This window comes from Lacticaseibacillus porcinae, assembly GCF_003946305.1.
In the GTDB taxonomy this organism is placed as follows: domain Bacteria; phylum Bacillota; class Bacilli; order Lactobacillales; family Lactobacillaceae; genus Lacticaseibacillus; species Lacticaseibacillus porcinae.
The window spans coordinates 57,672-115,342 of the sequence record NZ_RHNS01000001.1 but is presented as its reverse complement, the minus strand read 5'-3'; the positions used below and the strand labels follow the sequence as shown (position 1 = coordinate 115,342).

Annotated in this window: 55 protein-coding genes and 1 tRNA gene (2 of these 56 cut by a window edge); 43 read left to right on the top strand and 13 right to left on the bottom strand. The window is 47.5% G+C overall.

Annotated elements, in window-relative coordinates; translation table 11 throughout:
* A protein-coding gene (locus EKM92_RS00520) for an NEAT domain-containing protein (RefSeq protein ID WP_125706833.1) crosses the window boundary here: on the top strand, positions 1–413 show its 3' end. 1,534 nt of this gene lie to the left of the window's left edge; the window shows 413 of its 1,947 coding nt (coding positions 1,535–1,947); its start codon lies off the left edge, out of view; it ends in the stop codon at positions 411–413.
* Positions 406–1,044, top strand: a complete 639-nt coding sequence (locus EKM92_RS00515) for an NEAT domain-containing protein (RefSeq protein WP_125706832.1) — start codon at positions 406–408, stop codon at positions 1,042–1,044. The genes EKM92_RS00520 and EKM92_RS00515 overlap by 8 nt, the downstream gene beginning before the upstream one ends.
* 40 nt (positions 1,045–1,084) lie before the next feature.
* Here EKM92_RS00515 and EKM92_RS00510 read toward each other — a convergent pair whose 3' ends face one another.
* A complete protein-coding gene (locus EKM92_RS00510) occupies positions 1,085–2,971 on the bottom strand; it encodes a helix-turn-helix domain-containing protein (protein ID WP_125706831.1) in 1,887 nt (628 codons plus the stop codon).
* Positions 2,972–3,108: 137 nt separating this feature from the next.
* Between EKM92_RS00510 and EKM92_RS00505 the strand changes: the two genes are divergently transcribed.
* The 26 genes from EKM92_RS00505 (at position 3,109) to dnaJ (ending at position 32,268) form a co-directional block, all read left to right on the top strand.
* Entirely contained in the window at positions 3,109–3,858 is a 750-nt protein-coding gene (locus EKM92_RS00505; RefSeq protein ID WP_125706830.1) for a tRNA1(Val) (adenine(37)-N6)-methyltransferase, read from the top strand.
* Positions 3,833–4,114, top strand: coding sequence for a GIY-YIG nuclease family protein (locus EKM92_RS00500; RefSeq protein ID WP_125706829.1), 282 nt, complete (start codon positions 3,833–3,835; stop codon positions 4,112–4,114). Before EKM92_RS00505 ends, EKM92_RS00500 begins: the two co-directional genes overlap by 26 nt.
* Positions 4,115–4,262: 148 nt before the next feature.
* Complete coding sequence (gene rpsB / locus EKM92_RS00495) at positions 4,263–5,039, top strand: 30S ribosomal protein S2 (RefSeq protein ID WP_054714795.1); 777 nt, start codon at positions 4,263–4,265, stop codon at positions 5,037–5,039.
* Between the two features lie 160 nt (positions 5,040–5,199).
* Entirely contained in the window at positions 5,200–6,072 is an 873-nt protein-coding gene (gene tsf / locus EKM92_RS00490; protein ID WP_056963277.1) for a translation elongation factor Ts, read from the top strand.
* Between the two features lie 55 nt (positions 6,073–6,127).
* Positions 6,128–6,823 carry a ribonuclease H1 domain-containing protein gene (locus EKM92_RS00485; RefSeq protein WP_125706828.1) on the top strand — a complete coding sequence of 232 codons (696 nt, stop codon included), beginning with the start codon at positions 6,128–6,130 and terminating at the stop codon, positions 6,821–6,823.
* 71 nt (positions 6,824–6,894) lie between these two features.
* Positions 6,895–7,614, top strand: a complete 720-nt coding sequence (pyrH, locus tag EKM92_RS00480; RefSeq protein ID WP_125706827.1) for a UMP kinase — start codon at positions 6,895–6,897, stop codon at positions 7,612–7,614.
* 2 nt (positions 7,615–7,616) lie between these two features.
* The gene (gene frr, locus EKM92_RS00475) at positions 7,617–8,174 is read left to right on the top strand and encodes a ribosome recycling factor (RefSeq protein ID WP_125706826.1); all 558 of its coding nucleotides are present in this window, start codon (positions 7,617–7,619) and stop codon (positions 8,172–8,174) included.
* Between the two features lie 648 nt (positions 8,175–8,822).
* Positions 8,823–8,978 (top strand): hypothetical protein, encoded by a 156-nt coding sequence (locus EKM92_RS13520; RefSeq protein ID WP_164509848.1) that lies wholly within the window; start codon positions 8,823–8,825, stop codon positions 8,976–8,978.
* Between the two features lie 133 nt (positions 8,979–9,111).
* Positions 9,112–9,867 carry an isoprenyl transferase gene (locus tag EKM92_RS00470; RefSeq protein ID WP_125706825.1) on the top strand — a complete coding sequence of 252 codons (756 nt, stop codon included), beginning with the start codon at positions 9,112–9,114 and terminating at the stop codon, positions 9,865–9,867.
* 40 nt (positions 9,868–9,907) lie between these two features.
* A complete protein-coding gene (locus tag EKM92_RS00465; protein ID WP_125706824.1) occupies positions 9,908–10,696 on the top strand; it encodes a phosphatidate cytidylyltransferase in 789 nt (262 codons plus the stop codon).
* Between the two features lie 12 nt (positions 10,697–10,708).
* A complete protein-coding gene (gene rseP / locus EKM92_RS00460) occupies positions 10,709–11,950 on the top strand; it encodes an RIP metalloprotease RseP (protein ID WP_125706823.1) in 1,242 nt (413 codons plus the stop codon).
* A gap of 29 nt (positions 11,951–11,979) precedes the next feature.
* On the top strand, positions 11,980–13,689 hold the full coding sequence (locus EKM92_RS00455) for a proline--tRNA ligase (protein WP_125706822.1): 1,710 nt from the start codon (positions 11,980–11,982) through the stop codon (positions 13,687–13,689).
* Positions 13,690–13,869: 180 nt separating this feature from the next.
* Positions 13,870–18,210: a PolC-type DNA polymerase III gene (locus EKM92_RS00450; RefSeq protein WP_125706821.1), complete on the top strand. Its 4,341-nt coding sequence runs from the start codon at positions 13,870–13,872 to the stop codon at positions 18,208–18,210.
* Between the two features lie 228 nt (positions 18,211–18,438).
* Positions 18,439–18,912 (top strand): ribosome maturation factor RimP, encoded by a 474-nt coding sequence (gene rimP, locus EKM92_RS00445; RefSeq protein WP_125706820.1) that lies wholly within the window; start codon positions 18,439–18,441, stop codon positions 18,910–18,912.
* 22 nt (positions 18,913–18,934) lie between these two features.
* A complete protein-coding gene (nusA, locus tag EKM92_RS00440) occupies positions 18,935–20,110 on the top strand; it encodes a transcription termination factor NusA (RefSeq protein ID WP_125706819.1) in 1,176 nt (391 codons plus the stop codon).
* A 9-nt stretch (positions 20,111–20,119) separates the two neighbouring features.
* Complete coding sequence (rnpM, locus tag EKM92_RS00435; protein ID WP_125706818.1) at positions 20,120–20,425, top strand: RNase P modulator RnpM; 306 nt, start codon at positions 20,120–20,122, stop codon at positions 20,423–20,425.
* Complete coding sequence (locus tag EKM92_RS00430) at positions 20,422–20,724, top strand: L7Ae/L30e/S12e/Gadd45 family ribosomal protein (protein WP_056963294.1); 303 nt, start codon at positions 20,422–20,424, stop codon at positions 20,722–20,724. The genes rnpM and EKM92_RS00430 overlap by 4 nt, the downstream gene beginning before the upstream one ends.
* A 22-nt stretch (positions 20,725–20,746) precedes the next feature.
* Positions 20,747–23,551, top strand: coding sequence for a translation initiation factor IF-2 (gene infB / locus EKM92_RS00425; protein ID WP_125706817.1), 2,805 nt, complete (start codon positions 20,747–20,749; stop codon positions 23,549–23,551).
* Positions 23,552–23,586: 35 nt separating this feature from the next.
* Entirely contained in the window at positions 23,587–23,934 is a 348-nt protein-coding gene (gene rbfA / locus EKM92_RS00420) for a 30S ribosome-binding factor RbfA (protein WP_125706816.1), read from the top strand.
* A 154-nt stretch (positions 23,935–24,088) separates the two neighbouring features.
* Positions 24,089–25,009 carry a tRNA pseudouridine(55) synthase TruB gene (gene truB / locus EKM92_RS00415; RefSeq protein WP_125706815.1) on the top strand — a complete coding sequence of 307 codons (921 nt, stop codon included), beginning with the start codon at positions 24,089–24,091 and terminating at the stop codon, positions 25,007–25,009.
* On the top strand, positions 24,996–25,937 hold the full coding sequence (ribF, locus tag EKM92_RS00410) for a riboflavin biosynthesis protein RibF (protein WP_125706814.1): 942 nt from the start codon (positions 24,996–24,998) through the stop codon (positions 25,935–25,937). Before truB ends, ribF begins: the two co-directional genes overlap by 14 nt.
* Entirely contained in the window at positions 25,937–27,082 is a 1,146-nt protein-coding gene (gene hemW, locus EKM92_RS00405) for a radical SAM family heme chaperone HemW (RefSeq protein WP_125706813.1), read from the top strand. Before ribF ends, hemW begins: the two co-directional genes overlap by 1 nt.
* A 156-nt stretch (positions 27,083–27,238) precedes the next feature.
* The gene (gene hrcA, locus EKM92_RS00400) at positions 27,239–28,285 is read left to right on the top strand and encodes a heat-inducible transcriptional repressor HrcA (protein ID WP_125706812.1); all 1,047 of its coding nucleotides are present in this window, start codon (positions 27,239–27,241) and stop codon (positions 28,283–28,285) included.
* A gap of 14 nt (positions 28,286–28,299) precedes the next feature.
* Entirely contained in the window at positions 28,300–28,857 is a 558-nt protein-coding gene (gene grpE / locus EKM92_RS00395; protein ID WP_125706811.1) for a nucleotide exchange factor GrpE, read from the top strand.
* Positions 28,858–29,100: 243 nt separating this feature from the next.
* Positions 29,101–30,960, top strand: coding sequence for a molecular chaperone DnaK (gene dnaK, locus EKM92_RS00390; protein ID WP_125706810.1), 1,860 nt, complete (start codon positions 29,101–29,103; stop codon positions 30,958–30,960).
* A 156-nt stretch (positions 30,961–31,116) separates the two neighbouring features.
* The gene (dnaJ, locus tag EKM92_RS00385; RefSeq protein WP_420812547.1) at positions 31,117–32,268 is read left to right on the top strand and encodes a molecular chaperone DnaJ; all 1,152 of its coding nucleotides are present in this window, start codon (positions 31,117–31,119) and stop codon (positions 32,266–32,268) included.
* A 640-nt stretch (positions 32,269–32,908) separates the two neighbouring features.
* On the opposite strand, the gene EKM92_RS00380 is transcribed toward dnaJ, so the two are convergent.
* Positions 32,909–33,484: an anthranilate synthase component II gene (locus EKM92_RS00380; protein ID WP_125706808.1), complete on the bottom strand. Its 576-nt coding sequence runs from the start codon at positions 33,482–33,484 to the stop codon at positions 32,909–32,911.
* Positions 33,481–34,917, bottom strand: coding sequence for an anthranilate synthase component I family protein (locus EKM92_RS00375; protein ID WP_125706807.1), 1,437 nt, complete (start codon positions 34,915–34,917; stop codon positions 33,481–33,483). Before EKM92_RS00375 ends, EKM92_RS00380 begins: the two co-directional genes overlap by 4 nt.
* Before the next feature lie 486 nt (positions 34,918–35,403).
* Between EKM92_RS00375 and lepA the strand changes: the two genes are divergently transcribed.
* Positions 35,404–37,242, top strand: a complete 1,839-nt coding sequence (gene lepA / locus EKM92_RS00370) for a translation elongation factor 4 (RefSeq protein WP_125706806.1) — start codon at positions 35,404–35,406, stop codon at positions 37,240–37,242.
* A gap of 103 nt (positions 37,243–37,345) precedes the next feature.
* On the opposite strand, the gene EKM92_RS00365 is transcribed toward lepA, so the two are convergent.
* The 6 genes from EKM92_RS00365 to EKM92_RS00340 all read right to left on the bottom strand — a co-directional run bounded on the left by EKM92_RS00365 (position 37,346) and on the right by EKM92_RS00340 (position 43,098).
* Entirely contained in the window at positions 37,346–39,322 is a 1,977-nt protein-coding gene (locus EKM92_RS00365) for a PTS sugar transporter subunit IIABC (protein WP_125706805.1), read from the bottom strand.
* An 11-nt stretch (positions 39,323–39,333) separates the two neighbouring features.
* Positions 39,334–40,965: an alpha,alpha-phosphotrehalase gene (treC, locus tag EKM92_RS00360; RefSeq protein WP_125706804.1), complete on the bottom strand. Its 1,632-nt coding sequence runs from the start codon at positions 40,963–40,965 to the stop codon at positions 39,334–39,336.
* A 9-nt stretch (positions 40,966–40,974) separates the two neighbouring features.
* Positions 40,975–41,685: a trehalose operon repressor gene (gene treR, locus EKM92_RS00355; protein WP_125706803.1), complete on the bottom strand. Its 711-nt coding sequence runs from the start codon at positions 41,683–41,685 to the stop codon at positions 40,975–40,977.
* Positions 41,686–41,997: 312 nt separating this feature from the next.
* Complete coding sequence (locus EKM92_RS00350; RefSeq protein ID WP_125706802.1) at positions 41,998–42,201, bottom strand: hypothetical protein; 204 nt, start codon at positions 42,199–42,201, stop codon at positions 41,998–42,000.
* A gap of 50 nt (positions 42,202–42,251) precedes the next feature.
* On the bottom strand, positions 42,252–42,719 hold the full coding sequence (locus EKM92_RS00345; protein WP_125706801.1) for an ASCH domain-containing protein: 468 nt from the start codon (positions 42,717–42,719) through the stop codon (positions 42,252–42,254).
* A 52-nt stretch (positions 42,720–42,771) separates the two neighbouring features.
* Positions 42,772–43,098 carry a hypothetical protein gene (locus EKM92_RS00340; protein ID WP_125706800.1) on the bottom strand — a complete coding sequence of 109 codons (327 nt, stop codon included), beginning with the start codon at positions 43,096–43,098 and terminating at the stop codon, positions 42,772–42,774.
* 142 nt (positions 43,099–43,240) lie between these two features.
* On the opposite strand from EKM92_RS00340, the gene recJ reads away from it, so the two are divergent.
* The 4 genes from recJ to EKM92_RS00320 all read left to right on the top strand — a co-directional run bounded on the left by recJ (position 43,241) and on the right by EKM92_RS00320 (position 46,998).
* Entirely contained in the window at positions 43,241–45,514 is a 2,274-nt protein-coding gene (gene recJ, locus EKM92_RS00335) for a single-stranded-DNA-specific exonuclease RecJ (protein ID WP_164509847.1), read from the top strand.
* Positions 45,515–45,526: 12 nt separating this feature from the next.
* Positions 45,527–46,054: an adenine phosphoribosyltransferase gene (locus EKM92_RS00330; protein WP_054714206.1), complete on the top strand. Its 528-nt coding sequence runs from the start codon at positions 45,527–45,529 to the stop codon at positions 46,052–46,054.
* 100 nt (positions 46,055–46,154) lie between these two features.
* The gene (locus EKM92_RS00325) at positions 46,155–46,664 is read left to right on the top strand and encodes an aminoacyl-tRNA deacylase (protein ID WP_125706799.1); all 510 of its coding nucleotides are present in this window, start codon (positions 46,155–46,157) and stop codon (positions 46,662–46,664) included.
* Between the two features lie 19 nt (positions 46,665–46,683).
* The gene (locus tag EKM92_RS00320) at positions 46,684–46,998 is read left to right on the top strand and encodes a DUF960 domain-containing protein (RefSeq protein ID WP_125706798.1); all 315 of its coding nucleotides are present in this window, start codon (positions 46,684–46,686) and stop codon (positions 46,996–46,998) included.
* A 47-nt stretch (positions 46,999–47,045) separates the two neighbouring features.
* Here the strand turns inward: EKM92_RS00320 and EKM92_RS00315 are convergent, their stop codons facing one another.
* The 3 genes from EKM92_RS00315 to EKM92_RS00310 form a co-directional block, all read right to left on the bottom strand.
* Complete coding sequence (locus EKM92_RS00315; RefSeq protein ID WP_125706797.1) at positions 47,046–47,459, bottom strand: hypothetical protein; 414 nt, start codon at positions 47,457–47,459, stop codon at positions 47,046–47,048.
* Positions 47,460–47,640: 181 nt separating this feature from the next.
* On the bottom strand, positions 47,641–47,811 hold the full coding sequence (locus EKM92_RS13515; protein ID WP_164509846.1) for a hypothetical protein: 171 nt from the start codon (positions 47,809–47,811) through the stop codon (positions 47,641–47,643).
* Complete coding sequence (locus tag EKM92_RS00310) at positions 47,808–48,185, bottom strand: hypothetical protein (RefSeq protein ID WP_125706796.1); 378 nt, start codon at positions 48,183–48,185, stop codon at positions 47,808–47,810. Before EKM92_RS00310 ends, EKM92_RS13515 begins: the two co-directional genes overlap by 4 nt.
* Positions 48,186–48,374: 189 nt before the next feature.
* On the opposite strand from EKM92_RS00310, the gene EKM92_RS00305 reads away from it, so the two are divergent.
* From EKM92_RS00305 to EKM92_RS00295, 3 genes are all read left to right on the top strand, one after another.
* A tRNA-Ser gene (locus EKM92_RS00305) sits at positions 48,375–48,462 on the top strand.
* 850 nt (positions 48,463–49,312) lie between these two features.
* On the top strand, positions 49,313–49,891 hold the full coding sequence (locus EKM92_RS00300; protein WP_125706795.1) for a sugar O-acetyltransferase: 579 nt from the start codon (positions 49,313–49,315) through the stop codon (positions 49,889–49,891).
* An 87-nt stretch (positions 49,892–49,978) separates the two neighbouring features.
* Positions 49,979–51,619: a BCCT family transporter gene (locus EKM92_RS00295; protein ID WP_125706794.1), complete on the top strand. Its 1,641-nt coding sequence runs from the start codon at positions 49,979–49,981 to the stop codon at positions 51,617–51,619.
* A 36-nt stretch (positions 51,620–51,655) separates the two neighbouring features.
* Here the strand turns inward: EKM92_RS00295 and EKM92_RS00290 are convergent, their stop codons facing one another.
* A complete protein-coding gene (locus EKM92_RS00290) occupies positions 51,656–51,901 on the bottom strand; it encodes a hypothetical protein (RefSeq protein ID WP_225420684.1) in 246 nt (81 codons plus the stop codon).
* Between the two features lie 102 nt (positions 51,902–52,003).
* On the opposite strand from EKM92_RS00290, the gene EKM92_RS00285 reads away from it, so the two are divergent.
* The 7 genes from EKM92_RS00285 to dtd all read left to right on the top strand — a co-directional run.
* Positions 52,004–52,606 carry a DNA-3-methyladenine glycosylase gene (locus EKM92_RS00285; protein ID WP_125706792.1) on the top strand — a complete coding sequence of 201 codons (603 nt, stop codon included), beginning with the start codon at positions 52,004–52,006 and terminating at the stop codon, positions 52,604–52,606.
* Positions 52,606–53,103, top strand: coding sequence for a DUF3013 family protein (locus EKM92_RS00280; protein WP_125706791.1), 498 nt, complete (start codon positions 52,606–52,608; stop codon positions 53,101–53,103). The genes EKM92_RS00285 and EKM92_RS00280 overlap by 1 nt, the downstream gene beginning before the upstream one ends.
* A gap of 9 nt (positions 53,104–53,112) precedes the next feature.
* A complete protein-coding gene (prmA, locus tag EKM92_RS00275) occupies positions 53,113–54,060 on the top strand; it encodes a 50S ribosomal protein L11 methyltransferase (protein ID WP_125706790.1) in 948 nt (315 codons plus the stop codon).
* On the top strand, positions 54,057–54,788 hold the full coding sequence (locus tag EKM92_RS00270; RefSeq protein WP_125706789.1) for an RsmE family RNA methyltransferase: 732 nt from the start codon (positions 54,057–54,059) through the stop codon (positions 54,786–54,788). The genes prmA and EKM92_RS00270 overlap by 4 nt, the downstream gene beginning before the upstream one ends.
* A gap of 6 nt (positions 54,789–54,794) precedes the next feature.
* The gene (locus EKM92_RS00265) at positions 54,795–55,118 is read left to right on the top strand and encodes a hypothetical protein (protein ID WP_125706788.1); all 324 of its coding nucleotides are present in this window, start codon (positions 54,795–54,797) and stop codon (positions 55,116–55,118) included.
* Between the two features lie 149 nt (positions 55,119–55,267).
* Positions 55,268–57,502, top strand: a complete 2,235-nt coding sequence (locus EKM92_RS00260) for a RelA/SpoT family protein (RefSeq protein WP_125706787.1) — start codon at positions 55,268–55,270, stop codon at positions 57,500–57,502.
* Positions 57,503–57,642: 140 nt separating this feature from the next.
* On the top strand, positions 57,643–57,671 hold the beginning of the coding sequence (gene dtd / locus EKM92_RS00255; RefSeq protein WP_125706786.1) for a D-aminoacyl-tRNA deacylase. It continues 418 nt past the right edge of the window; the window shows 29 of its 447 coding nt (coding positions 1–29); the start codon lies at positions 57,643–57,645; its stop codon lies off the right edge, out of view.

The following is a 57,671-nucleotide window of genomic DNA, read 5'->3' as shown; positions in this document are numbered from 1 at the left end:
ATGTTTGGACCTTTGGCTTTCACGTGGCGGATGCCGCCGCGTTAGATCAACTGGTGCCAGCAACGATTGTGATGAGTGTGCCGATGGCAAATATTGACAATCAGTCGTTCCAAATTGAATTGGCCTTTGCCAAAACTGCCAATATTTTAGGTGCGAGTGCAAAAGGGACCCCGGCCACCAAACTGCAAGCAAAAACCCCGATCACAATTAAAAAAACCGCCGCAGCGGCTCAAGCAACCCATCAAACAACCAACCACAGCACGCAGTCGGTACAATCAGATCAGTCGCTTCCACAATTGAAAAAATATCCGATCGGTTGGGAGCTATTAGGATTTATTGTGATCGATTTACTGATATTGCTTGGGGCAATCTGGTTACGTCGACGTAACCGCTTGGAGGTGGCTCATGATTAAAAAAATTCTGTGGACTTTGAGCCTAGTGATTTCGCTGGTTGCCGGAGTGGGAGTATCGCATGCAGTTTTTGCAAAGGCAGTCACTTATCAAACGCTGACTTATGGCACGAACAAAACTTCCCTTGCAGCAAAATATTATGTGCAACCGGCGCAAGTCGTGATCAATGGGGATGACTATTTGGTCACGATGACCATTCACACTGCCAGCAGTCTTGGGGCTTGGCCAGTCACTGTGCTAAGTGTCAATGGGGTCGGGCCGGCTAATGTCGTCAAAGCTCGTGATGAAGATGGCTACGAGTATCAATATGCCTTTGAAACGCACGATTTAACGCAGGTGATCAATTCTGATATCGCCATTAATGTCGTGGGCGTCTATGCAGCCCAACACAAATTAAGTTTCAAATTCGATCAATCCCAACTACCAAGCCTACCGCAACCAGCAAGTCGCCAAACTGTAATCAAGAAAACGATCAAGGTGACGCGTTCAAATCAGGATCAAATCATTAACGTCAACCGCCTCAACGCAGCCAATCGCGCCACGCAAACCAAAGTGTTGATCGCAGGCGGGTTGAGTATGGTGATGGTGGCCAGTTTGTCGGCTTGGTGGGTGCTTCACAAAAAAATGAAATGATCGCAACACCTAAAAACCCACCTTCAGACGTTGGTGGGTTTTATGGTTGTTTGGCTAGCCAAGCTTGATAAACAGGTTGAATATCTTGGACAACTGATTGAAACATATTACCGATCCAAAACTCAGTGTGGGGTTTTGGTTGCGCAAATTTCACCATTGTTTCGGCATTTTCATCAATTGTTGCCCAAATCGTTTTGGCGTCTTCAGGATGGAGGTAAGCTTGGGCAATCAAGTGAGCGCCACTGGCTGCGACTGTTGAACTCGGCCACACGCGATTGACCCACAGTGGTTCAAATTCAGGATTTAACGATTTGATCGCCGCCACAGAGGCTTGCATCCCGCAAGCATACATGACTTCTCCAGCTAAAATTGCGGTCAAACGGGTGTGGGGCAAATCAAAGGCGGCATGTTTTTTCAACCATTGCCAGCCGGTGACTTGTTGTTGGGCGTTCAACAAACTTGAACAGTTGATAAATAAGGCCAGATCTGAGACTTCCAAATGTTTCAAACTACAAAACCCGCTCATCACTTCGTCGGCAATGGCGCGTTGATCAAATAGTGGTGCGACTTGCGACCAAGTCATCCCAAGATTGATCAAATGCATCGCAGCACGAGCTGTTAAGCTACCTTTAACCATCAAGTAGCGACCATGCGGCTGTTTGGGGGCAGAAGTTAAAGCAATTTGCAAGGCAGCTGTGACGGTTTGGACATTGGTTTCAGATGCTTGTTGGAGTTGTTGATTGAACCGGTCAAACAGCTGGGCTTGCATGTCTTCAAAATAATGTTCATATAAAAGTCTAGCATCCAACAATAAGGTGTTGCTTAATGTCAACACCGCATGAAATCCTAGTTGCGTTTTCTCGGTTTCAAACCGCGATTGCGTGGCAGGCGTCCAATCAATGGCAACATCGGCTAATTGCAAATTGTATAATTGGCGGATCGCAGCGATCGTCGGCCCGTTGAAACCCCAGCGTTTAACGGTCAAATTCCGCGATTGCGCGCGCAAGGTGGGGTTATGCCAGGTCGAACGTCCTGCTTGGATCATGGACCAACAGTTCCTCAAATAATGAGACAAATCAGTACATTCAAGGGCGTCGAGTTTGGTGCACAACGTTTGGATCTGCATCTGGGCATCACCAGTTTGTTGGCGCAACCATGTATAAGCCGCGTCAACAAACATCACCAGTGGCGCGGCGTGGACTGCCTCGGCTTCAATCGTCCCCATATCTTTATGCGCTTGACGCAAGCGCTGATAGTGTTGCAACACGGGATAAAGTTGTTTCAATAAATTCGTTTCACGATGGGCGAGCAAGTGAATGCATAAATGCGCGAGATCCGCTGCTCCGATTACAGCATCACCGATGGTTTCGGTGTTGAAAGCTTGCACATAAGCGATCAACCGCTCAGTGATCGTTTCAAGCAGTTCATGTGACGCATTGGTCATGCCAGCTGCGATCGCCAAGGTATGAACGGACAGTCGCCATCCGGCAAAAGGTTGCAAAAAGTCTGCCATCAATTGTTCGTCGCCTTCAGATAATGGCAAGTGATTTGAAGGTGATCGCAACGTAGATGATAAGATCAATTGAGCAAATTGTAAGGACCGGTGATCACCATGTGGTTGATGGGCAGCACAAAAGTTGGTTTGCCATGTTTTCAGCGCCTCAGTATCTTGTGCGATAAATAAGAAATAAGTTAAACGCGCTAAGTTATCTTGACGTTGTTCTTGGAAATGCTCCAAATCATAATAAGTCAATTGCAAGTTTGACAAAATCTGGCGCATGCTCGATAAGCTCAAGTCATTTTGATCGCGTTCAAAGCGAGACAGCGATGCCGCTGAACACCCAGCATCAACAACGGCGTCATCTAGTGAGAGTTTGCGATTTTTTCGCACTTGGCGCACAAATTCGCCGATACTCAAAGTTTTCATCGTTGTCCCTCCTGATTGCAATCAATTCGATCGCCTGAATTTTACCAAAGCGGCGGGCTTGGTGCAATTACTAAGTGAGTTTTCATCGTTGTGGTGGCAATGCTATACTGAATGATATCTAGGAATTCAAGGAGTCGATGAGTTTGCATCCAGATGAACGGATCGATCAGTTACAAGCTGCTGGCGTCAAAATCATTCAATCAAAGGAAGTGTTTGCCTTTTCCCTTGATGCAGTGTTGTTGGCAGACTTTGCGGTGGTGAAAAAACATTCGCGGGTCGTTGACCTGGCTGCAGGCAATGGGGCAGTGGGGTTATTTGTGGCCTCGCGCACTGACAATCAAGTGACGATGATCGAATTACAACAACGCTTAGCGGACATGGCCAAACGTTCAGTTGATTTGAATCACTTCACTAATGTGGATGTCCATCAACTAGATTTAAAAGACACCACCACAGTTGTCCCGAAAGATTCTGTGGATGTTGTCACGTGCAACCCGCCGTATTTCAAATTAGATCCAGGCCATGTGACCAATCCCAATGATCATTTGGCATTAGCACGCCATGAACTAACGACGACATTTCAAATTGTCGCGCAAACCGCGAGTGACTTGTTGAAATACCAAGGCAAAGCTTTCTTTGTGCACCGTCCAGATCGCTTAGCAGAACTGTTGCAGACTTTAGTGGAAGCCAAACTTGCGCCGAAGCGTATTCGTTTCATTCATCCTAAAGCTGATCGTGAAGCAAACATGGTGTTGATTGAAGCCGTTAAAGCTGGCAAACCTGATGGCATCCGGATTATGCCACCGATCGTGGTGTATGACACCCAAGGGCAATACACCCCAGAAGTTGCGCGGGCTTTATATGGAAACGAGGCCGATCGTGGCTGAGGAATATTTTTTCTATGTGTTAAAATGCGCCGATGGGACCTTTTATGGGGGCTTCACCAATGATGTCGACGCGCGCGTCGCGACGCATAATGCTGGGCGCGGCGCCAAGTACACCAAAGCTCGCCGGCCGGTGCGTTTGCTTTATTCAGAAGCCTTTGCCTCTAAGCATGACGCCTTGTCAGCAGAGTGGCATTTTAAACATCAAACGCGCGCGGCAAAGGAAGCATTTTTAACCGCGCATAAAATTCACTGGTAAGGCTTGTCAAGGGCGCGTACTTGGCGTATGATATTTTGAGTGTGAGAACACACAATCCACATTGCCGCCGATCCAAATCTTGGTGCTCGCTAGCGAGTCGAAGCGGATATGACGCGGCAAGAGGAACAAAACCTTTAGGAGGACTATTATGTCTGTATTAAGCATGAAGCAACTGCTTGAAGCGGGTGTCCACTTCGGTCACCAAACCCGTCGTTGGAACCCAAAGATGAAGCCATTCATCTTCACTGAACGCAACGGTATCTACATCATCGATCTGCAAAAGACCGTTAAGATGATCGACGATGCCTACAACTTCGTTAAAGATGAAGCTGCTCAAGGCGGCGTATTCTTATTCGTCGGCACTAAGAAGCAAGCCCAAGATGCCATTGCTGAAGAAGCAACCCGCGCTGGTCAATACTATGTTAACCATCGTTGGCTTGGTGGGACCTTGACCAACTGGAACACCATCCAAACTCGGATCAAGCGTCTTAAAGACATCAAGAAGATGGCAACTGACGGCACTTTCGACAAGCTGCCTAAGAAGGAAGTTTCCTTACTTAAGAAGCAAGAAGAAAAGCTGACTAAGTTCCTCGGCGGTATCGAAGATATGCCTCGCATCCCAGATGTGATCTTTATCGTTGATCCTCGTAAGGAAAAGATCGCCGTTTCTGAAGCGCAAAAGTTGAACATCCCGATCGTTGCCATGGTTGATACCAACACTGATCCAGATGACATCGACGTGATCATTCCTTCTAACGATGACGCGATTCGTGCCGTTCGTTTGATTACTGCCAAAATGGCTGATGCTGTTATTGAAGGTAACCAAGGCGAAGACCAAGAAGACGCTGAAGACCAACAAGCAGCAGCTGCTCCTGTTGACTCCATCGAAGACATCGTTGAAGCCGTTGAAGGCGACAACAAGTAATTCTATAAATCCCAGAGTTCTTTGAACTCGACGATAAACACAAACAAGCACCGTCTGTTATCTCGCGACTGCAAGATCTGCAGGCAGTGCTTGTTTTTTAAACCAGAGCGTATGTGCTCGACAAAACCTAAACTTATATATCCTTAGGAGGACAAGATTCATGGCTATTTCCGCAAAGCAAGTCAAAGAACTCCGCGACCGCACCCAAGTTGGGATGATGGACGCTAAAAAGGCCTTAGTTGCCGCTGATGGTGACATGGACAAAGCCATCGACGTTTTACGCGAAAAAGGTTTAGCAAAAGCTGCTAAAAAAGCTGGCAACATCGCGGCTGAAGGTTTGGCAGAAATCGCGGTTGACGGCAACACTGCTGCCATCATCGAAGTTAACGCTGAAACTGACTTTGTGGCTTCTAACGACAAGTTCACTGACTATGTGACTGCTGTCGCCAAAACCATTGCTGCTAACAAGCCTGCTGACTTAGACGCCGCTTTGGCATTGGACCTTGACGGCCAAACTATCGATGCTGCAGCCAAAGCTTTGACTGCCGTTATTGGCGAAAAGATCTCCTTGCGTCGTTTTGAAATCGCTGAAAAGAATGATGGCGACAACTTCGGTGCATACTTGCACAACGGTGGCCAAATTGCCGCTTTAGTTACCCTTGAAGGTGGCGACGAAGAAGCTGCCCGTGACATCGCCATGCACGTGGCTGCCATCAACCCACAATACTTGGATCGTACCCAAGTGCCTGCTGACGAATTGAAGCATCAAACTGACTTGTTCACTGAAGAAACTAAAGGTGAAGGCAAGCCAGAAAAGATCATTCCTCGTATCGTTGAAGGCCGCGTCAACAAGTGGTTGTCTGAAATTTCATTAGTTGACCAAGAATTCGTTAAGGATTCCGACAAGACGGTCGCTGAATTTGCCAAGAGCAAGAACGCAACTGTTAAAGGCTTCGTCCGTTTTGAAGTCGGCGAAGGTATCGAAAAGAAGTCCAACGACTTTGCTGCTGAAGTTGCAGAACAAATGAAGTAATCTGATTTCTCTAAAAGCGTCGCAGTTGCGGCGCTTTTTTTGTAGGAGGGGACTTATGGCAAGCAAATATTATGCGGTGCGTGCAGGTCGCAAAACTGGGATCTATCGCAGTTGGGATGCTGCTAAAAAGCAAGTATCAGGGTTTTCTGGCGCCCAATATAAGAGTTTTACCACTGAAGCTGACGCCCAAGCTTTTATGGGCGGGCAAGCGGTGAATGCGACGACTGCAATCAAACCAGCGCAATCTAATCTTGGTTATACTGTTGTCAGCGATAATGGGACCATTAATGCGCATATCGCGCGGTTGCGATCTGATGAAGCGATTGCCTTTACTGATGGCTCGTACAATAAAACCACTAAGCAATATGCATATGGTGTGGTGATGATCACAAATGTTGACGATCAAGTGCAAACACGTCATCTGGCCAAGGCATTGCCTGCAGATCCTAACGATGATTCTCATCAAGTGATCGGCGAAGTGACTGCTGTTAAAGCGGCGATCGTATGGGCAAAGGAACATGGATGCAAACGTTTGTCGATTTATGCTGATTATTTAGGGGTGCATGAATGGGCACTGGGACATTGGCAAGCCAAATCAAAAGCCGCGATTGCCTATCGCAAGTTTATTTTGGCGCAAGCTGGTGCGATTGATTTAGATTTTTATAAAGTGCATTCACATGACGCGGCCCATCCGATCGATCGCAATATTGAAGTCGATTTGTTGGTCAAAAAAACTTTGGGCTTGCGATAGATGGGTTCATCGCGCGCTAACGCGAATATTATGGTAAACTATTATCAGTAAATACGAAGGGAATCGTGACAATGGTTAAATATAAACGAATCGTCCTCAAAGTGAGTGGCGAAGCACTTGCAGGAGAAGCTGGGTTTGGCATTAAGCCACCAGTGATCGCAGATATCGCCAAGGAGATCAAAGCAGTTCATGATCTCGGTGTGGAAATCGCCATCGTCTGCGGCGGCGGTAACGTTTGGCGCGGTGAAACCGGTGCGGAAATGGGCATGGAACGTGCCCAAGCTGATTACATGGGGATGTTAGCGACGGTCATGAACGGCTTAGCTTTACAAGACAGCCTTGAAAATATCGGTGTGCCGACTCGCGTCCAAACTTCCATCGAAATGCGTCAAATCGCTGAACCCTATATTCGGCGGAAGGCTGTGCGTCACCTTGAAAAAGGTCGCGTCGTTATTTTCGCTGGCGGGACTGGGAACCCATACTTCTCCACTGACACCACTGCCGCATTGCGTGCTGCTGAAATCAATGCTGACGTGATTTTAATGGCGAAAAACGGTGTGGATGGCGTCTATGATGCTGACCCTAACAAAGTCGAAACTGCCACTAAGTTTGATTCCCTGACACATTTGGACATCATCAACAAAGGCTTGAACGTCATGGATTCGACGGCAAGCACGTTGTCGATGGACAATGACATTCCGTTAGTTGTGTTCAACTTGAACGAAGCTGACAACATTCGTCGCGTCGTTGAAGGCGAAAACATTGGGACTACGATTCGAGGAGGTAAATAATTTTGGCTAATGAAATTATTGAAGCTGCCAAAGCGAACATGCAAAAGTCTGCCGAAGCGTTGCAACGCGAACTCGGTGGCATCCGTGCTGGCCGCGCTAACGCTGGTTTATTGAACCGCATTGAAGTGGAATATTACGGCGTGATGACCCCATTGAACCAAATGGCTGCCATCACTATTCCAGAACCACGCGTGTTAATGGTCACCCCTTATGATAAGTCGATTTTAAAAGACATCGAAGCGGCCATCAACATGTCTGATCTCGGCATCAACCCAGCTAACGACGGGAGTACCATCCGTTTGGTGATCCCACAACTCACTGGGGAACGCCGTCAAGAACTCGCCAAAGAAGTCGGCAAGTACGAAGAAGAAGCGAAGATCGCGACTCGTAACGTACGCCGTGATGCCTTAGACAAGCTTAAAAAGCAAGAAAAGGCTGGCGACATTACTGAAGACGATTTGCATCGCTTTGAAAAAGACATTCAAAAAGTGATCGACGATGCCGCTAAAAACATCGAACAAATCGCTCGTGACAAAGAAAAAGAAATCACTGAAGGCTAAGGCTTTCGTTGAAGATGACTCATGCGATCGCGTGAGTCATTTTTTTGTCGCGTCGAACAGGCGAGGGAACTGAAGGCACAACAAATCCACGACACAACATGCTGCTTCGTGGATCTGCGGCGTTTAGCCCATTCAATTACGTGTCTACAGTATCAAGCATTTCAAGGACGTTGCTGCGGGCCTTGGGGTCACGGGTGGCCGTACCACATTGGTCGCTAATAGGCTTTGCACTGCCGTTGGCAAACAGACGTCGCCTTGCTTCCCATGTCACCATAGAGATAACACACCCGGCTCTAACTGGTTTGAGTCCACACGGCGGGACCCTTTAATGCCGGCACTTTGAAACAGGAGATCCAGCAGAGCTGAACTGTACGCCCAGATACTGCGGGCTAGTCTCCTTAGTTTCTTACCGGAACTAATCTTAGATTGTTTAGCAGGCTCTTCCGCCTGTCGCGAAGTGGTACGGGTGACCTGCGCTAAGTCACTCACTCCTCATAGAATTCGATATGATGATAACGCCTTCATTCGCTAATATCAAGTACCTTTAGTTATTAAATTCAAACCTATCCAACAGTGACCTTCCGGTAAGCTTGCTTGACTGACTGTTTAAGAAAGCGGATAATTGCCTTCAACGAAAAGAGGGTCAACATGACAGACATTATTGAAATTGCCGCGCTTGCGATCGGTGCATTTTTGTTAGGCACCAGCACCCGCGGGAAGTTTGCCAAATCAAAGTTACGCTTTGTGCAAATCGGCTTTGGCGTTGCGTTTGTGGCATTAGGGTTACTGATGGCAGTGCATTAACGGTTGGGAATCGTTCCGAACCGTTTTTCTTTTGCTTAAGTCTGCGACATCACCAGTAATTTTTGGCTGGAAGCTACAAGCGGCGGGGTTTTTCTGCTACAATCAATGAGTATGTATCGCCGAATAAGGAGGCATTCACCTGTTGGCAAAACAAAATCTGCCAGAACTTGATCCCGCGCGGATCCCACAACATGTCGCCATCATCATGGATGGCAATGGTCGCTGGGCCAAAAAACGTTTCTTGCCGCGGATCGCTGGTCACAAACAAGGCATGGAAGTGGTCAAAACCATTACCAAAGCAGCCAGTCATCTCGGCGTCAAAGTGTTGACGTTGTATGCTTTTTCCACGGAAAACTGGAAACGCCCAGACAGTGAAGTGAACTATTTGATGAAGTTGCCAGTCGACTTCTTCAATACCTTCGTGCCTGAGTTGATCAAAGAAAATGTCCAAGTCCGCGTGATGGGCGAACTCGACGCTTTGCCAGCGCATACCCGCAAAGCCGCTGCAGACGCGGTGGCGGACACTGCACAAAACACCGGGTTGATCTTAAACTTTGCATTGAACTACGGTGGACGCGATGAAATTGTGCAGGCCTTCCAACAAGTTGCCACCTTAGCGCAAGCCGGTCATATCGATCCTGCTGAAATCACAGCTGAGACAGTTAGCTCACATTTGATGACTGCAGGACTTGGCAAACTCGCTGATCCTGATTTGCTGATCCGCACCAGTGGCGAAGAACGGATCTCCAATTTCTTGTTATGGCAATTGGCATATTCGGAAATGGTCTTTACCGATACGCTGTGGCCAGACTTTACGGAAGCGACATTAAAACAAGCCATCGCTGACTATCAAAGTCGTGATCGCCGATTTGGTGGTTTGTCCAAATAAAAACCAAGATCTGTGATGGATCAATGGAGGAGTTTGATTTATGAAACAACGTGTTATCACCGCGGTTGTCGCGCTGATCATTTTTATCCCAATTTTAGTGGCTGGTGGCATTTGGATCGAAATTGCCGCTGCTGCCTTAGCGCTGGTTGCGATGTCTGAAGTGTTCATTATGCGCAAGCGCATCATCATGTCAGCAGACTTTTTATTTGCCGGTCTTGGCGTGTTGTTAGTGGTATTTCCTGATAGCTACTTCAAGTGGTTACCAGCGCACCTCAACCGTTTAGATTTGATCTACTTAGCAGTTGCCTGCTTGTTGTTAGTGACTGTTGCCACCAAAAACCACACCAGCTTTGATGATGTGTCAGTGTCAACTTTGGCCATGTTTTACATTGGGACTGGTTTTCACAATTTGATCACCGTCCGCAATGGTGCTGGATTGGATACCTTGTTATTTGCGATGTTGATCGTGTGGCTCACTGATTCTGGGGCATATATGGTCGGCCGCAAAATCGGGAAACATAAACTGTGGCCGGCAATCTCTCCTAATAAAACTTGGGAAGGCTCGATCGGCGGTAACGTTGTTGCGTTGATTTTTGCGGCGATTTACTTACATTTCTTCCCACAATTTTATGGGTTCTGGACGATGATGGCGATTGCCTTGTTCTTATCAGTGGTTGGACAACTCGGCGATCTTGTTGAATCCGCTTTGAAGCGATATTACGGTGTCAAAGATTCTGGCAAGATCTTACCAGGTCATGGCGGCATCTTAGATCGCTTTGATTCGATGTTACTGGTGTTCCCAATGTTACATTTATTGGGGATTGTTTAAAAGGAGGCCATGATGACGACCATCCTAGCGTTTATCGTTGTTTTCGTTATTTTAGTGTTAGTCCATGAATTTGGGCATTACTGGTTTGCCAAACGCTCAGGGATTTTAGTGCGGGAATTTTCCATTGGCATGGGGCCAAAGCTTGTGGCTTGGCGCAAACACAACACGACTTATACACTACGTTTATTGCCGTTAGGCGGCTATGTCCGCATGGCGGGCTGGCAAGATGAAGAAGACGACATCAAACCTGGCACCCAGTTGACCTTGACGTTGAATGATGATGGTGTGGTCACTCGCATCAACACCTCCAGCAAAGTCACGTTATCAGGTGGGATCGCCGTACAAGTCGATCATTTAGATTTGCGTGAGGCACTGACCATTTCAGGTTTCGAATATGGCAACGATGCGGAACTTAAAACTTGGTCAGTTGACCATGATGCCACCATCATTGAAGCAGATGGGACTGAAGTGGTGATCGCGCCAAACGATGTCCAATTTCAAAATGCCCCAGTGTTGAAGCGACTGTTGGTGAACTTCGCTGGTCCGATGAATAACTTTATTCTTGCGATCATCGCCTTTATCATCGTCGGCTTCTTAGCTGGGGTGCCACAACTTAATTCCAACCGCATCGGCGATGTGCAAGCAGGATCGCCTGCAGATAAAGCTGGATTAGTCAGTGGTGCGCACATTCAATCGATCGATAATACCAAGATCTCAAGCTTTGAAGATTTGCAAACCGCAGTCACCAAACACAAAGGGGAGACCCTTAAAGTCGTTGCCAAGCAACAAGGCACAACCAAAACCTTAGCTATCACCCCCACGAAAAAAGGCTTGATCGGCGTCACCACTTACATGGATAAGTCTGCTGGCGCGGCCATTCCTTATGGCTTTACCCAAAGTTGGTCGCTGGCGACGCGGATTTTAACCGTATTGAAGTCCTTAGTCACCGGCCACTTCTCATTAAATAAGTTGGCTGGTCCAGTCGGTATTTACACCATGACCAGCTCAGCGGCTGCTGGTGGGATCAACTCCCTGGTATTTTTCTTAGCGTACTTGTCGTTGAACCTCGGGATCATGAACTTGATCCCGATCCCAGTGTTAGATGGTGGGAAGATCTTGTTGAACCTCGTGGAGATCATTCGCCGCAAGCCGCTATCTCGCGACAAAGAAGGCATCGTCACGATGATCGGTGCTGGCTTGATGGTGCTGTTGTTAGTGGCAGTGACGATCAATGATATTTTGCGCCAGTTCTAAACTGGCAAACATAATTTGGAGGCAAACCCTTGAAACAATCTCGCATGTTTATCCCAACTGTTAAAGAAGCACCTGCTGATGCGGTGGCTTTATCCCATAAGATGATGATCCGCTCCGGCTTTGTTCGCCAGGTCTCTGCAGGGGTTTATGCCTACTTACCATTGGCAGAACGCGTGTTACAAAACATCGATAACATTATCGATGACGAAATGCAAAAAATCGACGCCGTTAAAATGCGGATGCCAAGCATTTTACCTGCAGAACTGTGGGAGCAATCCGGCCGTTATGAAACCTATGGGCCAAACTTGTTCAAATTTAAAGACCGTCATGATCGTGACTTTATCTTAGGCCCAACGCATGAAGAAACCTTTACTGACACGGTGAAGAATGCAGTCAACTCCTACAAGAAGATGCCTTTGGTGTTATACCAAATCCAATCGAAGTTCCGTGATGAAGACCGTCCTCGCTACGGCGTTTTGCGTGGTCGCGAATTCATTATGAAAGATGCCTATTCTTTCACTGCCACTGAAGAAGACCTCGATGTCGTCTACAAACAAATGGAAAAAGCCTACACCAACATTTTTAATCGCGTGGGCTTAGACTTCCGTACCATCATCGGTGATGGCGGTGCCATGGGTGGTAAAGATTCTAAGGAATTCTCCGCCGTCGCGCCAATCGGCGAAGATACCATTGTGTACTCGGACGCGTCCGATTATGCGGCTAACTTGGAAATGGCTACTAGCATGGTGATGCCACAACCTAGTCACGCTGAGGCGAAGAATTTGGCGACAATCGAAACTGGCGATGCTAAAACCATTGAAGAAGTTTCGGCTGCGCTTAATGTTCCTGCCAGCCAATTGATCAAGTCTGTGTTATTCATTGCCGACGAAAAGCCAGTTTTGGCCTTGGTTCGTGGCGATTATGAAGTCAACGACGTCAAGTTGAAGAACTTGTTAGGTGCAGACTTCTTAGATATGGCCACCCCTGATCAAGTGCAAGCTGCGATGCATTGTGCGATCGGCAACGTCGGCCCTGTGGGTGTTGATGAAGAAGTCCGCGTGATCGCAGACAACTCTTTGAAAGGCTTGGCGAACTTAGTTGCTGGGGCCAATGCAGAAGGCAAGCATTTGGTCAACGTGAATATCGATCGCGACTTCACGCCAGAACAATTTGCTGACATTCGCTTTGTCACTGAAGGTGAAGTTTCACCAGATGGTCAAGGGGTCTTGCATTTCACTCGCGGTATCGAAATCGGTCATATCTTCAAGCTTGGCACCCGTTATTCTAAAGTGATGGGCGCTGACTTCTTAGATGAAAATGGCCGCGCGCAACCGATCATCATGGGGTCTTATGGGATCGGGGTTTCGCGTTTGTTGTCTGCAGTTGCTGAACAACAAGCTGACGAACACGGCTTGGTATGGCCGAAGAACATTGCACCATTTGATGTGCATGTGATTCCTGTTAACGTCAAGAAAGCCGAACAAAGAGATTTAGCTGAAGCTATCACCAATGATTTGCAAGAAGCCGGCTATCAAGTCTTGTTAGATGATCGCAACGAACGTGCTGGTGTCAAGTTTGCGGATTCTGATTTGATCGGCTTGCCAATTCGCATCACCGTCGGGAAGAAGGCTGAAGACGGCATTGTTGAATTGAAGCTGCGCAAGACTGGTGAAACCCTTGAAGTCAAGCAGGCGGAATTGATCAATTCCTTGCATATTTTGCTTGATCAATTGAACTAATAAAACTGATTGAAAAGGCAGCGCGAAAGACGTGCTGCTTTTTTGTTGGTTTCAGCAGTTTGTTCACAAGATACGCATAAACTTCAGTTGTCATCACTGCTTGTGACCAGCAAGAAAAACAGTTAAGCTAGATGCATGACAAAATTCTGCGCGCAGTCGCAGAAGAAAGGTGGCCGTTTTTTGGCTTTATCCAAACACGAAATGTTCGCGAAGTTGCTGGAACAACTGCAACTTCCTCAAGATCTCGCCAACTATCCTGGCTTTTCAGAAGCTGAGATTCAACAAGTGGCCGTGCATACCAAATCCAAACACTATCATTTTACGATCGCAGTGCCGACGATTTTACCGGTTGCGGTGTATACACCATTTGAGCAACATCTACAAGCCGCATTTAAAGACATTGCGTCCGTGGGGTTGTCAATTCAAGCTGCCAATCCTAGCTTTGATCAAGCGCTACTGTCCGGTTACTGGGCGCATGTGGTCAAAAATGCAGGGATCCAGTCGAGCTTAGTTTACGAATTGTGTACCAAACAAGAACCCAAACTTGAAGATGGTCGCGTCAGCCTATTGGCAGAAAATGAACCGGTCCGGCAATTTTTGATCAATCAAGGCCTTGGCAAACTTGAAGATGCTTATCACGCTGTTGGATTTCAAACCCTCCATTTAAACGCTGACGTGGACGAAGACAAAGCCAACGCCCAAATCGAAGCGTTCAAAGCCCAAAAAGCGCAAGAAACTGCTGAATTAGCTAAAAAAGCTGCCGCTGTCGTTCAACAACGCCAACAAGCCCAAGCCGCTGATCCAAACGCTGGGAGCGGTCCGATTGTCATGGGGCGCGGTATTAAATCCAATGATGAACCACAACAAATGGTTACGATCACTGAAGAAGAACGTTCGGTGACTGTTGAAGGTTACGTTTTTGACGTTGAAGTGCGGGAACTGCGCTCCAAACGCAAACTTTTGATTTTCAAAATGACGGATTACACCTCCAGTTTCATCGCCAAGAAATTCTCCAATAACGCTGAAGATGAAGCGATGTTTGACCGCATTGCTGCAGGCATGTGGCTACGCGTCCGTGGCAGTGTCCAAGAAGATAACTTCTCCCGCGAATTGACCATTATGGCCCAAGATGTGCAAGAAGTGAAACATCCACTACCTCAAGACGACGTCGAAGGTGACAAGCGCATCGAGTTGCACTTGCACACCAACATGTCGACGATGGATGGGATGACCTCGATTTCTGATTATGTGAACCGGGCGCATAAATGGGGCCATGAAGCGATCGCCGTCACTGATCATGCCGGGTTGCAAGCTTATCCTGAAGCGCACACTGCTGCTGGTAAAGCCGGGATGAAAATGATCTATGGTGTTGAAGTCAATTTAGTTGATGATGGCACGCCGGTGGCTTATAACGCTGATGCACCGCGTGATTTAGCTAGTGACACCTATGTTGTTTTCGATATTGAAACCACTGGTTTGTCTGCGGTGTATGACAAGATCATTGAAATTGCCGCCGTTAAAATGCAAGATGGCAAAGTAATCGCCGAGTTTGAAGAATTGATCGATCCAGGTTTTCCACTGTCTGAATTCACCATCAACTTGACCCATATCACTGATGACATGGTGCATGGCTCAAAACCTGAAGCCCAAGTCTTAAATGAATTTCGTCAATTTTGTGACGGTAGTATCATGGTTGGGCATAACGTCACCTTTGATGTGGGTTTTATCAACGCCGGGTATCGCCGCTTAAATCAAGAAGACATTCAAAACCCTGTGGTCGACACTTTGGAATTGTCCCGGATGTTGCATCCAGAACGCAAAAATCACAAACTCGACAGCTTGACCAAAGCGTATAAAATTGCTTTGGAAAATCACCATCGCGCCAATGCCGATTCTGAAGCGACTGGTTATTTGCTTTACGCCTTAGAAAAAGAAGCCGCAAAAAAATATGACATTACCACGTTAGATCAATTGAACTCACGCGTTGGGGCTGGCGATGCATGGAAACAAAGTCGACCGAGTCATGCGATTATTTTGGCAAAGACGCAAGCGGGGTTGAAAAACTTATTTAAGTTAGTCTCCATGTCTAACGTCGAAACTTATTACCGGATGCCGCGGGTGCCTCGTTCTCGGTTGCAGAAACTGCGCGAAGGCTTAGTGGTCGGTTCAGCTTGTTCTAGTGGTGAAGTGTTCACTGCGATGATGCAAAAAGGCTACGCAGAAGCTGCCAAGAAAGCGGAATTCTACGATTACCTGGAAGTCCAGCCGTTAGCCAACTACTTACCATTAAAAGAAGCTGAATTAGTCAAAGGCGATGCGCATTTAAAAGATATCCTTTCAAACATCATTAAAATCGGTGAGGCGCAAAACAAACCAGTCGTTGCCACTGGTGATGCGCATTATTTGGATGAAACCGATGCGATTTATCGTAAAATTTTGATCCATTCACAAGGCGGCGCCAACCCGTTAAACCGTCACAGCTTACCAGATGTGCATTTCCGCTCCACTAAAGAAATGCTTGAGGCCTTCAATTGGTTACCTGATGACCTTGCCCATCAAATCGTGGTGGACAATACCCATGTGGTGGCGGATTGGATCGATGGCGACATCACCCCAGTCAAAAATGAACTTTACACCCCTGATATTCCTGGGGTGAAAGAGAACTTAACCAAAGATGTGATGGATACCGCTCACAAGTTATATGGTGATCCACTCCCAGAAATTGTGTCGGCGCGGTTGGATAAAGAACTCAAGTCGATCATCGGCAACGGGTTTGCGGTGATTTATAACATCGCCCAACAACTGGTATTAAAGTCTAACAAAGATGGTTACTTAGTTGGGTCTCGTGGTTCTGTCGGTTCTAGTCTTGCAGCGACAATGTCTGGAATCACTGAAATTAACCCTTTGCCACCACATTATCGCTGCCCCAACTGTCAATATTCTGAATTCTTCACTAAAGGGGAATATGGTTCAGGCTTTGATTTGCCTGATAAAGATTGTCCAAACTGTGGGGCAGAACTGGTCAAAGATGGCCAAGATATTCCTTTTGAAACCTTCTTAGGCTTTAAAGGGGATAAAGTTCCTGATATCGATTTGAACTTCTCAGGGGACTATCAACCAGTCGCTCATAACTACATTAAAGTGCTGTTCGGTGAAGACCACGCCTTTCGGGCAGGGACTATTGGCACTGTTGCTGATAAAACCGCTTATGGTTATGTCAAAGCATATGAACGCGATACTGGGCAAATGATCCGAGGTGCGGAAATCGACCGTTTGGCTAAAGGCGCCACAGGTGTGAAGCGCACTACTGGGCAACACCCGGCGGGGATCTTAATTGTCCCTGCGAATATGGATATTTACGACTTTTCACCGATCCAATATCCTGCAGACGATCAAAACGCTGCTTGGAAAACCACCCACTTTGATTTCCACTCAATTCATGACAACATTTTGAAAATGGACGTCCTGGGACATGATGATCCCACCATGATCCGCATGTTGCAAGATCTTTCAGGGGTCGAACCAAAGTCGATTCCCATGGATGATCCAGGGGTGATGTCGCTGTTTTCCAGTACTGAAGCATTAGGCGTCACGCCTGAACAAATCGGGTCAAAAACTGGGACTTTAGGGGTTCCAGAATTTGGGACCCGGTTTGTCCGGGGAATGCTTGAAGAAACGCATCCTAAACATTTCTCTGAATTGCTGCAGATTTCAGGTTTATCTCACGGCACTGATGTGTGGTTAGGTAACGCTGAAGAATTGATCCAAAACAAAGTCGTTACCATCAAAGAAGTGATCGGATGTCGTGATAATATCATGATGGACTTGATCCACTGGGGGATGGATGACTCCATGGCTTTCAACATCATGGAACATGTCCGTAAAGGCCGTGGGATCCCTGACGAATGGCAACAAGCCATGCGGGATAACGAATCAGTGCCAGATTGGTACATCGATTCATGTTTGAAGATCAAGTACATGTTCCCGAAAGCTCATGCCGCCGCGTATGACTTAATGGGCTTGCGGATCGCTTGGTTTAAAGTATACTTCCCACTGGTTTATTACGCCTCATACTTCTCAGTGCGGGCTGAAGATTTCGATCTTGCGGCGATGAGTCATGGGAAAGAAGCAGTCAAAGCTGCCATCAAGGAAATCACTGACAAAGGCATGGAAGCGTCGACCAAAGAAAAGAACTTGCAAACGATTTTGGAAATCGCCAACGAATGTCTCGAACGCGGCTTCAAGATCCAAATGGTTGACATTGAAAAATCTGATGCCCATGACTTCTTGATCGTCGATGACCACACCTTGCTGGCGCCATTCCGCGCAGTACCAAGCTTAGGGGATAACGTTGCCAAGCAAATCGTCTCTGCCCGTGAAGAAAAACCTTTCTTATCTAAAGAAGATTTGGCTAAGCGCGGCAAAGTGTCAAAGACGTTGATCGACTACATGACGGAAAACCATGTGCTGGATCACTTACCTGATGAAAACCAACTTTCATTATTTGACGGGTTGTTTTAGCCGCTCAAAAGCTGAGGACTTGAAATTTAAGTCCTCAGCTTTTTGTTTATGAACCGCAACGGCACCCGCAAATGGTGTCAAGTTTTTCAATTGACACAACAGTTGCAAAGACTGCTTTCATGTGGTAAATTAGTTGTAGTAATTATGATGTCGGCGGAGGAGTGAGCAGCGATGCTCACTCTTTTTCATGGACGATGTCAACTCCAATACAAGTTAAGGGGGGGAAGTATGAGTACAGTTGTCGAAACCGTGTCTGCGATCGTGAATCCGATTTTGGCTGACAACGGCTTTTATCTCAGTGATATTGAATTCGTTAAAGAAGGCGGCAGTTGGTATTTGCGCGTTTACGTTGACAAAACCGGCGGCATTTCACTGAATGAATGCGTGTTGGTATCTGAGGCGCTGTCTGAAAAGCTCGACGCCATGGATCCCGATCCGATCCCGCAAGCTTATTTTTTGGAGGTCTCAAGCCCTGGTGCCGAACGTCCTTTAAAAAACGAGCAAGACTATCAAAATGCAGTGGGCGATTATATTCACATTTCACTGTTTTCCAAAGTTAATGGCAAGAAAGTCTATGAAGGCACACTCAAGTCGCTTGATGCTGATACATTGACTTTGACGCTCAAGGATAAGGCGCGCAAATTCGATCAAGAATTCCAACGCAGTGCCATCGCCAAAGCGCGCTTAGCCATCGAGTTTTAATCTGTAGAAAAGGAAGATCATTATGTCAAAGGAAATGATTGAGGCGCTTGACGCCTTAGAGCAAGAAAAAGGCGTGAAAAAGGCCATCGTCATCGATGCGCTTGAACAAGCCTTGGCTAGTGCTTATAAGCGTAACTACAACCAAGCGCAAAACGTTGAAGTCACGTTTGACCAAGACCGCGGTGACATTCATGTCTACGCTGTCAAAGAAGTGACTGAAGAAGTGTTTGATTCTCGCTTGGAAGTCAGCTTAAAAGATGCCTTAGCGATCAACCGCGCTTATGAAATCGGCGATGAGATCCGCTTTGAAGTCACCCCTAAAGACTTCGGCCGCATTGCAGCCCAAACTGCTAAGCAAGTGATCATGCAACGTGTGCGTGAAGCGGAACGTTCCATCGTTTATGATGAATATTCTCAATATGAAGAAGAAATCATGTCCGGTGTCGTGGAACGTCGCGATAACAAGTTCATTTATGTGAACTTAGGGAAAATCGAAGCCGTGCTTGGCAAACAAGATCAAATGCCAAACGAACATTACGAAGCCCATGATCGCATCAAAGTGTATGTGACTAAGGTGGAGAATGCTACCAAAGGGCCACAAGTCTTCGTTTCTCGCACCAACCCAGGCCTCGTCAAGCGGTTGTTTGAACAAGAAGTGCCAGAAATTTTTGACGGCGTTGTTGAAATTGCTGGCATCGCCCGTGAAGCTGGCGATCGCACCAAGCTTGCCGTCCGCTCCAACAACCCAAGTGTTGACCCAGTCGGCACCACTGTTGGTCCTAAAGGCGCTCGTGTGCAAGCAGTGGTCAATGAATTGTCTGGCGAAAATATGGATGTTGTGCAATATGAAGAAGATCCAGTGGATTACATTGCCAACGCCTTAAACCCTGCACAAGTCATCGCCGTTCAGTTCAACGACGAAGACAACGACCGCTCTTGCACCGTGATCGTGCCTGATTATCAATTGTCATTGGCCATTGGTAAAAAAGGTCAAAACGCTCGTTTAGCGGCGAAGTTGACTGGCTACAAGATCGACATCAAGCCAGAATCCGAAGTTGAATTCGTCGATGATGATGAATTTGCTGAAGATGATCAAGTGGCAAATGACACACAAGCTGCTGACGATCAAGCATCTGAAACTGAAACCCCTGCATCTGATGCACCTGCTGAAGATACACCAACGGATTCAGCAGAATAGGAGGCTATCATGGCAAAAGTTCGCAAGATCCCAATGCGTAAAGATTTGCTCAGTGGTGAGATGTTTCCTAAAAAAGCAATGGTCCGCATCGTTAAAAACGCTGACGGCACTGTTTCAATCGATCCCACTGGTAAAGCGGCTGGTCGCGGGGCTTATGTGGCATTGCAACCTGATGCCATCGCCAAGGCCAAAGCCAAGAAAGTGATCGACAAAGCGTTTGAATTAACTGTTGATCCTGCATTTTATGATGAGTTGTTTGCTTACGTGGACCACAAAAAAGCCCGCATGGAACTCTTCGGAGACAAAAGCAAATGACCCCACAACAACAAGCCGCTAATCTGTTAGGTTTAGCGCGCCGAGCTGGTAAGTTGACCATGGGCGAAGGGTTCGTTTTAAGCGCCATTCGCGATGGTAGTGCGAAGTTAGTGATCGTCGCTAACGATGCCAGCGATAACACCAAAAAATTATTTACTGATAAAAGTAGCTTTTATGAGGTCCCGATCAATTCAAGCTTCACCAAATTGGATATTTCCGATGCGATCGGTGCACCGCGTACGGCAGTTGCCGTGCAAGACCAAGGTTTCGCCAAGAAGCTGATAAAGCTGCTCACCTAAATTAAACAGGGAGCGTGAAGAAATGGGCAAAAAACGAGTCTATGAATTTGCCAAAGAAATGAATGTCCCATCAAAAGCTGTCATTGAAGCAGCGGCGAAGGCGGGCATCGAGTTTAAAGGTCATCAATCGACCATTGAACCTGCACAAGAAGCTGCAGTTAAAAAAGCGATGGGCGCGACTAGCCAGCCAGCTGCAAAGCCGGCAGTTAAAGCGGCCCCAGCGCCTAAAGCAGAAGCAAAGCCGGTAGCGCCAAAAGCAGACGCTAAGCCTGCAGAAAAGCCAGCGCCTGGCACCCATCATGCGACGCAAAAGACTAAAGATGGTAAGACTTTGATCTCGAAGTCTGCGATCCGTCGGCCCCATGCCGCACAACAATCAAACCAACGCGGCGGGCAAAACCGCAACAATCAAAATAACGGCCGCCCACAAGGTGGGATTCGGGAGAACAACCACACGAACACTAACAACAACCGATCAAACGATCGCAACGCCCAAAGCAACAATGGACGTCCAAACAACAATAACAACCGCAATCGTGACAACCGTCGCAATGACCGTAACCAACAAACTGGCCCAATGCCACGTGCTGGTCGTGCCACTGCTGCCAATTCACAACCGCGTCCAGTTGCTGGCAACGACGAAAAGTTCATTCAACAATTAAAGCAACAACAAGCGGCTAAAGCGGCTAAGAAGCAACAACAAGAAGCTGCTCAAAAGCAAGCACAACAACAAGCAGCTAAACCTGCGGCACAAGCACGCCCTGCACAATCTTCACGGCCTACGCAAAACGCGCGCCCACAAGCTAGTGCTAAGCCTGCAGCACCGCAACAATCAACTGCAGCACCACGTCCAGCCCGGAACCATTTTGAATCTGCGCCTCAAGGCAATGACAACAATGGTCGCAATAACAACTTCCGTGGTGGTCGCAATAACAACGGTCGCAACAACTTTGGTAACAACAACGGTAACGGCTACAACCGTAATAACCGTCGTAACAAGAAGAACAAGCGCCGTCAACAACAATCTGCACCGAAGAAACCAATGCCACAACGTAAAGATCGTCCATTACCAGAGACTTTGGTTTACACGGTTGGCATGAATGCGCAAGATCTGGGTAAGATCTTGCACCGCGAACCTGCAGAAATCATCAAGAAGTTGTTTATGCTTGGCGTCATGGTGAACCAAAACCAATCTTTGGATAAAGACACCATTGAATTGATCGCGACTGACTACGGCATCGAAGCGCAAGAAAAAGTCCAAGAAGATATCACTGACTTGGATAAGGTCTTCGAAGAAGAAACCACTAGCACTGACAACTTGCAATCTCGTCCGCCAGTCGTTACCATCATGGGTCACGTTGACCATGGTAAAACGACCTTGCTGGATAAATTACGTCACACCCATGTCACTGAAGGCGAAGCCGGTGGGATCACCCAACATATTGGGGCTTACCAAACCCGCTTGAACGACCGGGTGATCACGTTCTTAGATACCCCAGGGCACGCGGCCTTCACCAACATGCGGGCGCGTGGTGCAGATATCACTGATATCATCGTCTTAGTCGTTGCCGCCGATGATGGTGTGATGCCTCAGACCATTGAAGCCATCAACCATGCCAAAGCAGCCCATGCCCCAATTATCGTGGCCGTTAACAAAATCGATAAGCCAGGGGCTAACCCGAACCATGTCATGGAACAACTCGCTGAATACGAATTGATCCCTGAATCATGGGGTGGCGACACCATTTTCGTTGAAATTTCTGCCAAGTTCGGCAAGAACATTGACGAATTATTGGAAATGATCTTACTGGAAGCTGACGTCTTGGAACTCAAGGCTAACCCTGATCAAAAGGCTGTCGGTACCGTGATCGAATCGCGTTTGGATAAAGGTCGCGGCCCAGTTTCTACGGTCTTAGTGCAACAAGGGACCTTGCATATCGGCGATCCTGTGGTTGTTGGTAACACTTATGGTCGTATTCGGACCATGACCAACGACCGCGGTCGTCGGGTCAAGGAAGCCATTCCTGCAATGCCAGTGGAAATCACTGGGTTAAACGACGTGCCACAATCTGCTGATCGCTTCGTGGTCTTTGATGATGAAAAGACTGCCCGTGCAGCTGGTGAAGAACGTGCTAAGCGCGCTCAAGATAAAGAACGTCAATCTAACGCTCACGTTACCTTGGACAACTTGTTTGAAACGATGAAGGAAGGTCAACTTAAAGAAGTTGACGTTATCATCAAAGCTGACGTTCAAGGTTCTGTTGAAGCGATTGCTGGTTCCTTGAAGAAGATCGAAGTTGAAGGCGTTCGCGTCAACATCATCCATCAAGCCGTTGGTGCCATCAACGAATCTGATGTGACCTTAGCCAGTGCGTCTAACGCCATCATCATCGGCTTCAACGTTCGTCCTACGCCGCAAGCGAAAGCCCAAGCTGATCAAGATGATGTTGATATCCGCTTGCACTCTGTCATTTACAAGGCCATCGATGAAGTCGAAGCCGCAATGAAAGGGATGCTTGATCCTACCTTTGAAGAAAAAGTTACCGGTCAAATCACTGTGCGTGAAACCATCAGTGTCTCCAAAGTCGGTACCGTTATTGGTGGGTATGTTGATTCCGGCTTCATCAAGCGCGATTCTAAAGTCCGCTTGATCCGCGACGGCATTGTGATCCACGAAGGCGAACTCGGCTCCTTGCGTCGTTTCAAAGATGATGTCAAGGAAGTTAAGACTGGCTTTGAATTCGGGATGACGATCGCAAGTTATAACGACGTCAAAGAAGGCGACCAAATCGAAGCCTACTCCATGGAAGAAGTTCCTGTTAAGTAAGCTTTGCGCGGTCTGAATTCCACAAGGAGAAACCTATGAAGCATCGTATTGGTCGGGTTGAAACCCAGATCCTACGTGAAATCGACGACATTTTGTTAAAAGATGTCAACGACCCACGGGTGCAAGGTGTGACCATCACCGGCATCAATCTCACCGGCGACCTCCAAGAAGCCACGGTGTACTTCAGTATTCTTTCCGATGACGAAAAGAAAATTGCTGAAGCACAAACCGGCTTAGATAAGGCCACTGGCTTGATCCGCCGAGAAGTCGGCCAACGCATCAAGTTGTTCAAAACGCCTGAGATCAAATTCGAGCAAGATAAGTCTGTGGCTTATGGCTCTCGAATCGATCAACTTTTGGCAGATTTGAAAAAGAAACAATAACCAACGAAGCGGTAGGGCAAATGTCCTACCGCTTTTGTTGTGTCTCAAAATGACCTGAAAGTTTGTGGTTTGCTAACCAATTGTGAGCAGTCGTGGTGTCTCACATCTTTTTCTTGTATAATGAAAGACGTTGAATCAGAAAGGAGCGTCTGCCATGGACGGCATTCTCCCAGTATACAAACCAGCTGGCATGACCAGCTTTGATGTGATCGCGCAATTGCGGCGACTCATCCATATGAAAAAAATTGGCCATTCAGGCACGCTAGACCCTAGCGTTGACGGCGTCTTGCCGATCGCATTAGGCGCCGCGACCAAAGCGGTGCCGGCGCTGATGGCGTTAGGCAAAACTTACACCGGGGAAGTCACGTTAGGCTTCTCCACTGAAACTGAAGATCTCGATGGTGCAGAAGTTGAACGTGTACATCTCGACAAACCGTTTAACGACGATGCTGTTGATGCGGCATTAGCAAGTTTGACTGGTACGATCACCCAAGTGCCACCGATGTTTTCGGCGGTGAAAGTCAATGGCCGGCGTTTATACGAATATGCCCGCAAAGGTGAAACCGTTGAACGGCCGAGCCGGCAAGTGACAGTTTACAGCTTTAAGCGCACCAGTGACTTGAAATTTGATGCTGATGCCGGTGTGCAAACTTTTACCTTTGAAGCCAAAGTCTCAAAAGGCACTTATATTCGCACCTTAGCCGTTGATGTCGGCCGCCAACTTGAGGTCCCTGCAGTGATGAGTCAACTGACGCGCATCGCTAGCGGTGGCTTCACGCTGGATCAAACCCTTGATTTGCGCGATTTGACGCCAGAAACGGCACCGCAAGCCGTCGCCGAACATCTGCGTCCGATCGAATATGCTTATGGTGAATTACCATTAGTCGCTTTAACGGCTGATCAATGGGATCGCGTGCAACATGGGCGCTTTTTACAATTGAAACAAACGAGTGAAAAAATCGGTTTAACCTATCAAGGTGTCTTAAAAGCCGTCTATCAACAAGCAGACGCTTTATACCGCCCAGATGTGATGTATTTAACCAACGAAGGAAGTCCATTAGATGCAAGTCATTGATATTCAACCTCCAGTCGTCGATCGTCCCCAAGCGCCGCAAGTTTTGGCGTTAGGGTTTTTTGACGGCGTCCACCGCGGCCATCAAGCCGTGATCTCACAAGCCAAACAAGTGGCCAATGCTAAGCAAATGCCGCTGGCGGTGATGACATTTGATGTCCATCCGGCAGTGATCTACCAAAACAAACCAGCTGACAGTGTGAAATATTTATCGCCGCGCGCCCGTAAAATCGAATTAATGGCGACGTTAGGGGTTGATGTGTTGTATTTTGTTCATTTCACCCCTGATTTTTCCCGCCTTGATCCCCAATCATTCGTTGATCAGTATTTAGTTGGGTTGAATGCAGCAGTCGTCGTCGCTGGCTTTGATTATACTTATGGTAAAAAGGCCATCGCTAATATGCAGACGTTGCCAGATTATGCGCAGGATCGCTTCGAAATTATTTCAGTCCCCGCACATTTAGATGATGGTGAGAAGATTTCCTCCTCCCGCATTCGCGAAGCCTTAGACACTGGCGACGTCGATCTCGCAAATCGGCTACTTGGTTATCATTATCAAACGACTGGTCCGGTGGTGCATGGCGAAGCCCGCGGTCGCACTTTAGGTTTTCCAACTGCTAACATCGATACCCCTAACGCAGAGCGTTTGCCTGGTATCGGCGTTTATACTGTACGCCTGAAGGTTAACGGAAAGTGGGTGCCAGGCATGGCCTCAGTGGGTCGCAATGTGACTTTTGGTGCTGGTCGGGCGTTGACGCTTGAAATTAACTTGTTTGATTTTCATGATGATATTTATGGTCAACCAGCAGTAGTAGAATGGTTACACTTTTTGCGCGGTGATGTAAAATTTGACGGGGCACAAGGGTTGATCGATCAACTTAAATTAGATCGCATCCATTCGCTGGCTTGGCTTGAAAAAGAGGCAAACTAATGGCAGGGGCATATATCCACATTCCATTTTGTGAGCATATTTGTTATTACTGTGATTTCAATAAAGTCTTTATTGAAGGGCAACCTGTCGATGATTATGTCGCGATGTTATTGCGCGAAATGCAATTAGTGATGCCGCAATATCCTCATGAACCGATCGAAACGGTATATGTGGGTGGTGGCACGCCAACAACGCTGACGCCTAAGCAACTTGATCAATTGTGCAAAGGGATCCGCGAGATCCTCCATTTTGATCATGGGGAATTCACCTTTGAAGCTAACCCCAATGACTTACAAGACACCGACAAGTTGCAAGTCTTGCATGATAACGGCGTCAACCGCTTGTCGATCGGGGTGCAAAGCTTTGATGATGAGATCTTAAAGCGCATCGGGCGGATCCATCGGGTCAAAGATGTGTACACCGCCATCGATAACGCGCGCAAAGTCGGTTTTGAGAATTTGTCCATCGATTTGATCTTCCGCTTACCTGGGCAAAGTCGCGATAACTTCTTGCACAGCTTGCGCGAGGCGTTGGCCTTGCAACTGCCACATTACTCGACCTATTCGCTGATCTTAGAGCGGAAGACGATTTTTTATAATTTGATGCGCAAAGGCAAGCTGACGCTGCCAAGTCAAGATATTGAAGCCGACATGTATCAAGATGCCATTGATTTGATGCATGCCAACGGTCGCGAACAATATGAAATTGCCAATTTTGCCAAGCCCGGTTTTGAGTGCCAGCACAATTTGCTTTACTGGCAAAATGCCCATTATTTCGGCTTCGGTGCTGGGGCATTCGGCTATTTAGGTCGCGATCGTTACCACAACTTCGGCCCGATCCAACAATATTTAGCACCGCTGCATGACCACAAGCTGCCAGTGATCGAACATCACTTGGTGCCACTTGAAGAACAAATCGAAGAAGAAATGTTTTTAGGGTTGCGGACGCGTGCAGGGGTTAGTCGCAAGCGGTTTGCCGACAAGTTTCATTTGCAGATCCAAGATGTTTACGGCGAACTGCTTGATGATCTCAAACAACAAGGTTTGGTCGAACTCAATGGCGATCAAGTGCGTTTGTCTAACCAAGGCATGTTTTTAGGCAATGAAGTGTTCCAACAATTTCTATTAGATGATCCACTTGTCTAAGTCTCGGGCTTAGGGCTAGTCAGTCCTAAGCCCGATTTAATAGGAAAAACTCGACTTTTTAGCACTCTACCCTTGACTATGCTAACGTGGGTTGCTAGTATAGTAATTGTTAGTTAGCACTCCTATGGTGCTGTGTGCTAAGAAGAAGGTGGCAATATGTTGACGAAACGCCAACTGCTCGTCTTAAAAGAGATCATCCGCTCCTTCACTGAAACCAATCAGCCAGTCGGGTCTAAGACCTTAATGCAAGAACTGCCGATCCATGTCAGTTCCGCAACGATCCGCAATGATATGGCAGCTTTGGAAGAAGCAGGCTTGATCACTAAGACGCACAGTAGCTCAGGGCGCGTGCCCTCGACCAAAGGCTACCGCTTTTACCTTGACAACTTAGTCGAACCGGCGCAGGCAGAACCTGCCGAAATCGCCGCGATTCAGCAAGGTTTCGGTGGCCACTTTTACAAAATGGATGAAATCGTTGCCCAATCGGCGCGGATCTTATCCAACTTAACCAACTACACGGCCATCACCCTTGGTCCTGAAGTTGCGCAACTCAAATTGACTGGTTTTCGCATGGTGCCGCTTGGCAATCATCAAGTGATGGCAATTTTAGTCACCAACAACGGCAATGTCGTTAACCAATTGTTCACACTGCCTGGTGAAGTCGATTCCGAAGAAGTGGAAAAGGCGATCCGCATTGTCAATGACCAACTGGTGGGTTTGCCGCTGGCGCAAGTCGCCCAAAAGCTCACCACTGATGTGCCGGCGCTGTTGTTCCAGTACATGTCTAGCCCTGATGGGTTCTTAGACATTTTCGGTAGTGTGTTGAAACAAGCCGCAGCAGAACGCTTTTATGTCGGCGGGCGGTTGAATCTGATGGATTATTTGGATGATTCCGATGTTCGTCGCGTCAAGCAGATCTTCAGCTTGTTTGACGACGACACCAGCGATATCAATCGCTTGATCGGGCCGATCTCCTCAAAACAAGACGTGCAAGTCCATCTGGGTCAGGAGTTAACGCCAGATGTCTTGGACGACTTGTCGGTGATCACCGCTAGTTACTCTGTCGGCGACCACGGCACTGGGATGATCGCCTTGCTGGGACCGACACAAATGCCGTATTCGAAAATGATCGGCTTGCTTGACGCCTTTCGCGAAGAGCTCGCCAAACGGCTGACCGATTATTATTCACATTTTGATCAATAAGAAGGAGGCCGCTTATGGCAGACCAACCTGAAGCAAAAAAGAAGGATCAAAAGCAACCTGAACCTTCATTAAAAGAAGAAATCGAAGCGGAAATGAAAGCCGACCTCGATGACCAAGTTAAAACGTCAGATGTAGACATCGACGCGTTGCAAAAAGAACGCGATGACTTCGAAGACAAGTACTTGCGCGCTGCAGCTGAAATCAGCAACATGAACAACCGTTTCAATAAAGAACGGGCATCACTGTTACAATACGACGGCCAAAAGCTCGCCACGGCAGTGTTGCCAGTGCTCGACAACTTGGAACGGGCTTTGGCTTCATCCACTGATGACGCTGATCCTTTGAAAAAAGGCGTCGAAATGGTTTACACCCATCTTGAAGCTGCATTGAAAGACAACAAAGTCGAAGCCGTACCGGCAGTTGGCAAGTTTGATCCGACGATGCATCAAGCCGTGCAAACCGTGCCTGCAGATGACGATCATCCAAAAGACACCATCGTGCAAGTCTTACAAAAAGGCTACAAGATGAAAGATCGTGTGTTGCGTCCTGCGATGGTGGTTGTCGCCAACTAAGGCAGGGGTTCTCAGTCAAGCACAAGTTTGCACCTGGTCGTGCTTGCTTGTGCTTGGCTGGGAACCAAAGCTTTTACGGTATCAGTCGTTGAGTTTTTGAAAACAACGCAGACACGGCTAGCTACGCTCGGCGGTTCGACCCAAAGTGCGGGTCAAACCGCTGAGCTAGGCTACCCGATCTGCCAAGATCGTTTCCAAAAGCTCTGGTAAATTTGTTAATCAATTTTAAAAGAAGGTAGAACAATGAGTAAAGTTATTGGGATCGACTTAGGGACCACCAACTCCGCAGTTGCGGTGCTTGAAGGTGGCCAACCAAAGATCATCACAAACCCAGAAGGCAACCGTACCACGCCTTCAGTCGTCGCTTTTAAAGACGGCGAGATCCAAGTTGGTGAAGTGGCTAAGCGCCAAGCTATCACTAACCCAGATACCATCGTGTCCATCAAGCGTCACATGGGCGAAGCCGGTTACACGGTCAAAGTCGGTGACAAAGACTATACCCCTCAAGAAATTTCTGCACAGATCTTACAATACATCAAAGGCTTTGCCCAAGATTATTTAGGCGAAGATGTCACTGATGCCGTTATCACGGTACCTGCATACTTCAACGACTCCCAACGTCAAGCCACTAAAGATGCTGGTAAAATCGCTGGCTTAAACGTTTCTCGGATCGTCAACGAACCAACTGCTTCTGCGTTGGCATACGGCTTGGATAAAGGCGACGCTGATGAAAAAGTCTTAGTTTATGACCTTGGTGGTGGGACTTTTGATGTCTCCATTCTTCAATTAGGCGATGGCGTCTTCGAAGTGTTGTCCACTAACGGTGATACCAAGCTTGGTGGCGATGACTTTGATAACAAGATCATCGACTGGTTAGTCGCAGAATTTAAAGCTGACAACAACATCGACTTGTCCAAAGACAAGATGGCCATGCAACGGTTAAAGGATGCTGCTGAAAAGGCGAAGAAAGACTTGTCTGGCGTTTCCTCCACGCAAATCTCCTTACCATTTATCTCAGCTGGCGCCAACGGCCCACTGCATTTGGAACGGACTTTGACTAAGGCCAAGTTCGATCAAATGACTGAAGACTTAGTTGAAAAGACTAAGATCCCAGTTGATAATGCGTTAAAGGATGCTGGTTTAACTGCCAACGACTTGGACAAAGTCATTTTAAATGGTGGTTCTACTCGGATCCCTGCCGTTCAAGAAGCCGTTAAGTCTTGGACTGGCAAAGAACCAGACCACTCCATCAACCCTGATGAAGCCGTTGCCTTAGGGGCTGCTATTCAAGGTGGCGTGATCTCCGGTGATGTGAAAGACGTTGTGTTACTTGATGTGACCCCATTGTCTCTTGGTATTGAAACCATGGGTGGTGTGTTCACCAAGTTGATCGATCGTAACACCACGATTCCAACTTCCAAGTCCCAAGTCTTCTCAACCGCTGCTGACAACCAACCTGCCGTTGACATTCATGTCTTACAAGGCGAACGTCCAATGGCTGCTGACAACAAAACGTTGGGTCGCTTCCAACTCACAGACATTCCAGCTGCCCCTCGTGGCGTGCCACAAATCGAAGTCAAGTTCGACATCGATAAAAACGGGATCGTCCAAGTTTCCGCTAAGGATATGGGCACTGGCAAGTCACAAGATATCACCATCAAGAGTTCTAGTGGTTTATCCGATGACGAAATCGATCGCATGATGAAAGAAGCTAAGGAAAACGAAGAAGCCGACAAAGCCCGCAAAGAAGAAGTGGACTTAAAGAACGATGTCGACCAACTCTTATTCCAAACCGAAAAGACTTTGAAAGACTTGAAGGGTAAGGTTTCTGACGACGAGATCAAGAAGGCTGAAGATGCTAAGGAAGCCTTGAAGAAGGCTCAACAAGAAAACAACATCGAAGACATGAAAGCCAAGCGCGACGATTTGAACAAGATCGTTCAAGACTTGACGGTCAAGTTGTATGAACAAGCTCAAAAGGAACAACAAGCCCAACAAGCTAGTGATGCCCAAGGGTCTGCTGATGCAGCCGGTGCTGACAAGAAGTCTGATGATGACGACACCATCGATGGCGAATACAAAGACGTCAACGACAAGAAGTAGTCTCTGCATGACAGAGTTTCTCACTGATGTTGGCGTGAAACTCGACGAAGCCAAAGCCAGCTGGCTTTGGCTTTTTGTTTGAATCCAGAGGCTAGTCGAAGTCGACGAAATGTGTTATTCTGGATTAGCTTTTGGTGCAGAGTTTAGGAGGCAATAATGGCTCAAAAAGATTACTATGATGTCTTAGGCGTTAGTCGCGATGCCGACGATGCGACCATCAAGAAGGCCTTCCGGCAACTTTCTAAGAAATATCACCCAGATATCAACCATGAACCTGGGGCTGAAGAAAAATTCAAAGAGATCAACGAAGCGTATCAAGTTTTGTCTGATCCGCAAAAGCGGGCGGCGTTTGATCAATATGGCTCTGCTGACGGTCCACAAGGTGGATTTGGTGGCGGTGGCCAAGGCTTTAGCGGCTTTGGCGGTCAAGGCTTCGGTGGCCAAGGTACTGGCTTTGAAGATATTTTCAGTCAATTCTTTGGTGGCGGCGGTCAACAACAACGCGCTAACTCGCCACGCCAAGGGGCGGACTTGCAATACCGCATGGACTTGAAGTTTGAAGAAGCAGTGTTTGGTAAAGACACCAAGATCTCTTATGATCGTCAAGCTTTGTGTCACACTTGTGGTGGCTCTGGCGCCAAACCTGGTACTAGTCCGGTCACTTGTCACAAGTGTCATGGGTCAGGCTACATTCAAGTACAACGCAACACGCCACTTGGTGCGATGATGAGCCAAGAAGTCTGCGACGTTTGCCGCGGGACTGGTAAAGAAATCAAAGACAAGTGTGTGGATTGCCACGGCACTGGTCATAAGAACGAACGTCACACCATCGACGTCAAAGTACCTGCTGGTGTTGAAGATGGGCAACAAATGCGCTTGCGTGAAGCTGGTGAAGCTGGGACGAATGGTGGCCCTTATGGGGATCTCTACATTGTCTTCCGCGTGGCGCCAAGTGACAAGTTTGAACGTGATGGTGCGACGATCTACTTAAAGATCCCGATTTCCTTTGCGCAAGCTGCGTTAGGGGATGCCATCAAAGTGGACACCGTCCATGGCCAAGTTGAATTGAAGATCCCGGCTGGCACCCAAACCCAAAGCAAGTTCCGGTTGCGTGGCAAAGGTGCGCCACGGCTTCAAGGCAGCGGCATGGGGGATCAAATCGTCACCGTTAATGTCCAAACCCCAAAGAATTTAAACAGTAAACAAAAAGAGGCCTTGATGGCATTTGCTGCAGCTAGCGGCGATGACGTCACCCCTCGAGAAGGTAGCTTGTTTGATCGCGTGAAAGACGCGTTTAAAGGCAAGTAGCTGGAGGCGACTATCTGTGTGAGCAGGTAGTCGTTTTTTTATGGATAAAATTTTTGTTTTGGCGGATAATTATCCGGCTATACCAATAATCATGGTAGGCCATAATAAGTAATTAATATCACAAGCCTACCTATTGTCACGATACAAAACATTTACAATTAAAACGCTTGCAATTTGACTTCACGCGGCGTAGAATTCGGGATGAATTCCGGGAAGATCGAAGTAGTTGAGACTCGAGCTTGGCTTGCAGTCTTTGACCTTCATTGGTACGCTCGCCTTGGCTGTTGGTGACAGCAGTCAAAGTCCTACTACCCAGAGTGCGCATGACGAAACCGCGAATCGAGCTACGGTAACACAGGGTAAGTGAGCAACATGTGGGAGTCCGCCCACAGGCTTGGATAATATTTGGTAGCCATCCAAGTTCGCGCAGCTGGCGATTCTGCCTGACTGATCCGGCGGGGAACGAAATCCTCGATATAATACCGCACCACCCTAAGGCGTGTTTACTGCGCGCCAAAGGAACAAATGAGATAAGTTTGGAGCCACGGGCCAGTATTGAAATTGCTGGGCCGTGGTTTTCGTGCCTGCAAGATTGTGACAAAGAAAAAACCTTCCTTGAGTGAGAGTAAGGTTGAATGAGTTACCGACATTGGGCTAAGAAATTAACCAAAATCTGTTTGCCAACTTCAGGATCAGTCATGATCGATTCAGGATGGAATTGTACCCCATAAACCTTTTTGGCATCATTTTCGATTGCCATGATACTGCCATCGTCAGCGATGGCAGTTAACGCTAATTCATCAGGTGCGTGATCAACGACTAACGAATGGTAGCGGGCCCCGGTGAATTCCGTGGGGCAATCTTTGAACAAGTCGCTATGGCCTTGCACGGTGATCGTCGATGGTTTGCCATGCATCAAATGTTTCGCCGCAACCACTTGACCGCCAAATGCTTGATCGATAGCCTGTTCGCCAAGGCACACGCCGAAGATCGGGACTTTGCCGATCAACGCTTTGATCATGCCAGGCATGTTGCCAGCATTTTCTGGCCGGCCTGGCCCTGGAGAGAAGACGACACCAGTAGGGTGTTTTGCGAGCAATTCTTCAGCGGTGAGATCGTCGTTATGAACGACGGTGATCGGTTGATCGGTGAGCGTGCCCATCAGTTGATACAAGTTGTAAGTGAAGCTGTCGTAATTGTCGATCAAATAAATCATGCGCGCGCCTCCAATGCCTCTTTGACCCCAGAGATCTTGTTGTTGAATTCTTTGTATTCTAACCGCGGATCTGAGTCGGCAACGATCCCAGCCCCTGATTGCATGAAAATCGTATCGCCTTTGCGGAAGCACAGGCGAATCCCAATGGCAAAATCCAGATCCCCGTTATAATCAAAATACCCCAACGCACCTCCGTAAAGTCCGCGTTTTTGCGGTTCAAGTTCATCGATGATACTCATGGCACTTTGCTTAGGCGCCCCTGATAACGTCCCAGCAGGAAGCAGTGAGTCGATGATTTGCATGCTAGTGGTGGTTGGTTTCGCTTTGGCTTCAACCACCGACCCGAGATGCATGACATTAGCAAATTTCAACAACGCCCGGGTGCGAGTGACTGCGACGGTACCAAATTGACTGACCGCCCCTAAATCGTTGCGACCAAGGTCGATCAACATATTATGTTCAGAGAGTTCTTTTTCTGAGTGTTGCAATTCATCTGCAAGCGCAGCATCTTCTTCAGGCGTGCGACCACGGCGGCGAGTGCCTGCTAACGGGTAGGTGAATAACGTGTCTTGGCGGCGGCGGATCAGCGTTTCAGGAGACGCGCCAAGGGCTTCATAGTCGCCAGCTTGAAAATAAAACTGATAAGGCGTCGGGTTTTTAGCAAATAAACTGGCCGTTTGGCTTCGTAAATCGCCAGTGATCGTGGCCCGTTGTTGATTGGCCATGATCAATTGAAAAATGTCGCCAGCGACGATATGCTTTTGGGCTTGGCGCACCCGCGCTTCAAAAGTATTTTCATCAAAGTTCATGTGCAACGGTGTGGTGAACTTGAAAGGCGTTGGGCGATAAGTCGCCGCCCCATAAGTGATTTGGTCTCGCAACGCTGACAGCTTGGTGATCGTCGCGTCAAAGGTTGCCTGGGTGAGATCCGCGGTAGGGACAATGTGGCTGATGGTGACTGTTTGCTTGTCGCGTTCGTAAGCAATCACCGTTGGGACCACAAATAATTGGGCATCTGGCAGCTCGTGATCATCTTCTGCTTGTAAATCTAAGTGGTTCTTTGCGTACTGGGCATACTCATAGGCGAAGTAGCCGGCGATCCCACCAGTAAAAACTGGCAACCCTTCAAGGTGAGGGGTGCGTTGATCGCGTAACAATTGATCGATCACTGGCCCCAGAGGCTCAGTCGTCGTTTCAGCTTTGCCATCGCTAGTCGTGGTGAGTTCGCCATTGCGGTAATCATATTCAGCAGTGGTTTCAGCGGCGATCAACGTGGTGCCTTCATCAGCGGAGCGTAATAACACAGCGCGATGGTCATCAGCGTTTAGGCGATTGAGCACCGCCAAGCTATCAAAGTCAGGTTGGCGATACTGAATCACAACCGGTACTGCAGGGAATTCATTTTGATATTGGGTTAAATCAGTGTATTTCATCGGGTGTCCTCCAAAAATGTTTCAGTGACTGTCAACACCCGCGTTGCCATCGTTTTAACATGTTTTTCCTCCAAGTTTTGAGATCCAAAAAGTCCGCCCTAAACGACTGTCAAGGACGGACTGAGATCCGCGGTACCACCTGGATTCGCACAAATTGTGCGCACTTTGCGAAGGTCCAACAACCTCCCGGAAACTGACGTATTCCTCCACGTGACTTCATACTAGCTAGGCGTTCCGAAGTCCCCTCGACGGTCCATTTGATCAAGTGCCACGGTCGTATTCTCAACAATAACGACTCTCTGTGCGCGCGGCTTGACCCATTCTCCGTCTCAACGGTTTATGAGCGAACGATTAATTTACGCTGACTGTACTCCCAAAACATGATGAGAGCAAGCCTTTTTGTGAAAAAAATCCCCTTGGGTAAAAACGCGCCTGCCATGAAACTTTGGTATACTGTAAGAAAGAAGTATTGAAAGAGAGCGAACAATGGATAAAGAAGCCTTACTCGATCGCCAAAAACACATCCGCAACTTTTCGATCGTGGCGCATATCGACCACGGGAAATCAACGCTGGCGGATCGGATCTTGGAATTGACTGATACCATCGCCAAACGCGACATGCAAGCCCAGGTCTTGGATGACATGGCGCTGGAACGCGAACGTGGGATCACCATCAAACTCAACGCCGTCGAATTACACTACAAGGCCAATGATGGTGAAACGTATATTTTTCACTTGATCGACACACCAGGGCACGTGGACTTTTCTTATGAAGTGTCGCGCTCTTTGGCAGCGTGTGAAGGGGCATTGTTGTTAGTTGATGCGGCCCAAGGTGTTGAAGCGCAGACGTTGGCGAACGTTTATTTAGCGTTGGACGATGATTTGGAAATCGTGCCGATCATCAACAAAGTCGACTTGCCAAGTGCCCAACCTGAAGTGGTCAAAGAAGAAATCGAAGAAATGATCGGTTTGGATGCTTCTGAAGCCGTGTTGACTTCTGCGAAAACTGGCTTAGGGATCCCAGAAGTGTTGGAACGCATTGTGTCAGACATTCCAGCACCAAGCGGGGATATTGATGCACCACTAGAAGCATTGATCTTTGATTCCGTGTATGATTCATATCGCGGTGTTGTGTTAGCGGTGCGAGTCAAGCAAGGCATCGTGAAGCCTGGCGATAAAATTGAATTAATGTCTAACGGCAAACAATTTGAAGTCACTGAAGTTGGGGTGATGTCACCAAAAGCCGTCGCTCGTGACTTCTTGATGGTCGGGGATGTGGGTTATATCACTGCTTCGATCAAAACGATTCAAGATACTCGCGTCGGCGATACCGTGACGCTAGCTGATAACCCAGCAGAAAAAGCGTTAGATGGCTTCCGTCAAATCACGCCAATGGTGTACTCAGGGGTCTTCCCAGTAGATAACGCGAAGTTTGTCGACTTGCGCGAAGCCTTGGAGAAGTTGCAGTTAAATGATGCTTCATTGGAATTTGAACCTGAAGCGTCACAGGCGTTAGGTTTTGGTTTCCGCGTTGGCTTCTTAGGGTTGCTGCACATGGATGTGGTGCAAGAACGCTTAGAGCGTGAATTCAACTTAGATTTGATTATGACGGCACCTAGTGTGGATTATCAAGTTGATCAAACTGACGGCACTCAAATCACCATCGACAACCCATCAGAATTGCCTGATGCCTCTGAAATCAAAGAAATTCGTGAACCTTATGTCAAAGCCTCAATCATGGTGCCAAATGATTATGTGGGCCCAGTGATGGAAATCGCGCAACGCAAGCGTGGTGAATTCGTGACGATGGATTATTTGGATAAATACCGCGTCAACGTGATTTACAACTTGCCATTATCGGAAATCATTTACGATTTCTTTGATGACTTGAAGTCTTCGACCAAAGGCTACGCCAGCTTAGATTATGAAATCACTGGCTACCGCGCCTCTGACTTGGTCAAAATGGATATCTTGTTGAATGGCGATCCTGTCGATGCGTTGTCAACGATCGTCCATAAAGACTTTGCCTTTGAACGCGGCAAGGCGATCGTTGCCAGTTTGAAGCAAACCATTCCGCGGCAACAATTTGAAGTGCCGATCCAAGCCGCTATTGGCAACAAGATCATTGCGCGTTCCACGGTTAAAGCATACCGCAAGAACGTGTTAGCCAAGTGTTACGGCGGGGATATCACCCGGAAACGTAAATTACTTGAGAAACAAAAAGCGGGTAAGAAACGGATGAAATCTGTTGGGTCCGTCGAAGTGCCACAAGAAGCCTTTATGTCAATTTTACGTATGAATGAAGATGACACCAAAGGGAAGTAGAACCATCATGAGTAGTCCTGAGTGATCAGGGCTATTTATTTTGCCTCCAAGCGACAAAAAAGACCCAAGCCAACCAAGGCTTGGGTCCGTGGTGCAAATTTTATTATTCGCCGAGATGTTTCTTCTTCGGTGCCGTTTTGGCTTTCAAGCTGTCAGATTCTTTATAACCGAACAGGTAAACCAAGGTGAAGGCAGCGATCGTGGTGACTGTTGAAACAATGAAGAAGTTCAACAAGTTCGACGGGTTAGCGTTGCTGGCAAAAGATGGGAACCCGATCCAACTGCCAGTAAAGCCGTACATGTCAACGCCGAGCAAGCCGTTGAGCAAGCCACCGATGGCAGCGCCGATGCTAGAGAATAAGAACACGCGACCATACTTTAAGTTGATCCCATACATTGCCGGTTCCGTGATCCCAACGAAAGCAGAGATCGCAGCAGATAACGACAAACCAGATAAGGCTTTGTTATTGCGAGTCTTGACCCACACAGCTAAGGCACCAGCACCTTGGGCAATCATCGTGACAGACACGATCCCGTTTAATACGGAGTGACCACCTGGCACAGACAGTTGCGCGGAGATGATCGGAATGACGGCCCAGTGCAAGCCGAAGATCACAAGCACTTGATACAGCCCACCGATGATCATCCCTGATAACGCGAGGTTCAAGTTGAGTAATGCTTGCAAAGCAGCGGAGATCCCAGTGGAAATCAAGGTAATGATCGGGCCGACGATAATTAAGACAGTCATCCCAACTAAGAAGATTTCAACTAATGGGGAGAAGATCATCCGCAACATCACTGGCATCCATTTTTTGATCCAAGGTTCAACTTTTGACGCCATCCAGGCAGCGAAGATCATTGGGAAAATGGAGTAAGTGTATTGTGGGATGTGAATCGGAATCCCAAAGAAATTGGAATTGATCGTCATTCCCAGCACCGTGCCGAAGGATTTGCCACCAGCAACGACTTGAACCAGGGAAGGATAAATCAAGAAAGCCCCAATGATGGCAACAATGACTGGGTCACTACCGAGTTTTTGAGCAGCGGTGAAGCCGACAAGCACTGGTAAGAAGTAGAAGGTCGCATCACCCATGGCATTGATCAACATATACGTTTGACTCGTCGTGGAAACGCCGCCCCAAGTCGTGAGGATGGTCATGATCCCTTTGAGCATCCCACTGGCAGCTAACAACCCGATGATCGGGATCATGGAACCGGTGATCACACCGATCAAACTCGATGCCCCACGTTTGGTTTTACCCCACAAACTTTGATCTTGTGCTTCTGCTTCAGTTTCTGCGGTGATTTGCGCGGTGGCTTCAGGGTTGGCAAAACCTGGTCCCAGTTGTTTGATGGCTTCATCATAAACATCAGTGACAGTTTGGCCGATCACTACTTGATATTGACCAGCAGCGCGGGCGACATCGATGACACCAGGAATTTCAGCAACGGCACCATCATCGGGAACGCTTTCATCTTTGAGATAAAAACGCAAGCGGGTGATACAGTGGATCAAACTTTTGACGTTGCTTGGACCACCAACCGCAGCGATCACATCGCGAGCAGTGACAGCGTATTTGTTTTTCTCATCAACGTTGGCGACAGGCTTTGTCGTTGGCGTCTTCAAGCTGAGGTCAGCAGCAGGCGCGCCAGCATGCACTTCGCCAGCATGTAAGTCGATACTGTTTAAAATATCTGCAGTGTTGGTGATGGCCACAATGATCGTGGTTTTCTTCCCAGCAGCGCGGATCGCATCCAGATCCATCGACCCGATGATATCACCAGCGTTAACTTGGGCGTCGACATGGGTGTCGATTTCAAAAGGCGCGCCTTTAAGTTCAACGGTATCGATCCCCATGTGGATCAAGATCTCAACACCACTTTCAGTCCTGATCCCGATGGCATGCTTAGTGTCGGCGATCAACACAATGCGACCGCTAGCAGGAGCGACGATTTGGTTGGTCGCAGGCTCTACCCCAAAGCCATCGCCCATCGTTTTTTGAGCAAAAATCGGATCGCTGACGTCAGTGATCGGCATTAATAATCCACTGGCAGGCGCCACTAAAGTTTCGTTTTTCATAATGTTCCTCCTTATTGCTGCAACAAGGCCACGGTGCCATAAGCTGGCAAGGTGAGGGTGGCAGCAGGGTTAAGTGATGGTTCATTGGTGATCAAAATTTGGGCTTTTTGGAACGCTGAAGGGATCGGGATCTCGATGTCATGGTCGGCGAAGTTGTTCAAAACTAACAAGTGTTGGCCTCCAAAATCACGTTGATAACCATACAACCAGTCAATGTTTTCCCCAAAAGGTTGATAGTCGCCTTCTGAAATCACGTTAAATTGTTTCCGCAAGGCGATCAGCTTTTGATAAAAGGCGAAGATACGCTGACTGACGGCTGCTTCAACATTGACAACACGTTGATTCGTCGACTTTAGCCAAGGGGTGCCAGTGGTAAAGCCAGCAGTCGCGCCATCATCCCATTGCATTGGCGTCCGGGAGTTATCGCGCGCTTTGGCATGGACGATCGCAAAGGCATCATGTGCAGATAAACCTTGCGCTAATAACGCGTTGTAGGCGTTGTGGGCTTCGATATCAACGTAATCATTCATACCGGTGTAGTCAGGATCTGACATCCCGATTTCTTCACCCATATAGATGTAAGGCGTCCCGCGACTGAGATGAATGCTGGCAGCCAGCAAAGTGGCGCTGGCGTAACGTTGTTTGGGATCAGCGAAGCGATCGATCGCCCGTGGTTGATCGTGATTATTCCAAAACAACGCTTGCCAACCGCCACCTTGGGCCATGCCAGTGCCCCAAGTGTGTAACAACTTCCGCAAAGCATTAAAGTCGTACCGCATGGCGGTCCATTTTTGTCCGTCGACATAATCGACTTTCAAGTGGTGGAACTGGAAGACCATTGATAATTCGTGGTTTTCTGGTTTGGTGTAGGCGACGGCTTGTTGTAAGCCGGTGGAGCTCATTTCACCAACTGTGACTGAGTCAGGATCTTGACCAAATGAATGAGCGGCCAACTCCTTAATATAAGTTTGAACGATCGGCGTGTCAGTGTACAGAAACTTGCTTTCTGTGCCTGGTTCTGCATCCACGAGCGAATCAGATTTACCGATCACATTCAACACATCAAAGCGGAATCCGCGAACGCCTTTAGCGCGCCAGAAGTTCACGATGTCCGCAGCTTCTGCCCGAACTTCTGGATTATGCCAATCCAGATCTGCTTGGGTGCGATCATATAAGTGCAGGTAATATTTACCAGTATTGCCAAATGCTGACCAAGCCGGACCGCCAAATTTTGATTGCCAATTCGTCGGCAAGCTGCCATCAGGTTTCGGATCGCGCAAATAATAATAAGCTTGATACTTGGCGTCACCGGCTAACGCTTTTTGAAACCATTGATGTGCTGTTGAGGTGTGGTTGAGCACCATATCAAGCATCACGCCAATGTGATGTTCACTGAGCTTGGCGATCAATTCATCGAAATCTGCCATGGTCCCAAACCGCGGATCAATGGCGCGATAGTCGGCGACATCGTAACCGTTATCATTTTGTGGCGAAACGAAAAAGGGATTAAACCAGATCATATCGACGTTTAAGCTGACCAAATAGTCGATTTTTTCGATCACCCCGCGCAAATCACCGATCCCATCGCCATTGGAATCGTAAAATGATTTGGGATAAAGTTGATAGATCACTTGATTGTGCATGTTGTCCTCCTATGCGCGACGAGCAAATTCTTGAAAACGAAAACGATCAGGGCGATGCCGAGATTCGGTATATTGAAAGGCTGTGGTATCTTCTAAACTGGTGACGCTTTTGACAACCACTACTGAATCGGTGGGGCTTAAGTGCAAGAGCTGTTGATCTTGGGCTGTGGCCGGTTCAACGGTGATCTCTTTTTTCGCGTAGGCGATGGTTAAATGCAATTCCCCTTCAAAATAGGCATACAGCGAATCTTCAGCGACTGCTTTTGAAATTGCTGGCACCACATCACAGTCAATGTAGTCGATATCGATGATCACTGGTTCACCGTTGACTGCTCGCAACCGGACTAAGCGGGTGGTGGTGCAAGGCTTGGCATGGGGATCAACGGCTTTGAAGTTGGCGATTGGCAATGGCATTTGCGTGTTGTCGATCATCGTGGTGGTGGTTTGGAAATTCAACCGTTGGCTGAGTTCTTTGTAGCTGATCACGCCAGACACTGGAAAAACATATTGTTGGCGGTTGATCACCACTGAGCCGCGACCTTTTTGCGATTGAATGAAACCTTGATCACGCAACTTCGCTAACGCTTTGCGAATCGTGTCACGAGAAGCACCATACAATTCGGCAAGAGCATTTTCGCTAGGTAACAAGGTGTTAGTGGCGTAAATGCCAGTATCGATTTTTTGCTTCAAGTCTTGATAGACCAAATCTAATTTTGTCATGTGAGAACCTCTGTAATCGCTTTCGACAGCTATAGAATATCCTGTACGTACAAGTTCGTCAAATCCTATAAATTCAGGAACATACAGCTTCATCTTCTTGTACGTACAGATTAACAGAAATCGCATTCATAAACAACTTTGTTGACCCCGTTAAACTAGACCAATTGTGACAGCGTATTAATTTGATGCTAGAAGCGCCGTGCTTAAAAAAATAATTGGGCTTTTTTTACCTGTGGGTGAGTGGCCGTACAAGTGATGGCACAAAAAAACTCGACTGAAACAACAGTCGAGTGATCAGATTTTGATTTTACGTTAAGCTGCTAAACCTGGTACCGCCAACGTCAACGCCACTTGTTCGTCGATGGTCAGTGGCCGGCCGATCACGCGCGGTAAATCATCTAACAGCTTGTCAGCTTCTAGTTCACCGACGCTGTTGCGTGATTGCAAGCGCACCATCCCGCGGCGCGCGTGTTGTTTGGTAATGGTCCAGTCGGCGATGGTAATCGGTAGTTTCATGAATATCACCTCGACTATCATTATACAAACAATCGTTCGCTTACGCAAGTTTAGTCAACAAATGGATACAACACCCGGAAGCGCTCGATCACCACCATTGAAGTCTCGGGATCAAAGGTCAAACCAGCTTTGGCATAAGCCGTTTTGAAAAAGCGCGCATGCTCGCGTTGCCAATAAGTTAAACTTAAATCACCTTCGCCTTCCAGTTGCGCTTGGGTGGCATCGACACTAGCAAAAGGTTTGATGAACGTATCTTCTAAGTAGGTGACGGCGACAGGTTCTTGGCGGCCATTTAGCACCACATTGACGTCACCGACTTCAGGCATTGGTTCGTGGTCATGCATATAAAGCTCAAAGCCGCTGCTGGTGGCAGTTTTTTTGCCTGAGACGATCAAATCGGCGATGGTATCAGCGAGTTCAGGGGAATCACCAAAGCTATCAGCGGATCGATACGTCATGTGAGGATCTAAAGCCAATTCCTGTTTGGCCGTGTTGAAAAATTCTTCAATGGTCGGCATAAACTGCTCCTTTAATAAAAAATCCGCCGGCGACAGTCGACGGAAAGCAAAGTTAGAATTCTTTTTGGTCTGCTTGGGATAACTCAGGCTTGACCACTTGCCAGTGCATGTCTTCGGCTAACGTTTGTTCAGCATCAGCACGGGTCTTGATCTTGTCCATGTTCCAAACAATGTTAGAGATCTTCCCACCGACAAAGTCGAAAGGCTCAGTGTAAATGTAGCCTTCTTCGGACGCTTTTTCACGGGACTTGGTCAATGCTTCTGCTAAGTCGCGAGCATAAGCCATATCGTGAAGTTCAGGGATCTCTTTTTCTGTGACATAACCGGTGGCGTTCACAGCGTCATCAGCTTTTTTAACCATTTCTGCAGTGGCAGACATGATGAAACAACTCCTTTGTTGCAGTCGCTGGTTGGAGTTGGGCTGTTGATTTCGAATACATGACAATTATAACACCGCGAAGCTTTTTTGCAGGGAAATATTTGGTATACTAGTTGGGTAGTTTTTGAACGGAGGAGCGCGCGTGGCACATTTTGATTGGCATTTAATGAAGCAACCTGACACCCAAACCATTCACGACTTAGCTGAGCAATTGTCGGTAAGTCCTTTTTTAGCGCGCTTGTTGTGGCAACGCGGCATTACAAACAGCGATCAATGGGCGACTTTCACGCATCCAAGTGTGGAAAGCCTGCATGATCCGATGTTGCTACATGACATGAACAAAGCCGTCGCGCGGATTCAACAAGCGGTCACTGCTCAAGAAAAAATCACGATTTACGGCGACTATGATGTCGATGGCTTAACGTCGACGTCGATCATGAAAGAAGCCCTTGAAAGTATCGGTGCGGAACCGGAAGTCTTTATTCCTGATCGCTTCGCTGATGGTTATGGCCCCAACGCTGAGGTTTACAAGTATTTACACGCCAATGGCACGCAATTGTTGATCACGGTAGATAATGGTGTCGGCGGCAAAGCGGTGATCGATCAAGCGATGGCAGACGGGATGGATGTGGTGGTCACCGATCACCATGAACTGCCAGATGAATTACCTGATGCGGTTGCTGTAGTGCATCCGCGTTTTCCAGGTAGTGATTATCCTTTTGGTGATTTGTCTGGTGCTGGTGTTGCCTTTAAAGTGGCCACTGCGTTATTGGATGGGCCACCGATGGATGCTGTGGATCTTGCAGCGCTGGGTGCGATTTGTGATTTGGTTAGCTTAACTGATGAGAATCGCACGCTAGTCCAACTGGGTTTAGCACAGATCCGCTCAGGCGCTCGTGTCGGGCTCAATGCCTTGCTCGAAGCCGCTAGCATTGATCCCAAAACTGTCGATGAACAAACGGTAGGCTTTGGCATTGGACCGCGGTTGAATGCGATCGGTCGCCTTGGGGATGCGACGCCTGGCGTCACGTTGTTAACGACATTTGATGATGAAGAAGCCGCACGTCTCGCCAAAAATGTCGACGAACGCAACTCTGAACGTCAAGCCTTAGTCAAAAAAATCTCCCAAGAGGCGATGCACCTGGCTGAAACGCCTGAGAATCAAGCCGCAAAAACCTTAGTGTTAGCAAAAGCTGGTTGGCATGAAGGGGTGCTTGGGATTGTTGCCAGCCATGTGGTTCAAAACACTGGCAAGCCGACATTAGTGTTGAATATCTCAGCTGATGGCACCAGTGCTAAAGGCTCAGGGCGATCAGTTGAAGGCTATCACTTGTTTAAAAGCTTGCAGCCAGTCACTGACGCGATGACGCATTTTGGTGGGCATGCGATGGCGGTAGGGTTGACGGTGCCAACTGCCAATCTTGATACGATCCATCAAGCCATGGAAACTGCTGCTGCGGTCAGTTTGAAAGATGCTGGCGCACCAAAGCTCGATGTGGTCGCGCGCCTTGATGCCCAAGACTTAACGCTTGAGAATTATCAAGCGATGCGCGCGTTGGCACCATTTGGACAAGGTAACCCAGAACCGGTGTTTTCTGTGCGACCACAAACTTTGACTGGCATTCGTCAAATCGGGAAAACCAAAGATCATTTGAAATTCACAGTTGACGGCATTGATGTCATTGCCTTTGGCCTCGGCGACCAAGCGCAATCGTTAAGCGACGCCGCCCAAGTGAAATTGGCGGTGACTTTAGATCAAAACACTTGGCAAAATCGCACCAGTTTGCAGTTGCGCCTACAAGATTGGCAACTGAAAGCCCCAGAGATGATCGATTTACGCCTACCACAACCGAGTGCGGAACAATTCCGCGGGGCCTTCACTTATGTGTTCTTTGATCGGCAAGTGATGCGCCAAATGATGGGACGTTTTCAATTCGGCGGGCCAACGATGCTTGCCAAAGACTTAACGCAACCGACTGAACAGGTGGTGTTAGTTGACCTGCCACATACTGAATCAGACTTGCAACAAGTGATGCAGCAAGTCAAATTGCCAGTGCGGGTGATCTTCGCTCAAGACCCTGCCAACTTAGTCGCGATCCCAACGCGCGCAGAGTTTGGACGGGTATTGGTGTTCTTGCGGCAACATCCTCACTTTGACAAACATCATCTCCCAGCTTTAGCGCAGATGGTCCATGTGACAACTCAGCAAGCAATTTTTGCCGTACAGGTGTTTTTCGAGTTGCAATTTGTTAGAATAGAGGGTGCGCTGATTTCAGTCAGCGACCATCCAGAAAAAAAGCCGCTAGAATCTGCGACGGCATACCAACAGCGCGTTGATTTTTTAGCGTTGGCCAAGCATTTACAACAAGATCCTGCCAACGTGATCCAACAACGCGTCATGACTACTAAAAGGTGAGGCTAAATCTCCATGGCAATTAATTTTAAAGACTACATCGCTAGTGTTCCGGACTTTCCAGAACCAGGCATCACATTCCGCGACATTTCTCCATTAATGGCAGACGGCAAAGCATATGCTGCTGCCACTGATGAAATCGTGGAATACGCCAAAGACAAAGGCGTTGAAATGATCGTGGGTCCAGAAGCGCGCGGCTTTATTGTCGGCTGCCCAGTCGCCTACAAGCTTGGCGTCGGCTTTGCGCCAGCTCGTAAAAAAGGCAAACTCCCGCGTGAAACAGTCAGTGCTAGCTATGACTTGGAATATGGTCAAGCCACTTTATACTTACACAAAGATGCGATCCGTCCAGGCCAACGGGTTTTAGTCTGTGACGACTTGCTCGCCACTGGTGGCACGATCGCTGCAACCATCGCCTTAGTCGAAAAGCTTGGCGGCATTGTTGTCGGCACAGCTTTCTTAGTGGAACTCAGTGACTTACACGGTCGCGATAAAATCGCCGATCATGATGTCTTCACCTTAATGAGTTACGAAGGCGCATAAATTAAAAGGGAGGCCAACAGGTCTCTCTTTTTGTTTACGGCAGTGAGATTACCACTTACTTTTTGAGTGTGGTATAATCAATGTATTGAAGGAGTCTGTCATGGCAAAGCATAAAAAAGAGGATAAAACCTTAGTCGAGAAAATGCTCGACAAACAAAATATCGCTTATCAAAGCTACACTTTCCCCACTGCAGAAGTCGGGGATGTGCAGCAAATGCAAGTCGATCATCTCGACATTGATGAACACAAGATCTACAAGACATTAGCTCTGATCGGCAATAAAACCGGTCCACTAGTTGGAGTTGTGCCCCTAGATCGCCATATCGACTATAAGAAGCTGAGCAAAGTTTCCGGCAACAAAAAAGTAGGTATGGTACCACTGAAAGACTTAGAGAAAACCACTGGCTTTGTCCATGGCGCCAACACACCAGTCGGGATCCATGCCCGCCATAACTATCCGATTTTTATCGGGATCGAAGCGCAAAGTGAAACTGAGATCATTGTTTCCGCAGGGAAAATCGGCCGCTCGGTTGGCATTGATCCCAAAGCCTTAGCCAAAAGCGTCAAGGCACAATTTGCAGATATCACCGCACTTGAACCACAAGAATAACACGTCAGGGGGAATCGGCATGTTTACATCTGATCGCAGTCGCTTTGCAACTTACGGGGTGATCGCACATTTACCAGGTCCGATCATCGACAGTATTTGGTTGATCATCGACCAAAATCTTCAAGGGGTTGTGCCGCTCACTAACTTGTTGCGCTTTGACTTGTTGAATAATGGCGGCAAGCTCACAGTTGCTTTCTCTGAAAAAGGCAGCGACACCACGATGGCAGTTGACTTGCCATTCACTTATCAAAGTGCTTTTCCAGATACGGTGATGGCCTATGATGACGGCAACAACCAAACCATTTTATTGCCTGAAGAAGGCCATGACGATTGATCATATGATCAAAATAGCGACTCACCAGACCTCTGGTGAGTCGCTATTTATTTACATGGCTGTGGCAATGATCCGGGCAACCGCCACTTGGATATCTTGAAGGGCCCGTTTTTTTCGGCAACACCGCGTTCATACAACCGATGATTGACTCCTTGAGGTTCGATTGCCATCAACATTGTCATCGCAGCTTGTTGATTTAGAGCCAAAGCAGTTAAGAAGTTGGTGTTAAAGCCTGCCAGTTCAGTTGGCGGGATCACTGCTTGGCATTCAGAAACGAATTTGTTAAAACGTAACATATTGCGGCTGAAGTAATCATGTAATTGTTCATAGTTTTCATTGGCTAAACAGTCGCCAGTTTCAAGTTTATGGCAGGTGATCGTATATTGATCGAATACCAGGTCGTACACCGAGAGACGATCGATTTGACGGTTCATGGTCTTGATGTATGTGTCGATTAACATATAAGTTCCCTCCAATCAAAACAATTACTTGGTTTTATTATGTGATTAGTTTAACATGTCATCCACCTATAATCAATATAATTTAAACCGTATGATCAAAAAATATTTATAAAAATTAATGTATAGTGTTTTCCGATTAAAGGACAAACAAAAAAGCACGCTGTGATCAGCGTGCAAAACGTTACTTCTTATCTTTAGGCTTAACGATCCGCGGTTGCTGTTTGAACAACCCTTGTAATCGTTTGAACTTCCCTGGGTCTGATTCACGAGCAGATTTGACCATTTTGGCAAAATCATAATGGTTGTCAGGTAACTCTGGTTCTTGCTTGGTTTGATGTTTAAACCAACTCATTCGGCCACCTCGTTGGTGATCGTTGGGTGGACAGGGGTTTTGGCCATCACTTCAATCACGATCACATGGAGCGCCAACAATACCAGCGCGTAGTTAGGTACCAAGGCGTAGCCAATGAATAAACAGATCCCGATAGTGTTGACGATCAAAAGCTTGCGCGAGCTTGATTTGATGAAACTTAACAAATGTAAGCCACCGCCGATGATCGATAAGTACCACCAGTGTGGCTCCCAATTCATTAAAGTGGTGCCGACTGCGGTAGTGGAGAAGCCTTTGGTGAAGGCCATCACCGAGGCGATGATCAACACGATCGCAGTAAAGGCGGCATATAAGACCCCAAACAATGCAGGGAGCTTGATCAAAGATAGTTTCATGAGCTGTCATCCATTTCACATTAATAGCTTTAGTATACTCATGCGCGCCGCGAACATAAAGTTTTTTGACAAGGCTTAAGAAATAGGCTGAGATCGTCCGGTTTGACACGGAAATCTGATGAAAAGTATTTGCAGGAAGCGGATTTTTTGCTATACTAGTTTTTGTGCTTGAACCGCACGATACCACATGGAGAGTTGGCAGAGTGGTAATGCAACGGACTCGAAATCCGTCGAACCGGCTAATACCGGCGCACGAGTTCGAATCTCGTACTCTCCTTTAGATTAATCGGAATAGAGCCGTCTTATTACTGACCTGTTGCTGGTCGTAGTGAGGCGGCTTTTTTGATAAGGTAATTGCTTGTGCCACTTTTGGAAGAGTTAACTGTTCTACGTGAAGCAAGTAAGCCCCGAAGTGTGGGCTTATTTTTATGTGACTGTGGATCTTTTATGGTCAGTATGACGAATGCAGCGTAATGCCAATAATCTCATCCAGTAGCTTGATGCTGGTTCGAAAGTAGACGTCGAAGATCCATAACATTCTTTGACACTACAGTCGAATAGTGGATCCTAGTGTCCACACGGTAGATATCGCGTTTATTGTTTGGCCGTGAAAGCATCGTCGAAAGGCAATATTGCATTTTTTCAGAAATTTGGCTACCGATATGAGAAAAATCCTAATCACATTGAAGTATTGAAATCATGTGGTCAACACATTTCTTGAAACGTATAAATCGGTCACCTCACCTCGAAATACGCGATATCTTTTTAAGTTCTCCGTGTGTTGTCAGCCAACCTCGGCGCGGTTTGCAGCGTGTTCACCCACTGTCAGTCTGTCAGGCTAGGGAAGCTTGGAAAAACGGTGTAATTGATTGCTATCATTGACGATCGACAAGAAAACGAACCGTGATAAATGACATGACAACATCCGATTTCAGCTCGGGCCGTTTGATTGATGCGTTGAAAAACATGACTTAGAATGTTACAAATATATTTCGAAGTATCGATCACAAATGCTTTTCCAGAAACTTTGTGAAATTTGTTTAACTAATAATGCCGAAAAATGGGCATTATTAGAATGCTCTAAGACGTTTTTTCACAAGCACTCGGATTAGTGCTATGCTAAAACCATGATGAAAACGCAAAGAGAAATCATGACAGCCGGAGAGGCTTATCAACAATTTGATCCAGAACTGATCGCTAGACGTACCCAGATCCGCAAGGCGTTGATCGCCATCAATCAAGAAGACGACAATGAGGTGCGTAATGCCAAAGTCAAAGCTTTGTTTGCTGACACAGGGGAACACTTCTTTGTGGAAGGCGGTTTGGAATTTGATTATGGCTTCAATATTCATATTGGGGATCATTTCTACGCGAACTATCATTTGACCTTGCTGGACACTTGCCCGATCACCATTGGTTCGCATTGTTATGTGGGACCAGATGTCGGCTTTTACACGCCGGTGCATCCCTTAAGTGCGAAGTTACGAGATGCTGATGTCGAGTTAGGCAAGCCGATCACGTTAGGCGATAGTATTTGGATCGGCGGTCACGCAAGCATTTTACCAGGGGTGACATTAGGGGATCGCGTGGTGGTTGGTGCAGGTTCTGTTGTGACCAAATCGTTTGGTTCGGACGTGGTGATCGCAGGCAACCCGGCACGCATCATTCATCATTTAGATGCTGATGGGAATGTGATCCCAGACTAAAAGCCGAAAGTATTCGGTAGCTGGAATGTTTTTGCAGCGCAATGGTTGCCTCTGATCAACTTCAGGATAAGCCTACTGACGGCGTCAATGACCCGTCGTTTGGCAGGAAGGCATTTTAGTTCACGGTCGCCGGGAACTAGGAGCATTTTTATTTTAAACAGACAAAAGATCGATTCTCGAATTTTTGTGCCAACGGTAGGATTGTTTTTGATCATGTCACTGATGTTATTAGTCGGAGGCTCTGGGATCAAAAATGTCCTCAGCAACATGATGGATGGGATCACCAGTCACCTCAGCTGGTTGTATCTGGGGATCTACATCATCAATTTAGTATTTTTCTTATTTATCGCGTTTAGCCGCTTTGGCCGGATCAAATTAGGCCAAGGCAAGCCGATGTATTCGAATTTTCAGTGGGGGAGCATGGTGTTTGCCACGGCCATCGATGCCAGCATTTTAATGTTGAGTATGGTCGATCCACTCCGCTATGTGCAACAACCATTATTTGGTGCCAAAGCGATGTCGGCCCAAAATTATCAAAATGCGCATATGCTCGGTCAATTTGACTGGGGACCGATGGCATGGATGATGTTTGCGTCTGCGGCAGTGATCATCGGTTACATGATGTATGTCAAACATGTGCGGGTCGCGTCGTTAAGTGATGCGATCCCGATGCTTCAAGGCAAGGGTTGGCACAAGCATTTGTTGCGTCAAGTGATCAACTTCCTCGTCGTATTTGGCATTATGGGTGGCATTGGTTCTGGTGTCGGCATGGAAATTCCAGTGTTGGCGCGGATCATTGCTAGTATCACTGGGATTCAAGATACGATTTATTTGAAACTCGCGATGTTTGCGGTATTGTTCATTATTTTCGGGTTGACGATGGTTAAAGGCATACAGGGTGGCATCGATAAATTGAGTGCGGCACATATTTGGACCGCCATCGGCTTCTTAGTGATCGTCTTGTTGGTTGGACCCACTGGCACGATCATTCGTGCAGAAGGCCGCAGCTTGGCGTTATTGATCGCTAAATTTGTCCCGATGAGTGCAGGCCTTGCCAGTGGCTTTGGGTCAAGCGTTGATCCAGTGAAATCAGAAACTGTGTTTTATTGGGGCTGGTGGCTGACTTATATGCCATTTATGGGATTATTCATCGCTCGTATTTCCAAAGGACGCACGATCCGTCAGGTGATTTTTGGGATGTTAGGCTTCGGGGCCTTAGGGTGCATGGCGTTTTACGCGATTTTAGGTGGGTATTCGTTGTGGTTGCAACAAAGCGGCACTGTCGATTTGATCCATACGTTAGCGACATATGGTCAGGCAGCCACCATCGCACAAGTATTGTCGACATTACCATTTAAATATGTGATGTTAGTGATTTATGCCTTATCTTGCTTTATTTTCTTAGCGACAACGATTTCCAGTTCAGCTTATATCGTCTCGACTTTTACGTCATTGAAATTAAAAGCCACCGAGCAACCGAGTTTGTTCAATCGCTTGGTGTGGATGGTGATTTTCATGCTGTTTTCCTTTGGGATCGTCTTTGTCGGTGGGTTCAAAACAGTACAAGCGATTTGTTCCGTGGCCGGATTCCCATTGATCTTCGTGTCAGCGTTGTTGATCGTACAAACTTGGCAACTACTTCGCAAAGATCCAAGTGTTGCGTTGGAACAAGCGCAACAACCGATCAAAATTCATGGCAGGATCAGCTTGTCGCATGAACGTTCATAATCTAATAGAAGCAAGCCGATCAATCGGCTTGCTTCTTTATTTTGCGTGAGGTTGATTCAAGTAGCCGGCGTCAAGTAGTTGTTCCAGCACTCGTCCGAGCAACTCTTCAGAGAAATTGCGACTTTCGGAAAGTTGATAGGCGGCTAACAACTTCGCATCAGCGTCAGGATTGTGTGCTTGAAAATCTAATAATCGTTGAGTGATGTGAGTTTCAGTGTAAGTTTCAGAAATTAATTGATCGGCTTGAGTGCTGATCAATTGGCGTAAGGCCTTGTTTGGCATCAGTTTTCTCCTTCAAAAATTTGGACATGTTAGTGTTATCTGCTTGTTACGGTAACACACTTTCATAAGTCGCAAAAGTCTAGTATAGTAGATTTTATGAACATGGACTGGCAAACATGGGCGACTAGCGCCGACACCCAAACCCTTGCACAAGAACTGCTCGGGGCTAAATTAATGCACAACGGTGTGGGCGGCTTAGTTGTCGAAACTGAAGCTTACCTCGGCGCCCAAGACGCCGCCGCTCATGCTTATCAAAATCATCAAACCAAACGTAATTGGCCGCTGTGGGAGGAACCAACCACCATTTATGTGTACCAAATGCGGCAATATTGTTTGATGAATTTTAACGTGCAAGCCAAAGGCATTCCGGAGTGTATTTTGCTACGGGCGCTGGAACCAACTGATGGCATCGATCAAATGGTCAAAAGACGTGGGAAAGCCACCGACTTGTGCAACGGGCCAGGCAAGCTGTGTCAAGCCCTTGATATCACCACCGCGCTACATGGCAGTTTGTTGAACCGCGATGCGATCACCTTGATCCCGCAAGTCAAACAGCCACAACACATTGGGGTCAGCCCTCGTATCGGAGTCCCTAACAAAGGGGAATGGACGGATGCGCCACTGCGATATTTTGTCGCAGGCAACCCCAATGTTTCAGGCATTAAAAAACGCGATTTGAATTTACCTAATAAAGGATGGCAATGATGAAAACTCAAAATATGCTCGATTATATCGGCGATAAAATGGACGCATTAGATTTTGACGGCGATTTAGATCTCAACTGGGATAAACAAGCCCACGTTATCGAATTAGAAATGACCATGTACGTTGACGCCGCTGAAGGATTTGAAGTCGAAGACCAAGACGGTGAAGAAAAACAAGCTGGCGATGAAGTTGATTATGCCGATGCGATTTTGTTTTATGACAAAACCCGCTTAAAAGGTGAAGATTATGCCGACAACTATTTAGCCACCTTCGGCTTTTCAGGTAAAGCAGGCATCGAACAAGCGCAAGTGGATGCGTTGTTTGTTTACTTGCAAGACTTGCTAGATGATGGGCAAAGCGATTTATTTGATTTCGTTGATGGCACTAGCGACGCTGAAGTCTTTGAATTGAACTTTGATCAAGCGAAGTTCGATGAGGCCTACGCCAAGCAACCTGCCGCCAATCAAAAAATCTTTTTACCTTATCCCAAGTTCTAGGAGGTCATCATGGACGATTGGATCGCATTAACCGTCAACACGAGCACGCAAGCTGTTGAAGCTGTCGCCAATTTCATGATGGAAGCTGACGCTGCTGGGGTGCAAATTCAAGATAGTGCTGACTTTCAACATGAAGTGATCACCAAAACTGGAGAATGGCTGGACCCTGACACCGTGCCGCATTTACAACAAGGGGCTGCGGTCACCGGCTACTTCGCACCGCACACTCATCTTGGGGAACTCAAACAAAATCTCGCCGCTCGAGTCGCGCAATTGCCAAGTTATGGTTTAGACGCAGGCGCCGGTACCATTGAAGTGGACGCGATCGCTGAAGCCAACTGGGCCAATGAATGGAAGAAATACTACCATCCCTTGCGCATCACGCGGTATTTAACGGTGGTGCCTGACTGGTTAGATTACACCCCACAACAAGCAGGTGAGTTAGTGATCCGCTTAGATCCTGACATGGCCTTTGGGACTGGGTCGCATCCCACGACGGCGCTGATGTTGCAAGCATTAGAGCAAGTGATCCGCGGTGGTGAGGCGATGATCGATGTGGGCACTGGCAGTGGCATTTTAGCCATTGGTGCTAAAATGCTTGGTGTCGATCATGTCTTAGCCACCGATGTCGATGATGTGGCAGTGAAAAATGCGGAATCAAATCTTGCGTTAAATCCAGTATCAGATATTCACGTGATCGCTAACGACTTGTTGACTGGCATTGACGAACAAGCGGATATTATTTGCGCCAATATTTTAGCGGAAGTCTTGTTGCCACTGATCCCACAAATTCCTGAGCGGCTCAATGCAGGCGGGACCGTGTTGTTGTCTGGCATTTACTATGATAAAGAAACTGTCGTCAAACAAGCGTTGCAAGAAGTCGGGTTGACTGTTGTCGCAGACTGGCATTTAGGCGATTGGGTCGCGTTAAAAGCGCAAGTGGTGGTAGATGAATGAATCGCTACTTTACGGAACAATCATTAACCCTTAATGCTTCAGTACAACTTGAAGCGGCGATTCAAAAGCATGCCATCAAAGTGTTACGCCAAGGGGTTGGCGATCATTTTGAATTGGTGCATGATGGCCATGCTTATGATGCCGAAATTACAGATGTGTCGCCGCTGACGGTGAAACTGATCAACGATATCACCCGCTCAGTGGAATTGCCGATCGCGGTACACTTAGTATGTGGCGTTGGTAAAGGCGATAAAGCGGAATGGATCGTCCAAAAAGCCACAGAGCTCGGCGCTTCAACCATCAGCTTTGCCAACACGCAATGGGGGACGGCAAAGTGGTCACCGGAGAAATTGCCGAAAAAGCTTACGCGTTTGCAAGCTGTTGCCTTAGGCGCCGCTGAACAAAGTCATCGCAATGTGGTGCCGACAGTTGGCTTTACCAAGCTGAATGACTTAACGCTTGCCACCGATCAAGTGGGGGTCGTGGCATACGAAGAAGCTGCCAAAGCAGGCGAAGCCGCACAACTGGTTCAAACGATTCAAACCCATCCCCAAAGTTTGATCGCAGTGTTTGGACCAGAAGGTGGCTTAAGTCCACAAGAAGTAGACGGATTGCAACAAAATGGGTTTGTACCAGCAGGGTTGGGACCGCGCATTATGCGCACGGAAACTGCACCACTATACTTACTCAGCGCCATCAGTGCGCTAGTTGAATTACAGGAGATCTAATCGCTTATGCAAAAACTGCTTTCTTGGTCCAAATCCAATGCTGGCTTGATCGTTTTTGGGGATTTGATCCTCACCTTGATCATGCCTTGGGTGTTAAAACTTGCCGGTGCCTCTGTCGCCTTGCGCGTCGGGTTGTTGTTTATCGTCATCAATGGCTTGTGGTCATTGTGGATCGGTCATTTAATGCGCAAAGCCCACTTGCCGTGGTGGTATAGTTTGATTCTACCGGTATTATTTGCGTTGATGGTATTTTTACGTTTTGCTAAATACAACTATTGGTTCTTACCAATTTATTGGTTGTTGACAATGCTCAGTTGGATCAAGGATTGAAGCGTTGTGCAACCATTGGTATAATAACCACAAGTCCTGCCGAGCCAGACCTTCTGTGCTCGGCTTTTGTGCAATCATTGTGAATTTGTCAAAACAAGTCACGCCGCGGCTGCTGCTTTGCGCCGGCGGTGGCGTCTGAGGAGGAAACTATGGCAGAAGAAATCGAATTAACGCAAGACCAAGTCATGGACATGTGCCGCAAGTACATGAATGATGAACACCTTGCTTTTGTGAAAAAGGCCTACGACTTTGCCGCTTATGTCCATCATGATCAACGCCGCAAGTCAGGCGAACCTTACATTATTCATCCGATTCAAGTGGCTGGGATTTTAGCCGATTTGAAAATGGATCCAGTCACTGTCGCTTCAGGTTATTTACACGATGTGGTAGAAGACACCAATATTACCCTTGGCGACATTCAAGAAGTGTTTGGGAAAGAAACTGCGGTGATCGTCGATGGCTTGACGAAGCTATCGAAAGTCACTTACGTTGCTCATAAAGATGAACTGGCGGAAAATCACCGTAAAATGTTATTGGCCATGGCCAAAGATATGCGGGTCATTTTAGTGAAGTTGGCTGACCGGTTGCACAATATGCGCACCTTGATGCATTTGCGTCCAGACAAACAACGACGCATCGCCAATGAAACCTTGGAGATCTATGCACCACTAGCCGATCGCTTAGGGATCAGCACCATCAAGTGGGAACTTGAAGATCTCTCTTTGCGTTATTTAAACCCACAACAATATTATCGGATCGCCCAATTGATGAAGTCTAAGCGCGGCGAACGCGAAGCTTATATTCAAGGGGCGATCAAAGAAATCAACGCGGCATTGGCTGACCTCAACATGAAATATGAAATTTATGGTCGCCCAAAGCACATTTATTCGATTTACAAAAAAATGCGTGATAAGCATAAGCAATTCGATGAATTGTATGACTTGCTGGCCGTACGGGTGATCACCGAAACTATCAAAGATTGTTATGCCGTGCTGGGTGCGATTCACACCAAGTGGAAGCCAATGCCAGGGCGGTTCAAAGATTACATCGCCATGCCTAAAGCCAACATGTATCAATCACTGCATACCACGGTGATCGGTCCTAAAGGCAAACCGTTAGAAGTCCAGATCCGGACTGAAGAAATGCATCATGTCGCTGAATACGGGGTCGCGGCGCACTGGGCTTATAAAGAAGGCCAAACCCAAGAAGTGCAATACGACAACTCCGGCAAGAAGCTCGATATGTTCCGCGAAATCTTGGAAATCCAAGATGAAGCCGATGATGCCAATGACTTTATGGAATCAGTCAAAGGCGACATTTTCTCTGATCGCGTGTATGTGTTCACCCCACGTGGGGATGTTTATGAACTACCTAAAGGTGCTGGGCCCTTGGACTTTGCGTACATGGTCCACACCGATGTCGGCAACAAAACTGTCGGCGCGAAGGTCAACGGCAAGATCGTGCCATTGAACTATCAACTCAAAAATGGTGACATCGTTGAAGTCTTAACCGCAAGTGGCTCTAAACCATCTCGTGATTGGGTCAACTTAGTGTTCACGTCGCGTGCGCGTAACAAGATCCGCCGTTACTTTAAACAAGAAGACAAAGAAGAAAATGCCATCAAAGGCCGCGACATGTTGGAACACCAACTCCTCGACCTTGGCTACGCCCCCAAAGACTTCTTGGCGCCAAAGCCTGCGATGGCAGATCTGTTGAAGCGGTTGAACTTCACCCAAGAAACGGAATTAATGTCTGCGATCGGCTATGGCGAATACACCGCTAAGATCATTGCCAACCGTTTGACTGAAAAAGTGCGCCGTGAAAAAGAAAAAGCGGAACAAGATGCCCGCGAAAAAGCGATTTTAGACGCGCATCAAAAAGTTACTACGGTTAATCGCGACAAACCTGCCCCAAAGCCAACGTCTCGCACCCAAGAAGGGATCGTGATCGAAGGCGTCGACAACTTATTGGTGCACTTGGCGAAATGTTGTAATCCTGTTCCAGGAGACCCGATCGTCGGCTATGTCACCAAAGGTCGCGGCGTCACCATTCATCGTACTGACTGCCCGAATGTCGCTGCCGATTCTGAAATGGCAGGGCGTTTGATTGATGTCGGTTGGCAAAACCTCAATGATCAATCGCAATTGTTTGACACTGATCTGGAAATTTACGGTTACAATCGCTCTGGTTTGTTGAATGATGTCTTACAAACCTTAAATGCCCAAACGAAGAACCTCAACAACGTGGTCGGTCGCGTCGATCATGATAAAATGGCAGACATTCATGTCACTGTTGGGATCCGCAACTTAGCGCATTTGGATCGTATGATGGATGCGGTGAAGAATATTCCCGATATCTACGAAGTCAAGCGGACTAAAGGGTAACCCAGTGTGAAGTTTCGCGGTTTTAGCCCAGGGGATAAGTGGTGGCCATGTTTTGGCGTTCTTTGCCGAAGCGTGGTCACCACTTATACGCAAAGGCGTTGCAAAGTTGAACACGACGATAAAGGTTCAAAGGAGTTTGTATGAAAGCAGTGATCCAACGTGTCACGCA

Excerpts from the sequence above, each read along its gene's own strand:
- EKM92_RS00515 (WP_125706832.1), top strand. The coding sequence starts at position 406 with ATGATTAAAAAAATTCTGTGGACTTTGAGCCTAGTGATTTCGCTGGTT.
- EKM92_RS00510 (WP_125706831.1), bottom strand. The coding sequence starts at position 2,971 with ATGAAAACTTTGAGTATCGGCGAATTTGTGCGCCAAGTGCGAAAAAAT.
- EKM92_RS00505 (WP_125706830.1), top strand. The coding sequence starts at position 3,109 with ATGAGTTTGCATCCAGATGAACGGATCGATCAGTTACAAGCTGCTGGC.
- EKM92_RS00500 (WP_125706829.1), top strand. The coding sequence starts at position 3,833 with ATGGAAACGAGGCCGATCGTGGCTGAGGAATATTTTTTCTATGTGTTA.
- rpsB (WP_054714795.1), top strand. The coding sequence starts at position 4,263 with ATGTCTGTATTAAGCATGAAGCAACTGCTTGAAGCGGGTGTCCACTTC.
- tsf (WP_056963277.1), top strand. The coding sequence starts at position 5,200 with ATGGCTATTTCCGCAAAGCAAGTCAAAGAACTCCGCGACCGCACCCAA.
- EKM92_RS00485 (WP_125706828.1), top strand. The coding sequence starts at position 6,128 with ATGGCAAGCAAATATTATGCGGTGCGTGCAGGTCGCAAAACTGGGATC.
- pyrH (WP_125706827.1), top strand. The coding sequence starts at position 6,895 with ATGGTTAAATATAAACGAATCGTCCTCAAAGTGAGTGGCGAAGCACTT.
- EKM92_RS13520 (WP_164509848.1), top strand. The coding sequence starts at position 8,823 with ATGACAGACATTATTGAAATTGCCGCGCTTGCGATCGGTGCATTTTTG.
- EKM92_RS00465 (WP_125706824.1), top strand. The coding sequence starts at position 9,908 with ATGAAACAACGTGTTATCACCGCGGTTGTCGCGCTGATCATTTTTATC.
- rseP (WP_125706823.1), top strand. The coding sequence starts at position 10,709 with ATGACGACCATCCTAGCGTTTATCGTTGTTTTCGTTATTTTAGTGTTA.
- rimP (WP_125706820.1), top strand. The coding sequence starts at position 18,439 with ATGAGTACAGTTGTCGAAACCGTGTCTGCGATCGTGAATCCGATTTTG.
- nusA (WP_125706819.1), top strand. The coding sequence starts at position 18,935 with ATGTCAAAGGAAATGATTGAGGCGCTTGACGCCTTAGAGCAAGAAAAA.
- rnpM (WP_125706818.1), top strand. The coding sequence starts at position 20,120 with ATGGCAAAAGTTCGCAAGATCCCAATGCGTAAAGATTTGCTCAGTGGT.
- EKM92_RS00430 (WP_056963294.1), top strand. The coding sequence starts at position 20,422 with ATGACCCCACAACAACAAGCCGCTAATCTGTTAGGTTTAGCGCGCCGA.
- infB (WP_125706817.1), top strand. The coding sequence starts at position 20,747 with ATGGGCAAAAAACGAGTCTATGAATTTGCCAAAGAAATGAATGTCCCA.
- rbfA (WP_125706816.1), top strand. The coding sequence starts at position 23,587 with ATGAAGCATCGTATTGGTCGGGTTGAAACCCAGATCCTACGTGAAATC.
- truB (WP_125706815.1), top strand. The coding sequence starts at position 24,089 with ATGGACGGCATTCTCCCAGTATACAAACCAGCTGGCATGACCAGCTTT.
- ribF (WP_125706814.1), top strand. The coding sequence starts at position 24,996 with ATGCAAGTCATTGATATTCAACCTCCAGTCGTCGATCGTCCCCAAGCG.
- hemW (WP_125706813.1), top strand. The coding sequence starts at position 25,937 with ATGGCAGGGGCATATATCCACATTCCATTTTGTGAGCATATTTGTTAT.
- hrcA (WP_125706812.1), top strand. The coding sequence starts at position 27,239 with ATGTTGACGAAACGCCAACTGCTCGTCTTAAAAGAGATCATCCGCTCC.
- grpE (WP_125706811.1), top strand. The coding sequence starts at position 28,300 with ATGGCAGACCAACCTGAAGCAAAAAAGAAGGATCAAAAGCAACCTGAA.
- dnaK (WP_125706810.1), top strand. The coding sequence starts at position 29,101 with ATGAGTAAAGTTATTGGGATCGACTTAGGGACCACCAACTCCGCAGTT.
- dnaJ (WP_420812547.1), top strand. The coding sequence starts at position 31,117 with ATGGCTCAAAAAGATTACTATGATGTCTTAGGCGTTAGTCGCGATGCC.
- EKM92_RS00380 (WP_125706808.1), bottom strand. The coding sequence starts at position 33,484 with ATGATTTATTTGATCGACAATTACGACAGCTTCACTTACAACTTGTAT.
- EKM92_RS00375 (WP_125706807.1), bottom strand. The coding sequence starts at position 34,917 with ATGAAATACACTGATTTAACCCAATATCAAAATGAATTCCCTGCAGTA.
- lepA (WP_125706806.1), top strand. The coding sequence starts at position 35,404 with ATGGATAAAGAAGCCTTACTCGATCGCCAAAAACACATCCGCAACTTT.
- EKM92_RS00365 (WP_125706805.1), bottom strand. The coding sequence starts at position 39,322 with ATGAAAAACGAAACTTTAGTGGCGCCTGCCAGTGGATTATTAATGCCG.
- treC (WP_125706804.1), bottom strand. The coding sequence starts at position 40,965 with ATGCACAATCAAGTGATCTATCAACTTTATCCCAAATCATTTTACGAT.
- treR (WP_125706803.1), bottom strand. The coding sequence starts at position 41,685 with ATGACAAAATTAGATTTGGTCTATCAAGACTTGAAGCAAAAAATCGAT.
- EKM92_RS00350 (WP_125706802.1), bottom strand. The coding sequence starts at position 42,201 with ATGAAACTACCGATTACCATCGCCGACTGGACCATTACCAAACAACAC.
- EKM92_RS00345 (WP_125706801.1), bottom strand. The coding sequence starts at position 42,719 with ATGCCGACCATTGAAGAATTTTTCAACACGGCCAAACAGGAATTGGCT.
- EKM92_RS00340 (WP_125706800.1), bottom strand. The coding sequence starts at position 43,098 with ATGTCTGCCACTGCAGAAATGGTTAAAAAAGCTGATGACGCTGTGAAC.
- EKM92_RS00330 (WP_054714206.1), top strand. The coding sequence starts at position 45,527 with ATGGCAATTAATTTTAAAGACTACATCGCTAGTGTTCCGGACTTTCCA.
- EKM92_RS00325 (WP_125706799.1), top strand. The coding sequence starts at position 46,155 with ATGGCAAAGCATAAAAAAGAGGATAAAACCTTAGTCGAGAAAATGCTC.
- EKM92_RS00320 (WP_125706798.1), top strand. The coding sequence starts at position 46,684 with ATGTTTACATCTGATCGCAGTCGCTTTGCAACTTACGGGGTGATCGCA.
- EKM92_RS00315 (WP_125706797.1), bottom strand. The coding sequence starts at position 47,459 with ATGTTAATCGACACATACATCAAGACCATGAACCGTCAAATCGATCGT.
- EKM92_RS13515 (WP_164509846.1), bottom strand. The coding sequence starts at position 47,811 with ATGAGTTGGTTTAAACATCAAACCAAGCAAGAACCAGAGTTACCTGAC.
- EKM92_RS00310 (WP_125706796.1), bottom strand. The coding sequence starts at position 48,185 with ATGAAACTATCTTTGATCAAGCTCCCTGCATTGTTTGGGGTCTTATAT.
- EKM92_RS00300 (WP_125706795.1), top strand. The coding sequence starts at position 49,313 with ATGATGAAAACGCAAAGAGAAATCATGACAGCCGGAGAGGCTTATCAA.
- EKM92_RS00295 (WP_125706794.1), top strand. The coding sequence starts at position 49,979 with ATGACCCGTCGTTTGGCAGGAAGGCATTTTAGTTCACGGTCGCCGGGA.
- EKM92_RS00290 (WP_225420684.1), bottom strand. The coding sequence starts at position 51,901 with ATGCCAAACAAGGCCTTACGCCAATTGATCAGCACTCAAGCCGATCAA.
- EKM92_RS00285 (WP_125706792.1), top strand. The coding sequence starts at position 52,004 with ATGGACTGGCAAACATGGGCGACTAGCGCCGACACCCAAACCCTTGCA.
- EKM92_RS00280 (WP_125706791.1), top strand. The coding sequence starts at position 52,606 with ATGAAAACTCAAAATATGCTCGATTATATCGGCGATAAAATGGACGCA.
- prmA (WP_125706790.1), top strand. The coding sequence starts at position 53,113 with ATGGACGATTGGATCGCATTAACCGTCAACACGAGCACGCAAGCTGTT.
- EKM92_RS00270 (WP_125706789.1), top strand. The coding sequence starts at position 54,057 with ATGAATCGCTACTTTACGGAACAATCATTAACCCTTAATGCTTCAGTA.
- EKM92_RS00265 (WP_125706788.1), top strand. The coding sequence starts at position 54,795 with ATGCAAAAACTGCTTTCTTGGTCCAAATCCAATGCTGGCTTGATCGTT.
- EKM92_RS00260 (WP_125706787.1), top strand. The coding sequence starts at position 55,268 with ATGGCAGAAGAAATCGAATTAACGCAAGACCAAGTCATGGACATGTGC.